The sequence below is a fragment of the Bradyrhizobium sp. CCH5-F6 genome, from assembly GCF_001556045.1.
Taxonomy (GTDB): Bacteria; Pseudomonadota; Alphaproteobacteria; order Rhizobiales; family Xanthobacteraceae; genus Bradyrhizobium.
Map to the genome: position 1 here is coordinate 1 of NZ_LSIC01000174.1, position 54,561 is coordinate 54,561.

Genomic DNA, 54,561 nt, shown 5'->3' on the forward strand with positions numbered 1-54,561 from the left:
CTTCATATCGGTACACCCGGGCGACTTCGTCGGAATCCGCAGTCCCTCGAACGGGGCGCGGCGCTGCATACCCGGGATCAGGTAATCGCCGCCATTTATCGCCGATACGGAATGGGCGGGGTGGTGGCCAGCGCCCGCATGTACTCCCCGGAGACCCTCCGCAACGGGTTCGAAGCCTCTTATCGATTTGGGGGCTCGCGGCGGCGCATAAGGCCTTGAAACTGGCCGAGCCCGTTCTAATTCCAAAAGTGCAGCGCGCGCGACGCGCTGCTCCGGGTGCCTTCTGAGGACCCGGAGATCGGGCGCCGGATACGGTGTCCGTGCGCTCGTAACCATGTTGCTCGAAAGGAGGATGTGGCTATGACCACCTTTGACTTCAGCCCGCTCTGGCGATCGACTGTTGGTTTCGACCGCGTGCTCGATCTACTCGAAGATTCCGCCCAATGGACGGGCGACAACTACCCGCCCTACAACATTGAGCGGAGCGATGAGGACCACTATCATATCTCGCTCGCTCTGGCCGGCTTCTCGCCTGATGAGGTGACCATCACGGCTGAGCAGAACGTACTGACGATCGAAGGCCGTAAGGCGGACAAGGGTACCCATCAGTTCCTGTATCAGGGAATCTCGTCTCGCCCGTTCCGTCGCCAGTTCAACCTAGCCGAATATGTGCAGGTGAAGGACGCTTCCTTCGTGGACGGCATGCTCAAGATCGAGCTGGTGCGCGAGGTTCCCGAAGCAATGAAGCCGCGCCAGATTCCGATCCAGGCCGGCAACGACAATCAGAAGCTCGAGCAGAAGCAGACGGCCTAAGTCTTGGCCGAATTGCGCCCGTCGCGCGGCCTGCGCCGCGCACGGGACGTCTTGTCCGCATGTAGTCAACAGTCGCTTCGTATCTCCGCCCGGAGGACTCCGGGTGGGCTGGATTGAGACTCGGGCGGAGAGCCGTGGAGAAAGAGATGGAAAGAGCAATTCCTATCGATCTTCAGCAGATTGAACGCAAACTGCTTGCGGCGTTCGAGCGTTACGGCAGCGACGGCAGGGCTATCACGTTGCAGAGCCTGGCGACCAGCGTCGGTACACATGGAAACGCGAAGGAGTTCAGGCTCGCGCTGAAGGATCTGGTCGGTCGTGGACTGGTGAGGCGGGCGGGCGAAGACCCGATTCCGGGCTCTGCGATCGCCTTTCGGCTTGTCGCGCCGGTGATGCGCGGAGGCGTCGGCAAGACCGAGGACCAATCCAATTTAAGCCGGGCGCGTTCAGTTTCTGTGGAGCAGAGCAAGCCACCGCGGCGACACCGATCCAGCATGCCTGCCTGCTAGGCCAGGCTTGGTGTGGCGAGCTCGTCAGTGCAGACGCACTCAGACGTTCTCTGCTCGCCCGAGGGACATGACAGGGATGGATGACTATAGCGATCTCGCCACGACAAGCCTTACACTCCTGTGTGCCGGCATCATGCTGGTTGCGGGCCAGCTCTATATCGAGAACCGCTCCACTCATCCGGGCCAGCAGTCGCGACAGGACGGGCAGCCGGCCCTCGTCTCTAGCGCGCCATCATCTACTGCTTCGCGGGTTGAGCCGCGCCGAGCTCAGAAGCGGCGGGCGAGCTAAAGCGCGCGAGCGGAGTAATATTCTGCTCAACAACCCGCAGACTCTCGTTCGGTCCCTTCCGGCAGCGCGTCAACAGCGCACCCTTGGTCACCTCGCCGAGTTCGCCCTGTTTCAAGCACCGAATTTGATTCCGGGAAGCGCCGTATCTCGGGCATGAAGAAGGCCCGGCGGAAACCGGGCCTTCTTTTCATCACCAGGTGTACCAGTAGGGATCAACCGGCGGATAGTAGCGGACTACCCGATATGGGCGGCCGTAATAGTAGGGCGGACCATAGATCGGTCCATAATAGATCGGGGGTGCGGCAGCGGCCGCTAGGGTTCCCGCGAACACTCCGAGAGCAAGCCCGGGACCGATGCCCGGGCCGCCCCAACCATGGTGACGTCAATGGGCCGAAGCCGGCGCAATCGATCCGATGAGGAGCGTTGCCGCCGCGACGATTGCAAGAGCAAGCTTTCTCATGTCGTTTCCCTCAACTTTCTACGCGCTCTGCGCACTTAAGTCCTTACCAGGCTCAACATAGCCGAACCTCGGTTCGGCTATGAGTTGAATTAGAATTGTCGGGGGCGAGTTCAAGTAACCGGCGCCTATTGCCATGCTGCTGCCCGTACGATCATCAGCGCAACGCGCGCCGCAGACGCGTGCGGATCGCCGACGAGTGGGTCAGCTCCTATCGACGGCGGTCAGCGATAACCTGCCCGGCTCAAAGCGCAGTCGAGTTCGCGTAGCGATGGCTGGACCAGCACTTGTCCGCCGATAGTGACGGCTGGACTTGCAATCCGTCCGCCGGCCAACCATTCGAGCTGACTTCGCGCCTCCGGATATGCCTCCCAATCCACGAAATGGTAGGGCACGCCAGCCCGATCGAGATGGCGACGCACCATCATCGTGATTCCACACCAGCGGCTGCCATAGACAACGACGCCGCCGGCATGCGGCTTTGCTCGAAACATAGAGGAAGTAGACGCATACATCGGGAATGCTCCATCAAGCGGCCTTGCGAGTCACAAGTCCGTCCAGGACTTCGAATAGCTCGTAAATGGCCGGGACATGCTGAAGCTTAGGCGAGACGTGTCCGTAGCGGATGATGCCATCAGCATCGATCACATACAGCGCGCGCTCGGAAAATCCCTCGGCTTCGCGCCAGACCCGGTACGCCCGAGGACTTTGCCCGCCTGCAATCAGCGGCGACCGAAGCGATACGAGAGCATTGGGTTGCCTTCCTCGTCGAAGGCGTTCTGCTCACCATCCTCGGCTTCGCGGCCATGATCGTGCCACCGCTGGCCAGCATTGCGGCAACGATCTGGCTCGGATGGATATTCTTGATCAATGGTCTATTAGTCGGACTGGTCCTGACATTCTGGGCGAAAGGAGGTGGTCATTGCTCTCCGCCCTCGTCACTATTGCCACGGGAGTGGTCCTGCTGGTTGCGCCCATCCAAGGCACGTACGCGCTGACCATCGTCTTGGGAGCTTACTTCCTGGCCGAGGGCGTCGCTTCCATCCTGTACGCGTTCGAGCATCGGCGCGAATTGACTGGTCGCTGGTCTTGAATGCTGGTTGCGGGTCTGATAGGCTTGCTGATCGCGGTCATCATCATTATTGGCCTCGGCGCTGTGGGCGGTTGGATTGCTTATCGGGATCAACTTAGCTTTTGGCGGCGCAACGCTGATAGGGATGGCCCTGGCCGCGCACAGCGGAAATTTCGACTGAGCGAAGCATAGGCCGCCGGCTAGAAACGAAGACCCCGGATTGACCGGGGTCTTCGTCTCTCGAAGGCTGAACGGCTGCAGCAGACACCGTCATGCTGCCGTTTCTGTGATCGGCTCGCTCCCAGGCGCAGAAGCGGAAGCCGGCCGCCCCTCTCAGCGCTCCTCGGACTGAATGGTAGTCCGTTCGAGCTCGAGCAAAGCGAGTTCGACTTCACGCAGCCGCGATTGTCGCTGCTCGTCCGGTTCTCCGTCGCCGCTCGCGTGTTCGATCAGGTATTCGGTCCAAGCCCAGTTTATCAGGATCGAGCGCTTCGCCTCGATCGGGAGAGCCGCATCCTTTACCACGGCCATAGGGGTGGTCCAGCCTTCATCCCCTCGCGGGTCGTGCCGAGCTTCAGCGCCTGCGACGGCATCCACATAGCTTTCTTGCAAGGCGCCAAGCCCAAGGCGTTCGAGTGTGGCATCGGAGAAGGCACGCGTCACTGCGGGCGGCGTTTCCGCCTGGTCCGCGCCTCCGTGGTGAGACGTCTGAACGATGTATTGTAGCCCCTGCCGTTCGGCATAGCGGATCGCCGATGTCAGGGTCGGAAAGTTGAGGTCGACCTGGGTCAGCGGATCATCATCCGAGGTCCACCCCATCAAAGGCTCCAGGTAGGGAGCGCTACGCCGCTCGAAGACAAGCCGCCAGCCGTCGCAATGGGCTCTTCCCGAACTGATCGGCGATGGCTCAGGCCTAAAGATGATGGCTGTGGCACCTTTGGGAAACACGGACGGGGTGAAAAGCTGGTCTGCCCGCCGATTGTCATTGGCAAACACAGCTTCCGGTAGGGGTTGTTCCAAAACGTTGGTTTTCACGACCTCCATTTGATCCCTCCCATATCTGAGAACCGCACGAGGCTCGCTCGAGTCGCGCAGCGCGTCAGTCCTATGAAAGGATGACTGAATGACATGTCCTTGCGCCGCTTCTTTGCCAGCGTCGCGGCGATCAAGTTGGGTATCTTCCTGCGGGCCTTCAAGAGCTCGCCGCGAAGGAGCAATTGTCCAGGCGCGCCGCTGCTGGCGCCAGTGCTCACCCTCTTGAAACAGGGTGAGACCGTTTTAGTTCGTCAACTGCCCGTCCCCCGCGCGACGAGGCTCCGGCTGGCACCGTCGGGCGTACCCTGCCAGCTCTCACGCGCGCGATCGACTATCTCACATCATCCGATCTAAAAGGAGTTGAACGATGATCAAACAGGAAAAGCTTCCCGATCTGGTAAATCTACTGCTCGGCATCGGCCTGTTCGTATCGCCTTGGGCATTTGGCTTTACAAGCCTCAGCGCTGCGAGCTGGAACGCCTGGGCATCAGGCGCTCTGATCGCTGCGCTTGCTGCGGCCGCGCTCTGGCTGTTCGCCGAATGGGAGGAGTGGCTTACTCTCATCGTCGGATTGTGGGTCGCAACGTCGCCGTGGTTTGCACACTTTTCCACGCACCATACGGCTACAACGCTCCACGTGATCGGCGGCATCGTTGTTGCTGTGATCGCGGCAGTTCGCATCTGGCATGTTCACAGAGGCTATCCGCACGCCATGACCTGAGGAATGGCCGAGGGAGGGTTGAGCAGCCCTCCCTCGTAAGCCCTTAGCTTTCTCGCCGGCTTACTCATCCGACTATCGAACGAACGCTTCTCCACTCCAGTGCAGATTTCGGTCCCTCCGTGCGCCTGGAGCGATCGCCGGACGCAGACGTGCATTTTGCCCCGACACGTCTCTTTGCGAGGCGGATGTACGACTCCCAGCAGTAGCGCTCAGCGCTATCGCGCGAGCAATGGTGGTCGAGAGACTGGGCGACGGGCCTAGCACGGCCGCGGCAAATTCAGTGGAAGCTCAGTGGAAGCGCCGTTAGATCAGTTGGAGCGTTTCTTTCGGCATTTCCCGTATTAGCAGTTCAATATCGCTCTGCTCGAGCGTCTCCTTTTCGAGGAGCTTCTTTGCCGCACGGTCCAGGATCGGACGCCGTGTGTTCAATAGGCCCTGGGTGCGCTGGAAGACCTGATCCACAATCGCTTTCACCTCACGATCGACAGTAGCAGCAGTCTCCTCCGCATAGTCTCGCTCGTGGACCGGATAAGATTGGTCGGGGCCTGCGAGAAAATTACCGGGCTCGCGATCGTAGGCAACACTGCCGAGTTTCTCCGACATGCCATAACGCGTCACCATGCTTCGCGCGATGTCGGTTACCCGGCGCAGGTCGTCGGCGGCTCCGGTCGATAGATGACCAAACACAATTAGCTCAGCCGCGCGGCCGCCGAGCAGTACCGCCATTTTGTTTTCCAGCTCCTCCTTGGTCATCAGGAATCGATCCTCGATCGGCCGCTGAATGGTGTAGCCCAGTGCGCCGACTCCGCGTGGGATGATCGAGACCTTGTGTACTGGATCGACACCGGGCAGTGAGAGCGCGACGAGCGCGTGGCCCATCTCGTGGTAAGCGACGATCTCGCGCTCCTTGGGATTGAGCAGCCGGTTGCGCTTTTCCAAGCCGGCGACCATGCGTTCCACCGCGTTATTGAAGTCGCTCATGCTAACCGCTTCGGCGCCACGGCGCGTCGCCAGAAGCGCGGCCTCATTAACGAGATTAGCGAGGTCGGCCCCGGTAAATCCAGGTGTTAACGCTGCGACGGCCTCCGGCTGCACATCACCAGCAAGCCGCACCTTCTTCATGTGGACGTCGAGTATCTCGACACGACCCTTCTTGTCAGGACGATCGACCAAGACCTGGCGGTCGAAACGGCCAGCACGCAACAGGGCAGGATCGAGAATTTCCGGTCGGTTTGTGGCCGCAAGGATTACCAGGCCCGAGCGCGAGTCGAAGCCATCGAGTTCCACGAGAAGCTGGTTGAGCGTTTGCTCCTTCTCATCGTGCCCTCCAGCAAACGGGCCGATGCCGCGAGCTCGGCCAAGCGCGTCGAGTTCGTCAATGAAGATGATAGCTGGCGCCTTTTCGTGAGCTTGCTGGAACAGGTCGCGCACCCGCGCAGCTCCGACGCCGACGAACATCTCTACGAATTCAGAGCCCGAGATCGAGAAGAAAGGCACCCGGGCCTCGCCGGCGACCGCCTTTGCCAGCAAGGTCTTGCCTGTCCCGGGCGGGCCAACCAGCAACACGCCCTTCGGCATGCGGCCGCCAAGTCGGCCGCAGTCGGCGGGATTCTTCAGGAAATCGACGACTTCGCGAAGCTCGTCTTTGGCTTCGTCGACGCCAGCCACATCCGGGAAGGTCACACCGGTATTGGATTCGACATAGATCTTGGCCTTGCTCTTGCCGATTGCCATCAGTCCGCCGCCAAGGCCGCCCCCTTCGGCCATGCGGCGGCCAATGTACCACCACAACCCGAAGAATATCAGGACCGGCATTGCCCAGGAGAGGAGATCGCGCAGGAAGGTGCTCTCAATTTGTCCGGTGAACCGAACGTTGTACTTCTCGAGCTCCTGCGCCACGTCCTGGTCAACGCGCGTGGTCACAAATCTCTTCTGACCACCGGGCAGCGGCTCCTTGAGTGTGCCCTGCAGCGTGCGATCGGAAATGCCGACCGCGTCGACTTTCCCCTGATGCAGCAACTGCAGGTATTCGCTATAGGGAATGACGGCGATCTGGGTGGCCGTCGCGACCAGATACTGGATGAAGATGACCGCGAAAACGGCGGCAATGGTGTATCCGATATTGAAGCGGGTTTTGTTCGTCATCGCCAAACTCGATGTAAAATACGGAAGCGGCTTTGCAGCACTGCACCAAACACCTTGGACATGGCCTTGGTTTCACTGGGTCTTGGTGGGGCTCGCGCCGATGCATTGTAGTAGGCTTGGCTCGGTCTGAAAGCCCCTTGCAACCGGACGCTGGAGTTGACGCGGACTGCTTTGCGGTTGGCATAGCTTTCAGTCGGTCAGCTGCTGCAGCTTGCAAGCCAAGTCCCGCCCCGCAGCTTCCATTCGCCCGCTAGAAGGTTCTCCTTGATCTGGATGTCAACATCCGAAAACCAGGCAGCTCGGCGAAAGGGCGAACCTAAGCGTGGACCATGGACGACGCCTACCAGCTCCCGGATTACGTGCTGGAGAGCTACCGGTTCATGCGCGCCCCCTGGCGCACCGAACGGGTCGACGGCACCTCGCACTTTATGATGCTTGACCGGCCCGAGCAGTCGCGACCGACAAAACGACGTCCGCTAGGATGGTGCTGCAACAGGTTGATCGCTGACGCCACTGTCGACGCGTCATCGGCCCCATGTGACTGCTGGACACTGTTCAGGTCTGCGCAGACCGTCGCACCTAGATGTTCAGTCCCGACGTGAGATGGTCGGGCACAGCCTGAAGCGCTGCGGCTCCTTCGTCCAGGCTTTGCAGATGGCCTCGAAGGGCGTGAGGCCGGCGAGAGCCTTCACCCGCTTGGCGAAGTTGTGGGCGCCGACGAAGGCCGCCACGTAGTCACGGAGCTGGTCGTGGCTCTCGTGCTGATAGCTGCGCACGGTGACCTCGTTGAACGTGCGATTCAGCCGCTCGACTTGGCCGTTGGTCCAGGCATGGAACGGCTTGGTAGCCGATGATCGATGTCGGTCTCGGCGGAGACGAACTCGAAGGCATGCGCCTGGAAGAGCTCCAGTCGACGGCGTACTCGAACGCGATGCGAAGGTCGCTGCCCGCCGTGATCTCTGCGTACAGCCGCTCGTCGATGTCGGGGGCGACGAAGCCCGCGAGCAGATCGCAGAGCTCGGCCCGGCCCCAGGTTTCGACCGGCGCGGTCAGCCATTGCTCGACGGCGTCCTCGGGATAGGGGGCGCCGCCATCGTACGGCGCGAACCGGTCGCGGACGTGAGGAGCCGCTGGTGTCCTTCCTCCGCGCTGCGGGCGAGCAGCCGGCGGGCGCTGTCCGTCGGCATGGTCGCGAGGATGAAGTCCGTGGTGCCGGCGCAGGCGGCCGGGGCGTCGAATCCGGCGAACGTCAGGCCCAGTTCAAAGCCCAGTCATGCCGACGTGTCGGCGTCGAAGCGGCGGCAGAAGCTCCTCGCGAGTTCGTCGAAGAAGCGCGAGGGCTCGCTCGTCTCGCGCAGGATCGCGTCGAGCTCGGCGGCGGTCAGCTCATCGGCGTCTTCGTACCTCGCGAAGCGCTCCGCGCACTTCCACAGGGAGAACGGGAACAGATTCGCCCACTTGGTGCCGTGAAATCCGCCGAAGCCCGGCAGGAACGTCGTCAGCCGCTTCATCTCGTTCACGTGGCGATCTCCTCTTTGCGATGCCGCTGCGCGAAGTCCTCGTCGGTCATGACGCGCCCTTTCCAGAATTCCTGGGGATGCTGCAGCAGCACCTGCTCGAAGACCTCGAAGGCCCTGTCGGCGTCCAGACCGGGATTTTCCGAGCGCATCAGCGCGGTGCATGTGGCGCACCGGAACGCGCTTCCGTCCGCGGGGCGGTGCCCGATGGCGAAATAGCGCAGAGCGCCGACATCGCTGTAGACGAACGCAGGTTTGCCCTTGCCGCCGTATTCCAGAGCCAGCACGAGCGCGCGAGCCTGCCGCCGGCAACGTTCTTCAGTTCGCATTTCGGAACCGCGAAGCCCGCGACGTGGAGCGCGCCTGATTTGTTACGCCCGGCGCTCGATATTACGCCTTGAAACAGCCGTCAGTGATCGTCGCGACGAACCGTCAGACATAGCTGTCCGCTGCACCTTCGCGCGACAGTCGGCCGTCGTCAGCGCGTGCGCAGTAGGAACAAATCAGAACAGCGCGCGTAATCTATAGATGACCACGACGCGGAATCGGGTGCCCCTACGTTCGTCTGAGAGCGATAATCGTCGCATCGAGCGCACGATGCGGGCGAACGTCGCCTTCTTCGCCGAACATCGCGACCAGATTGCCGACAGGTTGCACGAGCTCGACCGGGAGTGGGACATCGAGAGAACCATCGAAGCTAATGCAGCTGTAATCGGATTCACTGGCATCGTTTTGGCGGCCGCTCACAATCAGCGCTGGCTCGCACTCCCGGCGCTGGTGACCGGCTTTCTGTTCCAGCATGCGATCCAGGGGTGGTGCCCCCCGGTGCCCGTCTTGAGAAAACTGGGCTTTCGCACCTCCTACGAAATCGAAGAAGAACGTCGAGCCCTGATGGCGTTACGAGGCGATTTCAGGCACGTGGCCGAAAGCGCGGATAGCGCGCTCCGGGCTGCGAGGGGTGTCCCAAACGCGACTGCACCAGCGTAGCGCTGAGGCACACCAGTACAGGAGTTTAAAATGTCCTACTATTTCTCGAAAACACTCGACCTTCCGTTTGCGGAGGCCGTCGACAAAGCGATAACCGCACTCAAGGCCCGGGGATTCGGCGTGTTGACCAGGATCGACGTGCAATCGACGCTCAAGGAGAAGATCGGCGCCGACTTTCGGCCTTACGTCATACTAGGTGCGTGCAACCCGAGAATGGCGCATGAGGCGCTGTTGGCCGAGGACAAGATCGGAACCATGCTTCCATGCAACGTTGTGGTTCAGGAATTCGATGGGAAGACCGAAGTGGCAGCGGTGGATCCGGTAGCGTCAATGCAGGCCATACAGAATGAATCACTGGCGACGATCGCGGAGAAGGTCCGCGGCGAATTGAGGGCGGCGGTCGAAGCCATCTAGAGGCCTTCTGTTCTTTGTGTTGGTGCATCGCCCCAGCTCGGCGACGTCGCCTGACGACGTCTCGACGGGGGCACTCGGCACCGCCGTAGGAGCGGGATCCCCGCCCCTTGGGGCGTCCCTGCTTTCGTCGAGGTCGCGCGCCGATCGAAGTTCATCCGCCGGATGCCGCGGTCTCTGCACCGCCCGCCGGAAGCACCACGACCTTGGCTCCCGACGGCACGCGTCGGTAGAGGTCGATCACGTCCTGGTTCATCATGCGGATGCAGCCGGACGACATTGCCTGCCCGATGGACCATGGCTCGTTGGTGCCGTGAATCCTATACAGCGTGTCCTTGCCGTTCTTGAAGAGATAGAGAGCGCGGGCGCCAAGCGGGTTTTGCGTGCCGCCCTCCATGCCCCGGGCCCACTTGACGTATTTGTCCGGCTCGCGGGCGATCATGTCCTTGGTGGGCGTCCAGCGCGGCCATTCGCGTTTCATCGCCACATTGGCGGTACCCGACCAGGCCATGCCCTCCTTGCCGACGCCTACGCCGTAGCGCAGCGCCTTGCCGCCTTCCTGCACCAGATAGAGGAAACGGTTTTTCGGGTCCACGACGACGGTCCCGGCAGGCTGCCCGGTCGGATCGTCGACGAGTTGACGCATGTAACGGATCTTCAGGTCGCCGCCAGGAACCGGCGCAACGGTATAGGCGCCGTCCGAGACCACGCCATATCGCGGGTCGGACATCGGCGCGTAGCTCGCGGCCGCGGCCTTGGGCATGATGTCGGCGTCGGAGACGCAGCCCGCCAGCGCTGCCGGCAGAAGCACTGCCGCGGCACACACAGCCCATTGCTTTCGAAGCGTCATGTTGATTCCTTCGGTGCCGCCTGCCGGCGCGCGTTGGCGACTGCCCGGCGAAAGCAGGCGTAGTCGAGCGTGTTGTAGAGAGGATTTCCGATCAGGTACGATGGCGTCCCGGCGAGGCTCAAGGACTTGCGGACGAACAGCGCATCGATGTCTTCGGCGTGGTGGCGAAGGTCGACCTGCAGCGCCTCCATGTCGATGCCGGATGCGCGGCCGTGTCGTACCCGCCTTTGTACCGAACTCCCACGCGAGGCGGGCGCCATAGAGAGAGGCGTTCGTCAGGATCGGCCAATCCTTGTGAACGAGGCGGACACCTTCGTCTTCCGCCTTGAGGCTGTCCAGATTTGGCGTGGCCGCCATGCGTCCGTCCTCTGAAAAGAAGTCCGGCCCTGACATCCAACCGATCCCAACCTGACTTGGCCTATGGCGGTCAGTCTCGATCTGCAGCTTAAGCCAGGCTTAAGAGGGCCCCGTTGCTCACTTCTTTGCGCGGGCGCGCGCGTCGGCAGCGACGCGCTTGAAGCCTTCGTAGTTCAACGCCTGCGTCACCCGGTACTGGCCGACGATGTAGGCGGGCGTGCCCATCAGGCCTAGCGAATCGGCCTGGGCAAGGTTGCGTCGCAGGAGCTTGGTGATGTCGTCGCCGTGGGCTTTCAGATCGGCATCGAGACGATCCATGTCGACGCCGGACTTCGCGATCGCTTCACGCATACGCTCGGCCGGAATCTTCGGCCCGGGAATTCCCATCATCGCGAAGTGCGCGGCGTCGTAGCGGTTCTGATACTTCGCGGCCAGCGCCCACTGCGCACCCTTGATGGAATCCGGCGTCAGAATCGGCCAATCCTTATAGACGAGGCGAATCTTGCCGTCGGTCTTCACCAGCCGCTCGAGCTCTGGCTCCGCCTGTTTGCAGAAGGGGCAGTTGTAGTCGAAGAAGACAACGATGGTCAGATCGCCCTTCGGGTTTCCCGCGGTCGGCGCGGCGGGATCGTAGAGGATGGCTTCGCGCGATATGTCCGCTTCGCTGAAAGCGTCATCGGCGCGCGCGGGGCCGACCAGGTCGCGGACGCCCGCGACGGCGATCATTTGGGCGAGCGTGCGTCTGGAGATGTATCGAGGCATGTTCGGCTTCCTTTTCTGTAGATTGGGCTCAGTCGACCGAGGCGAGGGCCGATAGTTTTCCGAGCAGGGCGCCGGCATCGACCGCGCCAATGATTTTGACCGTCGGATCGACGCTTCCGAGCGTGCCGAACAGCAGAATGGTCGGCGGCCCGACGATGTCGAAGCGCTTCATCAGGGCTCGGCTCGCGTCGTCGACGGCGGTCACGTCGGCACGCACCATTCTGAAGGCTTGCAGGCGTGCACGGACTTCAGGTTTGCGCAGGACGGCATCCATGACCCTGCATTCGACGCACCACTCGGCGGAGAAGTCGAGCATGACGGGCTTCCCGTCCGTGCGGGCCGCAGCGAGTTCGTCGTCCAAGGCGGCGACCGATCGGATCGTTCGGACGGGATCTTCGGATCCGGTCTCGCGCGTCACGAACCGATCGAGGATGCGGGTCGCGTTGAGACTGTCGTCACCAGCCGATCCGATCATCAGGACCGAGCCGCTCAGAAGCGAAATGCTCGCTAGGCTCATGGACACAAAGCGCCATCGACTGTGCGTCATCAGGAATTGCGTTCCGAGATAGACGGAGACACCCGTCGCGAGCGCGCCCCAAAGCTGCAGCGTGGTCTGCTGCGACAGAACGCGGGAAAAGATCGAGATCGCGACGGCAAGCAGGATGAAGCCGAAGGCATGCCTGACGCGGACGAGCCAGCGACCTGGCTTCGGCAGGAACCGCGGTCCCAACGCTCCGAAGACCAGAAGCGGCACGCCCATGCCGACGCCGAACAGGAAGAGGGCCGCCATGCCGCGCATCACGTCGCCGGTGCGAGCGACGTACAGCAGGGCCGTGGCCAGCGGAGGTGTCACGCAGGGGCCGGCGATCAGTGCCGATCCGAATCCGAGAACGGCGGCTGCGGCCAGCGGTCCGCGACCGCCTCCGGAGGCCGCGCCCGATATCCGCTCGACCAAGGCGGCCGGCAGCTGGATCTCGAACAGGCCGAACATGGACAGCGAGAGGGTGACGAGGACGGCGCTCATTACGCCAAGCGCAACCGGCGTCTGCAGCAGGATCTGCAGGTTCTCTCCGGATCCGGACCAGGCTGCGAACGCACCCAGCGTTGCGTAGGCCGATGCGGACGCTCCGACAAACGTCGCCGCGAGGGCAAGCCCCCGGCCGAACAAAAGACGCTCCTGCGACCGGGCCATCAGACCGAAGAAGATCGGCACCAGCGGGAAGGTGCAGGGTGAGAACGACAATAGAATGCCGAAGCCGAAGAACGAGGCCAGCATGCCGCCGAGCGTCACCCAGTAGGAGATGCCCTCGCCAGGTGCGGGCGCGATCGTCGCCGAGACGCCGTCGCTCGCTCCAACCGCGGCATCCGGAGCGTCCACGAAAGATGAGGATCCGGACGAGGACGGGGCGGTGGCGTCGCGGTCCTTGATCGCCAGCGTTTCCAGATTGATCGTCTTGGCGACCGGGGGGTAGCAGATTTGGTACTGTTCCGCACAACCCTGATAGGTCACTGCGATTTCGCGCAGCCCTCGCAGGTCGGCAGATGGGATCTGGGCTTTCGCCGAGTTCCGATAGATCTCCTGCGGCCCGAAATCCGGATCGTCCTTGGGTTCTCCCTGGGGCGTTTGGACCGTGACAGGTGTCCCGGGAGGCACCGCGTTCTTGGCGGCGATCATTGCGCGGTAGAGGTAGCTGCCCGGCCCAATCGCCCAGGTGAGCGACAGCCCCGCGTCGTCGCGCGAAACCTTCAATTGGAACGCTTGGTCGGCGGACGGCGGCGTTCCCGCCCGGGCCAACGCGACGGAGGACAGGAGAACGAACAATATGACCGATAGTCGATGAAAGCCCGGCATGTCGGTGGCGGCCCTGCATTTTTTGTGAGCGGATGCCACGACTTGGATAGGCTACCTTAAGCCAGCCTTAAGGCTGGGGACCGAGAGGAACCTCGGAGGTACTGATGCGCATACTCGTCGTCGAAGACGATCCGATCCTGGCCGATGGTCTGCGGGCGGGACTGTCGTTGACCGGCGCCACGGTCGACGCGGTCGAAACCTGCGAGGACGCCGACCACGCGCTCGCGACGTCGCGCTACTCGGCAATCGTGCTCGACATCATGCTGCCGGATGGAAGTGGCCTGGATCTGCTGCGCAGGCTCCGAGGACGGCGGGACGCCACGCCCGTTCTGCTCCTGACGGCGCGCGACCGCGTCGGCGACAAGGTTTCGGGCCTGGATTCCGGAGCTGACGACTACCTGGCGAAACCCTTCGACCTCGATGAACTGGCAGCGCGCCTGCGCGCCATCGTCCGCCGGGAAGGCGGGCGTGCGGCCCCGACCATGACCTACGGCGCCATCGTGCTCTCGCCGGCTGATCTATCGGCGACCGTCGCCGGCGAGCCGATCAACCTGTCGCGCCGCGAGTTCGCGATTCTGGCGGCGCTGATGGAGCGTCCGGAGCAGGTCCGTTCGCGCGCCGAACTTGAGGAGCGCCTCTATGGATGGCAAGAGGACGTCGAAAGCAACGCGATCGAGGTTCACATCCATAATCTCCGCAACAAGATCGGCAAAGACGCGATCCAGACGCTGCGCGGCGTAGGCTATCGGATGGGGACGGGCCGATGAGGTCCTTGAGGCTAAGGTTGTTCGCGATGCTACTTGCCGCGACTGGGATCGTCTGGTTGGCGGCGGTCGTCTGGATCTACGTCGGAACCAGGGACGAAGTGGAGCATGTTCTCGACACGCGCCTGCAGGAGGCCGCGCGCATGGTGGCTTCGCTTGCATCCGGCTTCGATGCTCTCCCCGCAGGCTCGACACCCGCCGCGCTACAGCCGCTCGGCAGCTACGAACGACAATTGTCGTGCCAGATCTGGTCTCTCGATGGCCGCATGGTCGCGAAATCGAGCGGCGCACCCGATCAGCAGCTCTCACCCGCCGCCTCAGGGTTCTCGGACCGGATCATCAACGGCGAACCCTGGCGCGTGTTCTCGGTTGAGGACGCCGATCACAATCTGCGCGTGTTGGTGGGGGACCGTGTTGGGCTGCGGGAGCGGCTGGTGACCGACCTGATCAAGGGGCTGATGTGGCCGGCGCTGCTGATCGCGCCGCTGCTCGGCGCCGCGATCTGGGCGAGCGTGGGGCAGGGTCTTCGTCCCTTGCGGCAGATGGCCCAGGACCTCGGCGCGCGCGAGCCGGACGACATGCGGCACGTCGAAACCGAACGTGCTCCGACCGAGGTCAGGCCGCTCGCAGTCGCCCTCAACGGGCTTCTCAGCCGGGTTGAGGCCGCGCGCCGGCATGAACGCGAAGTGACCGCCTTCGCGGCGCACGAACTGCGCACGCCGCTGGCAGGACTGAAGACGCAGGCCCAGGTGGCTTTGGCCGCCGACGACCCGAAGGTCGTGCGGGGGGCGCTCGAACAGATCGTGAGAGCCGTCGACAGGAGCACGCGCCTGGTGCGCCAACTGCTGACGATCGCAAGGCTGGACTCCGAAACGGTCGATGCACCGTTGGCGCCGGTCGCGGTCGGTCCGATCCTCGAGGAGATCGTCGTCGCCACTCCAAGGCACGAACAGACGACGGTGACGATCGACGCCAGCGTCCGGGCTATGGTGCTGAATACGAACGCCGACTGCCTCCAGCTCGCGCTGCGGAACCTGCACGAAAACGCGATGCAGTACACTAGCGAGGGACGGGTCGTCTGGATGGCCCGGGGCAATGCCATCACCATCGAGGACGAAGGGCCGGGTATCCCCGCCGACGAACTCGATCAAATCGGAAAACGCTTCTTCCGGGGTAGACTGAGGAGCCCGATCGGAAGCGGGCTGGGCCTTGCCATCGTCAAGCTCGCGCTCGCAAAGGTCGGAGCGAAACTCACCATATCGAACCGCGAAGGTGGCAGCGGCACCCGGTCGGAGCTGACGTTCGACGTCTGATCAGCGACCGGTGCCGCGGCATGAACGATCGCCGGGGGCCTACACGCAGGTCTGCGCGCCGCCCTTGAGTTTCACGGGGATCGTGAGATAGCGCACCCCGTTGGCTTCGGCCGGCGGGAATTTGCCGGCGCGGATGTTGACCTGAATGGAAGGCAGCAGCAGCCTCGGTGCCGACAGTTTGGTGTCGCGCGCCTGCCGCATGGCCACGAATTCATCTTCGGTGACGCCGTCCTTGACGTGGACGTTTCTCTCGCGCTGCTCGCGCACCGTGGTTTCCCAGGCAAACGTGTCGCGGCCGGGAGCCTTGTAGTCGTGACACATGAAGAGCCGCGTCTCCTGCGGCAGCGCCAGCAGCCGCTTGATCGACCGGTAGAGCCCGTGTGCATCGCCGCCGGGGAAATCGGCGCGCGCGGTGCCGTAGTCGGGCATGAACAGAGTGTCGCCGACGAATACGGCATCCCCGATCTTGTACGAGATGTCCGCCGGCGTATGCCCCGGCGTGTAGAGAATCTCGACCTCGAGTTCGCCGATCTTGAAGCGCTCGCCGTCGCGGAACAGATGATCGAAGTCGCTGCCGTCGGTCTTCAAGTCCGTAGCGTTGAAGATCGGTCGGAAGATGCGCTGCACGTCCTTGATGTGCTCGCCTATGCCGATCTTCGCGCCGGTCTTCGCCTTGATGAAAGGCGCGCCCGAGAGATGGTCGGCATGAGCATGGGTCTCCAGAACCCATTCGATGGTGTTGCCCGCTCGTTCGGCGGCTGCCAGCATCGCCTCGACAGAGCGCGTATCCACCTCACCGGAATTGTGGTCGTAGTCGAACACCGGATCGATGATCGCGGCCTTTTTGGTCGCCGGATCGGCGACCAGGTAGCTCACCGTGTTGGTCGGCTCGTCGAAGAACGATCGGATCATTGGTGGTGACATTCTGGAACTCCCTGATGCCATTGCTCGGTCGGACTTGACGGATATATTAGCAATATCTAATTAAGCAATGGCTCAAATAAGGGGAACAGGACGATGGCCTCCTCAACATTCGATCCGGAAACTTTCGAGAAGCAGGCAGTTGAAGTGGCCTCCGTCCTGCGGGCTATCGCAAACGAGCGCCGGCTGATGATCCTGTGCAGGCTCGTTGAATGCGGGGAGGACAACGTGAGTTCCCTCGCCGAGGCCGTCGGCCTGTCGCAATCGGCGCTCTCGCAGCATCTCGCGAAGATGCGCGATGAGGGTCTCGTCACTTTCCGGCGGGAAAGCCAGACGCTCTGGTATCGCATCGCCGATCCGCGCATCGAGCAGCTCTTTGCCACGCTGCACAAGCTGTTTTGCACGCCCGTCAAAGCCAAGAGCAGATAAGCCAAGAAGGAACTAGGAATGTCGCTACCGACTATCAACCCGACGGACGCCCGCCGTCTACTCGACGAGGGCACCACCCTCATCGATATCCGCGAAGCAGACGAGCACGCGCGCGAGATAATTCCGGGGGCGCGAAACCTGCCATTGTCGAAACTCGACGAAGCCGATGTCGGGGGGCATCGCAAGCCGATCATCTTTCATTGCAAGAGCGGCGCCCGTACCCAAGCCAATGCGCCCCGGCTCGTCGCAACACTCGATGCCGCTTGCGAGGCCTTCGTCGTTGATGGCGGGCTCGACGCTTGGCGCAAGGCTGGTCTGCCGGTTGTGACCGACCGACGGCTGCCGATCGAGCTTCAGCGGCAGGTGCAGATCGGGGCCGGAAGTCTCGTCTTCGCTGGCACGCTGCTCGGCCTTTTGGCCTCGCCTTGGTTCTTCGCCGTGCCGGCTTTGGTGGGTGCCGGACTGATGACGGCCGGGCTCACAGGCTTTTGCAGCATGGCCCGCATCCTCATGCGGGCGCCATGGAACCGCGAAGTTTACGGCGCGCCGGCGCGAGCCGCATGAAGGAGGAGTTGTCGCCATGCTGTCCCTGACCCAAGGCGCGCTCGGTCTGGCCTCCGGCTCGCTGGTAGGCTTCTCGCTGGGCCTGGTAGGAGGCGGCGGTTCCATTCTGGCGGTTCCGCTGCTGATCTATCTGGTTGGGGTAGCGGATCCTCATGTCGCGATCGGGACGAGCGCGATCGCCGTCGCGGCAAACGCTGCCGCCAACCTGGCGAATCACGTCCGCGCCGGTAACGTGAAGTGGCGCTGCGCCTCGGTGTTCGCGCTTGCAGGCATAGCTGGCGCCTTTCTCGGCTCCACTCTCGGCAAGATCATCGATGGCCAGAAGCTGCTCGCACTTTTCGCCATCGTCATGTTGGTGGTGGGCGCGCTAATGATGAAAGGCCGCTCTGGCGAGGGCGAGCTCTCGGTGAGGCTCAATCGGGAAAATCTGCCGAAGCTTGTGGCCTTCGGCCTCGTCACGGGATCCTTATCCGGCTTCTTCGGGATCGGCGGTGGCTTCCTGATCGTGCCCGCCCTGATCGCAGCCACCGGCATGCCGATCTTGTACGCGGTGGGTTCCTCACTCCTGGCGGTCACCGCGTTCGGGCTGACAACTGCGGCGAACTACGCCTTGTCCGGCCTTGTGGATTGGTCTCTCGCCGGGTTGTTCATCGTCGGCGGCGTTCTCGGCGGGCTTCTCGGCGCCCGCTCCGCGACCTCCCTCGCTGGCCGCAAAGGCGCGTTGAACACCGTGTTTGCGGCGCTCATATTCGCAGTCGCAATCTACATGCTGGTCCGCAGCCTGGGTCTGTTGTGATGGACCTTGGCAGGCCGGCTGTTCCGAACGTGGCCGGGCGCGAAAGCCATGAGAGGCGTGGCCGCCCCCTCAAGGAGGGGCCGGGCTCCTGAACGGGTGGCCTTCCAGCTGGTCGCTCGATGACGCGCCCGGCATGGAAATCTATCTGATTCCGAGATCCCGCGGATGAAGCTGCGATGCTCCACGCCGCCCGCGAACGCGCGCGACGAAAGGGCTCTATCGTAGCATCCGCTGCACGACCCCATCGCGGTACAGCAGGATGTGCAATAGGGCTGCCGACACATGGATAACGATGAACGCCAGCAGGGTCCATTCCATGGCTTGGTGGAGGCCATCAATGGCTCGAGCGGCGGTCGCATCGACAGAACCCAGCATCGGCAGCGGCGTCAGGAACAAGAAGGAGACCGACCAGCCACGAAAAGAGGCGAACAGCCATCCTGTGAGCGTCGTCGCGAGCACCAGCGCGTAAAGCGACCAGTGCACCATTTCCGAGCTCAAGCGCTGCCAGGTGGACAGCGAGCTCTCTGGCGCGACAGGATGGGTAAGCCGCCATGCGAACCGCAGCAGCATTACGGCCAGGATCAGGATCCCCAAGCTGGCGTGGAGGGTCGTGGCGATGCCCGGCTGCTCGCCGCGGTGAATGTCCGGCATCAGCCATCCAATCGAATATTGCGCGAACAGCAGTACGACAACGAGCCAGTGAAGAACTCTCGCGGTGGTGCCGTACTGCAATGGGGTTGTCATCCTCATGTCCTGCACAGGCTTCCTTTGGGTGCTGCTTCACCTGACGCCGGGCCGCGTTTTGCCAGGTGGGCTGAGGGTTTAGACCGCATCGCTGGCGAGGCGCCCTGCCGGATGTCGGCCGGCCCGCTGAGGGAAAATCAAGAGGCAGGCGACGATGAAGACGGCAATCACGGCCGAAGCGATAGGGCGGCTCAGGTGCAGACCGCCCTGGCTGACGGGCTTGTCGAAGAAGTCGCCCACGGTCGCGCCCAATGGTCGTGTCAGGATAAACGCAGCCCAGAACAGCAGAACATGTGAAACTGTGGTCCGATAATACAGCGCTGCGAGGACGGCAAGTCCTGCCGCAAAGACAATCGCCCCGCCTTCGTACCCAAGCCCGGTCGAATCGGCCGTCCAGTCGCCCAGAGCGGTGCCCAGGGTTTGCGAGAAGGTGATCGCCGCCCAATAGAATGCCTCGACCTTTGGCGTGTTCACGGTGTCGACGGAGATCGATCCCTGCGACCAGTACCACAAACCCAGGGTAAAGATGACGCAAGCAAATAGGATCGAGGAGCCGCCAGCATAGCCGATACCGAGCGAGCGATCGGCAAAATCAGCCATGGTCGTGCCGGCCGTGGTCGATGCGATGATGGTGGCCCAGTAAAGGAACGGGTGGAACCTCTTCGCTGCAGTCTGCAGCACAACCAAGACCGCAAGGATCGAGAGAAACAGCGCGGTGCTGGCGAGGTACCCCCAATGCAACGTCATGCTAACGGTATCGCCGCCGGTCTCGCCCAGCGTGGTGGCGGCGATCTTGATCACCCAGAACGAGAGAGTAACCGCCGGTACTTTGGTGGCAAAATCCTGCAGTTCGATTGAAGCAGACGGTGATGAGAAGTCCTGCCCTGCATGGCGACCGGCATTTCTCTCTTGCATGTGAGCACCTCTTGATTTGAACGACGCGACAACGCGCAGAGTGCAATCTGTTCTCCTTCCGCGCGGTTACCGGCTCTATACGATTTCGTATTGTGCGGACTGCAAGGCGGCGCGAGGGCAGACTGCAAACGACAAGTCGAATGCTATCGCCTCATCCGGAAGATGAGGACTGCGAGCGTCGCATACATTGAAACTGCCCCGTACTCGCTAGAAATCGGTGAGCCGACATTACAAATCGGTATAGTTTTGGTGAGGGCCCAGTCAGGTGTTGACTGCTAGGCTCCGGTTCTCGTCGGATGGATCGCGCCGAGCCGGGGCAGTCATGGAGAAGCGGCAAGCGGAGAGACGGCGCACCTTCAAGGGTGGCAAGATTGTTTTCAACCACGGGCGCTCAATCATCGACTGCACCATCAAGAACTTGTCGCGAGGTGGCGCTGCGCTGAATGTCGAAAACACCTGCGGAATTCCGGACGAGTTCATCCTTCTTGTCAACGCCGACAACGCGCGAAAGGCCTGCCGGGTCGCCTGGAGAACGCAAACCCAGATTGGCATTGCTTTCCTGGAGGCTTAGCACCACGCATGCGACAAGGTCTCGATATCGCGCTTACTCAGTGGCTCAACAGCTCGGCCGGACATCGTCCTATGCTCGATTGGTTCATGATCGGGGTGACGGATTTCACGATTCCGGTCATGGTTCTGGCGGTCGCGGTGCGGTGGTGGCAACGTGAGGACAGGGCAAACGAGAGGATGCTCGCGGTCGACGCCGGACTGACCTTTCTTTTCGGTCTCCTCATCAACCAGTTTATCCTGTTGTTTGTAAGTCGTCTCCGCCCCTACGAGCTAGGTGTAACCCATCTCATCGTCGCACCCAGCTCCGACCCCTCCTTTCCTTCAGATCATGCCACGGCCGCGATGGCGATCGTCGCCGCGACACTGCTGCAGCATCGCCGGCTCCGCGCGCTGATCTTGGCGATTCCGGCGGCGCTGCTGATGGTCTCGCGCATCTACGTCGGAACGCACTACGTTTCGGACGTAGTTGGCGGCATGGGCACGGCGCTATTGGCGGCCATCGTGATGCGCGCGACAGTCGCCTTGCGTCAGCCGATCACCGAGGTGATCATCCGTTTTCCATAATGGATTTTAGGGGCCCGAGGCGGACCGCAAGTCGCGGCGCCCGTCGCGATATCCGGGCGATCATTACCAAAACGTATAGCGTCGGTCGAATTCAGGCAATGCTCTCCCGGTCATGGTTCGGCCTATCAGCGAAGCCTTCGCTTCGCGGCGGACGAAAGGAGACACCAATGCTCCGCACCAAACTTATGACCGCTATCCTGGCCGGTACTCTTGCCTCGGGCGCGATCGGCGGCTCGGTCGCGGCTTACGCCAAAAACCGCGATGCTCCGACCGACGAAGCGGCGGTCATGGCCAACGCCAAGGTCAGTATGGCAGAGGCCATGGCAACCGCAGAACAAGCGGTCGGCGGCAAGGCCGTCGGCTCGGGCATCGAGGATCAAGATGGTACCGTCTATCTCGAAGTGCAGGTCCTCAAGGGCGGCACCCGCCACAAGGTGCTGATCGACCCCCAATCGGGCAAGGTGGTGAAAACCGTCACTGCCGACAACGAGCAGAACGAGAACGGCCACGAAGGCGACGACGACTGATCTCGACGACTGGGGCCGCTACACGGCGGCTCCAGTTCCTTCCCCTCGCGCATCTTCTCGAATGTTTTTGACCGTCGTCTTGCGTGTCAAACGCGCGGGAGCCGTACGCAATTGGCAGCAATTCTTGAATAGGAGCCGATCCGATGCATGCAACCCAGCTGACCGCAAGCGCCATCTACAATCGCGTACCGAAGGTAACGGTCGACTTCTGGTTGATCAAACTCATGGCCGTGACCGTCGGCGAGACGGCGGCAGACTTCCTCAACGCAAATTTGGGTCTCGGCCTCTCGAAGACATCCTTGCTGATGAGCGGGCTCTTGCTCGCCGCGCTGATGGTGCAGTTTGCGCAGAAGAGATATGTCCCCTGGATCTACTGGGTGATCGTGGTTCTGGTCAGCATTGTCGGCACCCTGCTCACCGACAACCTTGTCGATCACCTCGGCGTCAGCCAAGAGGCCGCCAGCATCGGCTTCGCCATCGCCCTCGCGGCGACCTTCGCCGTATGGTATCTGGTCGAAAGGACGCTTTCCATTCATACCATCTACACCACCCGGCGCGAACTGTTTTACTGGCTGGCTATCTTGTTGACCTTCGCCCTCGGCACGGCCGCCGGAGACCTCGCCGCTGAAGGCCTGAACCTGGGCTATCTGCAGGCCGGGCTGATGTACGGCACAGTCATCGCCGTTATTGCATTCGGCTATTTCGGGCTGAAGATGAACTCCATCCTCGCATTCTGGCTCGCCTATATTGTGACGCGCCCGATGGGCGCATCCTTCGGCGATCTCCTGTCGCAACCGATCGGAAATGGCGGCTTGGAACTTGGCACCGTGATCACGAGCGCGGTGTTCCTGACCGTTATTGCCGGCGTGATAGTCTATATGACGCTCAGCCACGAGGGCGAGGAGGCCGTTCCGGTCGAGCGGCGCGTTTGACGACGCGCCGGCATTGTAGGATCGTACCTGATCGCGAGGCGGCGGGCTCATGCGATGGGAGATGCAGGCGATGCGTGTTCTTGTAATCGAGGACGACGCCGAGACGGGGTCCTATCTCAGGCGGGGCTTGCGGGAACAGGGTCACGTGGTGGACATCGCGACAAATGGTCGTGACGGTTTGTTCATGGCGACCAGCGAGGCCTACGATATCCTGATCGTCGACCGGATGCTTCCCCATCTCGACGGCCTCTCGGTGGTCAAGACGGCCCGTGCGACGGGACTCAAGACCCCAGTGCTCTTTCTGACAACGATGTCTGGCGTCGGTGATCGCGTCGAAGGCCTCGAGGCCGGCGCGGACGACTACCTCGTCAAGCCGTTCGCGTTTGCCGAGCTGTCGGCCCGGATCAATGCCCTGGCCCGACGGCCGCCAATGGCCCAAGTCGAGACCGTGTTGAAAGTCGCGGACCTGGAGATGGACCTGATCAGCCGAGAAGTGCGGCGCGCCGGTCTGGACATCGACTTACAACCCCGCGAATTCCGTCTGCTGGAGTATTTGATGCGCAATGCTGGTCGGGTCGTAACGCGCACGATGCTCTTGGAGAGTGTCTGGGATTTCCATTTCGATCCAAAAACGAACATCGTAGAAACTCACATTAGCCGGCTGCGGTCAAAAATCGATCGCGGTTTCGACACTGAGCTGATCGAGACGGTTCGCGGTTCAGGATACATTCTCCGTGCCCGCCCCTAGACTTTTTAGAAGCACGGGGTTCCGCTTCGCTCTGCTTCACACGGTCGTCTTCGTACTGTCCGTCTCTGTCATCGCCTGGGTTGCCGAAATCACGGTGACGTCCGCTCTTGAGCATCAGGCGCGGGACCGCATGGACGCGGAGTCTTCGTCGCTGCTGGCCGAATATCGGCGCCACGGCATGGAGGGCTTGCGCTCTACGATCGAGGAGCGATCTTCGGCCGCCAAGCGGCGTCTGCAGTATGCCATTGTCAATGCCGAAGGCCACGTCCTGATCGGTGAAAGCTATCTGGCTGAATTTGCCGCAACGTCGACCGCACGACCGAAGATCGTGCCTCGGTCCAATGGCGAAGACGCAACCGACCAGATCCTGGTGGGGTCGACTGCATTGGCAAACGGCTTGACGCTCGTCGTTGCCGACAATCTCGAAAGCGTCGAGGACGTCGAAGATGTGGTCCTGAATGGGTTTTTCATCGCGCTCGGCCTTGCACTCGTACTCGGTCTGGCGGCTGGGATCCTCTTCACCCGCTCGCTGCTCAAGCGGGTTGACCACGTCAGCCGGACTGCGGAAGCAATCATTGCCGGCGACTTGTCTCAGCGCATCGCCCTGACGGGCTCGGGCGACGACTTCGATCGGCTTTCCTCGACCTTGAACACGATGCTCGATCGCATCGCGGATTTGCTTGAGAGCCTGCGACAGGTCTCCAGCGATATTGCCCACGATCTCCGGACACCGCTCACTCACCTGCGCCAGCGCCTCGAGTCCGCCAAAGCGCGGGCGTGCTCGCCAGTCGATTATCAACATGCCATCGATCAGGCCATCGAGAACGCAGACCAGCTCCTCGAGACATTTTCGGCACTTTTGAGGATCGCGCAAATCGAGGCCGGGGCTCGACGCGCGTCGTTCCGTTTGGTCGATCTGGAGGAGGTCATGCGGACGGTTGCGGATGCTTACGAGCCGACAATCGAGGACGGCGGCCGAGCTTTGGAGCTGCAACTTGCCGACGAGCTTCCGATCCATGGCGACCGCGAGCTTCTGATCCAACTGTTTTCCAACCTGATGGAAAACGCGCTGCGGCATACACCGACGAAGACGCGTATCGTCATGCGCGGATTTCACTCGCGCGGCACAGTCATCGCGGAGGTCAGCGACGACGGTCCCGGCATCCCGGAACCCGAGCGAGATCGCGTGTTCCGGCGATTTTACCGCCTGGAGCGGAGTCGCACCACGGCGGGAAACGGCCTTGGACTTAGTCTGGTTGCTGCCGTTACCGACCTCCATCAAGCCGTGATCGAACTGTCCGACAACAAACCAGGTCTCAAGATCACGCTGCGATTTCCGGATGCGAGCTCTGGACCGGGTGCCGGACGCGAGAACGGCTTGGCCGTATCTTGCGTCTCTCACAGTGAATAAGCGAGGTCGACGCGCCTGACGCGACCTTCGGCCAGATGGCGAAGGAGGCTGGCATCCCGCCGTGTCGCAGAAAGGTAACGCCCTCGCAGTGAAGGTACTGCAGGTGCACTTCCCGCCAAGGTAGGTCACGAAGGAGTGGGCCGCGCCGGGCTTCGATGGGCATTTCGCAAGGACAGCCCGGCGTATGGAAGCGGGCAACTGGTCGATGCGATGTGGATTCCACGGCGGATCGGCGGCGATCTAAGCGCGTGCAACGCAAGGAGGGTGCGACGATCACGGCAATCAAGAGCAAGCGTGCGCTCATCCCTGGTCTCCTGCTTGACAACCAGGCTCCTTTCTCCGCGCTTCCTGCGCGTCACAAGACGAGTTCGTGCACGCCCATCCACCCCGTGTAGAGCCCGACGAGGACGATCAAGGCTGCAGACACATAGGGTGCCCGGTGGGCCAAGCGGCTGAAGCCGCGCCAGTGCCGCTCGACGTGTCGCAGGCTGAGGGCGGCAAGGACGCCGGCCGAGACCATGGTGATCGCGAGACCGATGCCGAAGCACAGCACCAGGACGAAGCCGAGGGTGAACTGCTTCAACTGGATGCAGAGTAGCAGCACGGTGATCGCCGCCGGGCAGGGGATCAGCCCGCCCGTCAGACCGAAGAGGACGATCTGAGCGGTCGTGACCGTGCGTCCCGCGAAGCGCTTACGGATATCGGCTGCATGTGTGCGCGCGTGCGCGTCGTCCTCTTCGCCGAGATCCATGTGGTCGTGATCTTGTTCCTCGAACAGAACCTCGGCCGTGTCGCCGGCGAGCGCGACATGCGCCTTGAACGCGTGCGGCTCCGGAATCTCACCGAGGCTCTCCAGGTATCCATCCTGGGTGGCAAACGCGAACGTCTGCTCGGCGCCGTCGCCGCGGACCGTCGTCACCCGGATGTCATCGGCGGGCGGCAGCGCGCCGCTTTCGCTCCGGATCCGCCACCGTGGGGGCGCGCCGTCTTCGAAGATCTCCAGCGACAGCGACTGCCCAGCCAGCGTGATCGATTGCGGCTCGTCGTGATGGTCATGCTCCTCGTTCTGCTCCCTCCAGGTGCGCCAGACCATCCAGCCAGCGATGCCGATGATGATGACGGCCGAAGCCAGTTGCAGGTACGCCTCACTGCGTTGCCCGGACAGTTCTTGGCCGAAGTGGAGGCCTGCGAGTGCGATTACCCAGACGATCGCGGTGTGGGAGATGGTTGCCGACAGTCCGAGGAGCACGGCCTGAAGGACGGTGCCCCTGATGGCGATGATGAATGCCGCCATCATGGTCTTCGAATGACCAGGCTCGAGACCGTGCAGTGCGCCGAGAAGGATCGCGCTGGGCACGAATAGCCATGCGTGTGCGCTGCTCTGTTGGACCAGCTGAGACAGGTCGGTCATTTGACTCACTTCAAGTACGTTCGGACGACCTCGATCAGGTCCGCGGCGCCCTTGGCCTTCTCCGGGTCCTTTTCGTGGGCGGGATCCACGACGTGATGGCGGATGTGGTCTTCGAGCAGTTCGGTGGTTAGACCTCCGACCGCGCCTCGGACCGACGCAACCAGCATCAGCACGTCGGCGCAGCCGAGCTCCGCCTCCAGCGCCCGCTCGACCGCGTCAAGTTGTCCCTTAATGCGCCGAACCCGGGCAAGCAGCTTTGACTTGTGTTTGATCGTGTGCGACATGCTTATAAGATAGGGGGGTATCCTATACTAGTCAACATCGGCGCATGGTTTCACCCATTCCGGATTAGAATATCCCCTCCCGAGGGACAGGATCACGAAGATGACAACGCAACACGTCCACGAAAGCCACACTCAGATTGTCAAGCGCTTGAAGCGCGCGGAGGGCCATCTTCGCCGCGTCATCGAGATGTTCGACGACGGCCGCTCCTGTCTAGACCTGGCCCAGCAGCTTCACGCGGTCGAAAAGGCGATCACCGAAGCGAAGCGGACGCTCATCCACGATCATGTCGACAACTGCCTCGACGTCGCGGCCAACGGTGGCTCCTTGAAGCCGACGAAGAACGTGCTCGCCGAGTTCAAAGCGATCTCGCGCTACCTCTGACCGGAAGTTCGCCGATGTCCTCTCGAAAATTCATTTGGACGCTAGTTCTCGCCGCCATAGTCGCGGCGGGCGTGTTCGCAGCCTGGGGGCCGGGCGCGTCGGCGGTGCGCAAGACGGTGGGCCTGGCTGTGGCGGAGCCGCCGCAGCAATCCAGACCGCAGGCGAAGGAGCGGAAGCCCGTCATCCGGATGGACGAAGAGCGGATCGCGCTGGCCAAGATCGAGCAGGCCAAGGCCGGCCCGGCGACGATGGCAACGAGACTGTCGGTCCCGGCTGTTATCGCGCCGGACGCCGATCGCGTCGCCCACGTGTCGGTGAAGCTGTCGGGAACCGTCGCCGAGCTCCGCAAGAACATCGGCGACGAGGTCGAGAAGGGACAGGTTCTCGGAGCGCTGGAGAGCCGGGAAGTCGCCGACGCTAAGAGCGAGTACATGGCCGCGCGACTGTCAAACGATCTGCAGCAGGATCTGGCGGCCCGCGACAAGACTGCTTGGGACAGCAGCAAGGCGATACCCGAGCAACAGTACATCAGGTCGCGGAACGCTGCCGCGCAGACGGCGATGCGTCTGGACATCGCGCGTCAAAAGCTGCTCGCGCTTGGCGTCGACGAGGGCGAAATTGCCGCGATTCCGCAGGCCCCGGAGGGGACGCTGCGGCTGCAGAACGTACGGGCGCCGATCTCCGGACGGGTGGTCGAACGCAAGGTCGAGCTCGGGACCGCCGTCGGAAGGGACAACCTTGAGACCGAACTCTTCGTGATCGTCGACCTCAGTCGCGTCTGGGTCGAGATGATGGTCAATTCGTCAGATCTGCCGTCGGTTCGGGAAGGCCAGAGCGTCGCGGTGTCGATCCGCGGCGGAAGCGGCGTCGGGACGGGCAAGGTCATCTTCGTTAGCCCGTTGCTGGACAAGGAAACGCGGGCGGCGCGCGTCGTCGCGGCTTTGGACAATCCGGATCGACTCTGGCGTCCCGGGTCGTTCGTGACGGCGGCCATCGCCGTGCAGTCCCGCCAGGTCCCGGTGACAGTGCCGGCGACCGCTGTCCAGACCGTGGATGGGCGCAAGGTCGTGTTCGTGCGGACCTCCGATGGGTTCGAGAAGCGGGACGTGGCGCTCGGCCGCCGCGACGATGGGATGGTTGAGGTGACCTCCGGTCTCGCCGCCGGAGAAACGATAGCGGCTTCCAACACCTTTCCCCTGAAGGCTGAACTCTCCAAGCCTGGCGACGAGGACTGAGATGATCGCGCGTATCGTCGAATTCTCCGTCCGGCGCCGCTGGCTGGTTCTGCTGGTAGTGCTGGTCGCTGCGGCGACCGGCCTCTGGTCGCTGACAAAGCTGCCGATCGACGCCGTGCCGGACGTGACCAACGTCCAGGTGCAGGTGAACGCGGTGGCGCCGGCGCTGACGCCGGTCGAGATCGAGAAGCAGGTCACGGTCGCGCTGGAGACGGCGCTGGCCGGCATTCCTGGCCTGGAGTCGACGCGATCGTTCTCCCGGAACGGCTTCGCTCAGGTAACCGTCGTCTTCGTGGACGGCACGAACATCTACTTCGCGCGGCAGCTCGTCGCCGAGCGCATCAACGACGCCAAATCCTCGTTGCCCCCGGGGGTGGAAGTGAAGATGGGGCCGGTCTCGACCGGCCTCGGCGAGATCTATTGGTGGGCGGTCGAATACGAAAAGCCCGGCGCCACGGCGCCCGTGCGTGATGGCAAGCCGGGCTGGCAGAGCGATGGCAGCTATCTCACGCCGGAAGGCGAGAGATTGACTGACGACTTTCGACGGACGGTCTACTTGCGGACCGTGCAGGACTGGATCGTCCGGCCGCAGATGAAGACGGTACCGGGCGTGGCCGGCGCCGACGCGATTGGCGGATTCGTGAAGCAGTATCAGGTGCAGCCGGATCCAGCGAGGCTCGTCGGCTACGGGCTCTCGTTCAAGCAAGTCATCGAGGCGATCGAAGCGAACAACGCCAGCAGGGGCGCCAACTACATCGAGCAGAATGGCGAGGGTTACGTGGTCCGCGCCGCCGGGCGCGTTGAGAACGTCGAAGACATCGGACAGATCGTGGTCTCGACCCGAAACGGGGTTCCGGTCCGGATCAACGACATCGCCGACGTCACTATCGGTAAAGAGCTGAGAACCGGCAGCGCCAGCGTCGATGGACGCGAGGTGGTGCTCGGAACGGCCCTCATGCTGATAGGTGGGAACAGCCGCACCGTTGCTGCCGCTGCGGACGCCAAGATCAAGGAGATCGGCAAGACGCTGCCGCCGGGCATCCACGCCCGGACGGTGCTCAACCGCACGCAACTCGTCGACGCAACGATCCACACCGTCGCGACCAACCTGGCCGAAGGTGCTTTGCTGGTGATCGCAGTGCTGTTCCTGATGCTGGGTAACTTCCGCGCGGCCCTGATCACTGCGTGCGTCATCCCAATCACCATGTTGCTGACCGCAACGGGCATGCTGCGGGGGCACATCAGCGCGAACTTGATGAGCCTCGGCGCACTTGACTTCGGCCTGATCGTCGACGGTGCCGTGATCATCTGCGAGAACAGCCTCAGGCACCTCGCCGAGCGGCAAGTCGCCCTGGGACGGGTCTTGAGCCGCGACGAACGCCTTAAGACGGTCTCCGATTCCGCTGTGGAGATGATCCGGCCGACCGTCTACGGTCAGCTCATCATCATTTTCGTCTACGTCCCGTTGCTCGCCTTCACGGGCGTGGAGGGCAAGACGTTCGAGCCGATGGCCCTGACTGTGATGATCGCGCTGGCGACTGCCTTCGTGATCTCCCTGACCTTCGTCCCGGCTGCGACCGCGATCGCCCTCACCAAGCCGGTAAGGGAGAGCGAAAACTTACTCGTTCGCTGGCTGAAGGACGTCTACGCTCCGATCCTGGCGCGCAGTATCGCCAGTCCCGGCCTGGTCGTCACGTCGGCCGCTGTGCTCTTTGCGGCCTCGCTGCTCCTGTTCTCCCGCCTGGGGCAGGAATTCACGCCGACCCTCGACGAGAAGAACATCGTCATGGAAGTGAAGCGCGTGCCGAGTACGGCGCTGGCCCAGTCGCAGGCCATGCAGCTCGAGATCGAGAAGGTGATCAGCAAGTTCCCGCAGGTGGCGTTCGTGTTCTCCCGCACAGGTACACCGGATCTGGCGGCCGATCCGATGCCGCCGAGCGCGTCGGATACTTACATTATCGTCAAGCCGCAAAACGAATGGCCGGACCCCGCGATGACGAAGGACGATCTTATCCAGGCCATCGAGGCGGAGGCGACCAAGCTTCCCGGCAACAAGGTCGGCTTCTCGCAGCCGATCGAGATGCGTTTCAACGAACTGATTGCGGGGGTCCGGGAGGACCTCGGCGTCAAGGTGTTCGGCGACGACTTCGCGGACATGCAGCGTACGGCAGCCCGCATTGCGGACGTCCTGCGGAAGATCGATGGCGCCGAAAACGTGAAGGTCGAGCAGACCACCGGACTGCCGTTCCTTGACATCAAGATCGACAAGGCCGAAATCGCAAGGCGCGGCCTCAATCTCGCAGACGTCCAAGACCTGATCGAGACCGCTATCGGCGGGCGCGCAGCGGGGCTGGTGTTCGAGGGGGATCGGCGCTTCCAGATCGTAGTTCGGCTGAACGACGCGCTGCGCGGCGACATTTCCGCGCTTGAGAACCTCCCGGTGCCGTTGCCGCATTCGAATCCGACCGCACCGGCGGCGACCGTACCCCTGCGTGCGGTCGCGTCGTTCGAGCAGACCGAAGGGGCCAACCAGATCAGCCGAGAGAACGGCAAACGGCGCGTCGTCGCCACCGCAGAGGTCCGCGGGCGGGATATCGGATCGCTAGTCACCGAAGCGCAGGAAAAGGTCGCGGAAGGGGTGAAGCTGTCCCCAGGAAGCTACTTGGCCTGGGGCGGACAGTTCGAGAACTTCTCGGTCGCGCGCCAGCGGCTCGCCATCGTCGTCCCCGGATGCTTCGCGATGATCTTCCTGCTGCTCTTTGGGGCGCTCGGGTCGGCACGCGATGCGCTACTGGTTTTCAGCGCCGTGCCGCTCGCCCTGACCGGCGGAATTGCGGCTTTGTGGCTGCGCGGCATGCCGTTTTCCATATCCGCAGCTGTCGGCTTCATCGCATTGTCCGGTGTAGCCGTGCTCAACGGTCTGGTGATGTTGACCCAGATTCGGTCGCTGATCGAGCGAGGGGTGGCGCCTGTCCGGGCGATCCGCGACGGAGCCCTGACACGCTTTCGCCCCGTCGTCATGACAGCTCTCGTGGCCTCGCTCGGCTTCGTGCCGATGGCGCTGGCAACAGGGACGGGCGCGGAAGTGCAGAAGCCGCTTGCCACGGTCGTCATCGGCGGATTGCTGACGGCGACAGTACTCACGCTTGTGGTACTACCAGCACTCTACGCAAGGTTCACGAGGCGACAGCAGATTAGTTCTGTTCTTGAACGAAGTGGAATGCCTCGGGCGGCCGAATGATCGGGCACAGGCCAATTTCTTCGGCCTTGGTCCCACATCGGAGGGCATCTTAGTGGCCTCCGCGCCCCACTCAGTTCGGTAGTCACGCGCACACCCTCTAGGGCCCTTCGTGGGCAGGCGACTAGTGAATTCTGCCGCGCCCGACTTCCCCGCAAGCGCTCGTGTACGCCGGCATCGGCTGCAGGTCCGGGAATGCTCATGCATTTTGGGCGTGCCCTCCCCTTCGTCGGCCATGAGCCGGCACGTCGCGGCACATATGTCGAGCATCCTGCAGATCATCTCCTCGTCGGAGGCCGTCTGGCGGGGTCGCAGATGTTGGCACAGTCCAAGCGCACTCGGCTAGATGTGGGTCATTGAAAGCCTCCTGTCATACCGGCTGTTGTCCACATCGATAGTGCTGATAGAGCCTGCGACGCTCAATCCTTTGCCAGCTTTGAGCAGGTTCTTTGTCGTCGCAAGATTTGCCTGTGCCACTTTCACTCTGGCGAGGGCCGGCAGGAGTGGTCCTTGCCCTAAATCGTCGATCTTGAAGCGCGGTTCGCCGGCCGCCACTAATGCCGGAAACCGACACTCCGATGGGCGATATTTCCCGTGCCTGCCTCGACGATCCCCGCGCCGGCGAAATAGGACTCAAAGGATACCTTTGGCGGTGAGACAGCAGCTAGGGCGATGCGCGGCGATTGATTGCCCTGAATCACTGAGGCACCTGGCAACGGCAAGGCCGGCGACTGCATGAATTGTCCGGGGCTATGGGCCGATCGCTGCATGATGCTTTTGCAAATAGCGGTACTCGTGCCATGTCAACCAAATCACGACTACATCCAATAGCGTGATCAGCAAGAGCCAGACCGAATGGGTATGGGTAAATCTGTAGAGCTGATAGAGAATGAAGGACACAAATACGACAATTGCCGCTGGGTAATATCACAGCTTTTGGCGCAGCAGTCCGGCAATGAGTAGGGCTTTGGTTATTCCGTGGCTGAGCAGATACATCGACGCGAAATTTTGGGTGTCCAGCGAGAAGCTGTGTGCCGTCTGGAGCAGATAGCGCACGACGACGTCGCCAGGATCTTCGGTCAGCTCTTCGCGGGTTATTGCAAGGATGGCGCTCAAAAGGAACTGCTGGCTGACGAAATGCGCGGTGATGCCAGCGAATATCTCCAGTAGAGCGAAGACGTCCTTGATCGTGAGGCTAATCCGAAATGCGAGGCGAAGGTTCTTTTCCTGAAATGGATTGCTCATCAACCGGTAAGTCCAATTGCATCGATCTACTAACCTCGAAGGCGATTGCTCACTCAGCATTGGTATTCGTTCGTCTCCGTGAGCGATGGTGTCGCGCCGCCAGCATAATATTTGTGAGCAGTATCGCAATGCATCCGACGAACAGGATTGGGGCGTTCCAGCCGCCGAATGTTATCCAATGCGGAAGAACGGACCCGGCGCCCACACACCAGATCACAAGCGTACCAGCGAGGCTGCCATCATCGACGAACAACCGCCAAAGCTGGCGCAGCACGCCAGAAAGAGAACTCATTTGTTGGCTCCGGATGGCACGGTCGCCCGCCGAGCGAGTTGCGCCCCGACCAGCGATGTCGTGAGGAGCAACGCGAACATCGGGATCAGCGCAAGATCGCGACCCGGCCACTCAAAGCCGAGTCCTTCGCCGACCCAGAAAACTCCGAACCCGGAGATCAAAATGCCAACGGCAAATTTGAGGGCGTTCTCCGGGACACGAGATAGCGGCCGATGCAAGACGATACCGAGAGCGATGACCAGAACGCACGCAGCGGCGGCTCCAACGCTCGCCGGTATCAGCGCATTGCCGGGAGCACCGACTGCAAGGACGATGAAGACCACTTCGGTGCCTTCGAGCACGACGGCCTTGAAAGTCGTCCCGACCGCAATCGGGTCGAGCATGATGGTGGCCATCGGCCCGGCGGAGCGGAGTTGGATGACTTCCGAGGAGAAAGCCGCGATTTCGTCGTGCAGCGGGATAATGCCTGCCGCTCTGAGGATTGCCTTGCGCAGCCACCGCATCCCGAATAGCAGCAACAAGAATCCGATTACCAACTGAAGAATCTCGATTCGTATCTGTCCCAGTAATGGCCCGAGCAGGACAATCATCGCGGCGAGAAGCACGGTGCCGGCTGCCGTGCCAACAAGTGCAGGGCGCCATCCGCGCACAATTCCGACCGCCAGCACGATGGTCAGCGCTTCGACGAATTCGACAAGCGAGGCGAGGAATGCCGCCAAGAAAGAGGGAGCCGAATGGGTCCAGGTATGTAAGGTGGCGGCGACGGGCATGGAACGTTACGCGTGATTGTGAACTCGGCCTCTGCCGAGCCCGACCAGCCTGCTCAGCCTACGATGCTCGGCCCTCAACATATACACGCCAGCTCCAGCGTATGTCCCGACCGCGGCAGTTCGAATCAGATTACGGATTCGTATAGTTTCGGCAAAATCCCGGAGAGCTTGCGGCCCGTATGCTCGGCCATGGCGAATCACCGGTAGCCGGCTGAACACCAATGAACAAGGGAAGCGCGCGGCTTGCCTTGGTTTGGTCGAGTCCGTCGGATTTACATCCGGGCCAATGCTGGCCCGGGGGGCCTATCGGCTTGGCTCGTCGCCGACGATCATCGCCTTTTGCGTCACAACCCAGCCCGCGATCGCGCCTGTTTTCATCCGAGTCGGGCTCTGCCCGATGACAAGTCGAGTGATTCCAGTTGCCCCCCAAAAAATCTCATGACTGAATCAGACGCCATTATCACCTCAAATCTCTGGTGGGCTTGCCGTCGTACCGCGAACATCGCAGCCCTCACCATGCTGCTGCTCATCGTGACGTCTATCGCGTCCTATTGCGGTATCATCCAGCTGTTGGGCAACGTTCATGTCGTAGAAGACGGACAACTTTACCGCTCGGCGCAACTTAACAAGAGCCAGTTTGAGCGGGTAATCAACGAGTACGCGATAAGGTCGATCTTAAACCTACGAGGGGATAATTCTGATACATCCTGGTACGACGACGAAATCGCTATCTCTCGAAGCATGAGCGTAACGCACTTTGATTACGGCATTGGAGCGCGCCGTCTTGTCACATCACAGCAGATCCATGAAATTCTCAAAATCGTTCGCGACGCCCCCAAGCCACTCCTCATTCACTGCCAAGGCGGCGCTGACCGATCGGGTCTGGTGGCGGCTCTTTACGTCGCCGAAGTGGAAGGCAAATCGGCCGATGAAGCTGCTCAACAGCTTTCGCTGGTCTACGGGCATTTTCCCTATCTCCTGAGCAAGACAAATGCGATGGACAATAGCTTTTGGGAGTATGTTGAGGCGCATCGCTCATCCCGGCGGTCGCGCCAGCATACGAAAGCGGCAGGACCGGGCCGTTAAAACTGACGGGCCGTGGTCAGCTTGCTATCGCTCTTTGCGGTCTTGTTGCGTTCGTCAACCGGGGTTGTTCGTGTCGCCGTTTCTGCATTTGTCATCGTATTCTCTGAGGGTCGAGCCCCAGCATGTGCCGCGGCCCATTTCTCATTTCCTCATCGCTACCCCGATCATCTTCGGCGCTGCGGTACTCGAAGTCCGAAAGATGGGGCATCAAGACGCGGGCGGCATTCACCGGACTGGCAATCGCATCGGGAGCACTCGCCGGCGCGATTGCCTTACTTTCGGACTGGGTATTGATGCGGTTTTCGTGTCACACGATTCCCAGGCGCTAAATCCTTTTGCCTATTACTGCTGGGCCTTCGGACTCACAGCGCTGACCCTTTTGGCATTCGCAGCGTGATCGCTCTGTCCACCAACGGGCAGGTTACTTCGCCTTGACCAGGGAAGAGGCTCGATTCTGATTGTGACTAGAAGAAAATTTGATCCTGACCTTCTCTCCAACTTTTCACAGATTCAGCCTCGATGCCTTCGGGCAACGAATAGGTCGTCCCGTCACTCAATGTGATGGAATCCGATCTCGTATTCACGCTGCGGACAGTTCCAGTAGTTTCGGCCGCTTGGGCATTCGTCGCCGCGACGGCTGCAATTGCCGTTGCCAAGAGAAATTCACGCATAGCGCGTCACTCCGTTGCGTCGCCCCCGATCAACACACGTACCAGAATAAGACGGATTTGTGCTCGTTCACACGACCGAACCTCACCCGGGTAGCGATCTGAGATTACAAATTCGTATAGTCCCGGCGAAATCCCGGAGAGCTCGCGTTCTCTATGCTCGGTCATGGCTTACCAACCGATGGTCGACGGGAGATATCAATGAAGAAGGCAGCCGCGTGGCTCGCGATAGGCTTGGTCTCGAGTCCCATCGGAGTTGCACCCATGCCGGGATTGGCGCAGGGAGCGACGCCCCTGCCGGCACGCGAGAACCCGATTAAGCCGGAGAAGAACCCACCAGGCGACATTCCCGACAATCAAGTCTTCATCGACTATCAGTCACCGCTTGGGTTCACGATCAAGGTTCCGGAAGGGTGGGCGCGGCGTGAAGCATCCGATAGCGTTGTTTTCAGCGACAAATACAACACCATTGAACTCACCGTCGCACAGCGCGCCGGATCGATCGATTTGAACAATGTGAAGCAGAAGGAGGTCGCCGACCTGGAGCGATCCGGCAAGGCGGTTCGTGTCTCGAGCGTCAAGCCGACCTCACTGCCATCGGGCAGTGCGATCGTCGTTTCCTACGGGTCGAATTCCGAGCCAAACGCGGTGACCAACAAGGCGGTTCGCCTTGAGAACGAGCGCTACTTCTTCTGGAAGGACGGCAAGCTCGTCACCTTGACGCTGTCGGCTCCTTTCGGGGCAGACAATGCCGATCAGTGGCTACTGATGGCCAAGAGCTTCAGGTGGCGCTAGATGACTGTCCTCGAAGCCATCGACCTCTACCGCTTCTTCCATACCCGCGAGTCCGAGACCCTCGCTCTGCGCGGTGTCAGCCTCTGGATTGAAGCCGGCGAGATGGTGGCGCTGATGGGGCCATCGGGCAGCGGGAAATCGACCCTGCTTGCTTGCCTCGCGGGCCTCGATGAACCTGATGGCGGTCACGTCGAGCTGCTCGGTGAGCGTCTGACGCGGCTTCCCGAAGCAGAGCGAGCGAAGCGACGAGCCGCAAGTGTTGGCGTGTTGATGCAGTCGAGTAACCTGTTCCCAACCTTGTCCGTTGGCGACAACGTCAAATTGCCGATGCTGCTGGCACGCAGGAAAGATCCTGCGTGGGCAGAAAAACTGTTGCGGAGTGTCGGCATCGCAGAGCGATGGGGCGCTCGTCCCGGGCAATTGTCGGGCGGCGAATTGGCGCGAGCAGGCCTTGCCGTCGCCCTGGCGGCCCGCCCGCGTGTGCTCCTGGCGGACGAACCGACAGGAGAGGTCGATGCCGCCACCGAAGGATTTATTCTCGATTTCTTGAACGAACAACGGCAGGCGGGAACAGGCATTCTGGTCGCAACGCACAGCCGACCGCTCGCCGACCGAGCCGATCGAATTGTCCAACTTCGGGATGGGAGGGTCGTCGATGCCTGACCTTCTTATCGAAGGGGCCGCCGTGACGCGTCGCTTCCAGCAGGGAAATATGGATGTCTATGCCCTACGGCCAGCATCCTTCCAGGTCCGTTCGGGCGACCGCATTGCGCTGCTTGGCCCCTCGGGAAGCGGAAAATCCACCCTTCTTCACCTCATGGCGGACCTCGATCGCCCAAGCACCGGCCAACTGACGTGGCCGGCCCTCGGCCCAAGTGGTGCACTGCGCCCCAAGCATATCGGCATGGTGTTTCAGGCACCGAGTCTCATCCCAACCCTCAGTGCGGTTGAGAATGTCGAGGTCCCCTTGCGCCTGGTCGGAGGCGTATCGAGAGGACCAAGGAAGGTAGCCATGCACATACTGGAGGAGCTTGGCCTTGCAGCGGTCGCCGACAAGCTGCCCGACGAATTGTCGGGTGGCCAAGCGCAGCGCGTGGCACTTGCGAGGGCGGTCGTCCTCAAACCTCGGCTCGTCCTGGCCGACGAGCCGACCGGCCAATTGGATCAGCCGACCGCACGCCAAACCATCGAGACCTTGCTCAATTCAATCGATGGGAGCGATGCCGCACTTGTCATCGCAACCCACGATCCCATGGTTGCGGAACGGATGAAAGTTACCTGGCTTATGGACCACGGGACCCTTCGGGCACCGCAGATAGGGTGTGCAAATGATCAGGCTGTGGCTTAAGGGGCTTGTCGCCGCGCGATCGGGCCGTCTTCTGGCGGCGGTTGCGGGAGTGGCGCTGACCGTGGGGCTGCTGGGCGCGCTGGGGGCGTTCATCGTCGCCTCCTCGGAGAGCATGGAGCGGCGTGCGGTGGCCGGCGTGCCCGTCGATTGGCAGGTCCTGATCGCTCCGGGGGCAGACGTCTCAGCCGTCACCAAGGCGGTCGGCGAGGCTGCGACCACCACGGCGCTCGCACCGGTCGGCTATGCCGACAGCGCCGGCTTCGCGGCCACGACCGGCGATACCTCTCAGACGACGGGACCGGGCAAGGTGCTCGGTCTTGAGGCGGGCTATCGCAATCATTTTCCAGATCAAATTCGCTCCATTCTCGGCTCAGCGGACGGCGTTCTGATCGCCTCGCAAACGGCCGCCAATCTTCACGTCGCTCCGGGCGATACCGTTACGATCGACCGGATCGGTGCGGCACCGGTCGACGTGACGATCGCCGGCGTCGTCGCACTGCCGAACGCCGACTCGATGTTCCAGGCGATCGGCCTTGCCAAGGGCATTGCTCCTCAGGCGCCGCCGGATAACGTCCTGCTCATGCCCATGGCCGAGTGGCAGGCCATCTTTGATCCACAAAAGGCGGCTCGGCCCGACACGGTGAAGACCGAAATCCATGTCCAGCTCGCACGCAATGCTTTGCCACCCGACCCGAGCGCCGCGTTCATCCAGGCACAGCGGATGGCAAATAATCTCGAAGCCAGAGTTGCCGGCAGCGCCGTCATCGCCAACAACCTTGCCGCGCGGCTCGACGGCGTGCGTGCTGACGCGCTCTATGCCCGGGTGTTGTTTCTCTTTCTCGGAGTTCCCGGCATCGTCCTTGCTCTCCTGGTTACGTTTGCGGTCGCGGCGTCCGGCTCTGATCGCCGCCGCCGCGAGCAGGCATTGCTCCGGATACGTGGGGCATCCTTGTTGCAGGTCTTGGGCTTAGCCGGGACCGAAGCCGCAGCGATCGGACTGCTGGCGATCGTGCTAGGTCTTGCTCTTGCTGGCACAACGGCAATTGCCTGGTGGCATCTCGCAAGCCTTGGTCTCGCAATCCCGTGGTTCGCGTTGGCCGCTGGCGTTGGTTTTGTTCTCGCCATGGCAGCCTTCCTGGTGCCCGCCTGGCGCGACGCGAAGCTCTTGACGGTATCGGCGGCGCGCCTCGACGCGAATCAGCAGTGCATCCCGCTCTGGCAACGCCTTTATCTGGACCTTGCCTTCATCATCCTGGGTGCCATCGCCTTCTGGAGCACGGCGAAGAGCGGCTATGAGATCGTCTTGGCGCCTGAAGGTGTTGCGCAGACCTCGGTGCACTACGAGGCGTTTCTCGCGCCACTGTGCTTGTGGCTCGGCCTCGGTCTCTTGTCGGTACGATTATACAGCCTGATGCTTGGACCCGGCCGGCGTGCTCTTGCCGTCGCAATAGCGTCACTGTCCTTCGATCTCTCTCCGCTTGTCGCTGCCTCGTTGTCCCGCCAGCGCGTGCGCATTGCGCGCGGAAGCGCACTGGTCGCGCTTGCATTCGCGTTCGCCACGGCCACCGCGATTTTCAACACGACCTATAATGCCCAGTCCCACGTTGATGCGGAACTGACCAATGGCGCGGACGTGACGGTCACCGGAACGTCAGCCCATCCGGCAGGTGCCTTGCTGAAGGACCTGCAAGCCATTCCCGGAGTCGTCGCAGCCGAGCCGATGATGCACCGCTTCGCCTATGTCGGCTCCGACCTGCAGGACCTGTTCGGAATCAACCCCGCCCATATCGGGAAGGCGACCACGATCTCGAACGCGTACTTTGCGGGCGGGAACGCCGCCAAGACCCTCGCCCTTCTGGCCGAGACGCCCGATGGCGTCCTGGTCTCGCAGGAGACCGTCAACGATTTCCAACTGCAGCCCGGAGATCGATTGAACCTCCGGCTGCAAAGTGCCGCTGATCATCAATATCACGTCGTGCCATTCCTGTTTATAGGGGTCGCCCGGGAGTTTCCGACGGCTCCGAAGGATTCCTTTCTTGTAGCCAACGCGAACTACATCGCAGAGAAGACCGGATCAAACGCGGCCGAGGTGGTCCTGATGCGGACCTCAGCGAATGCCGAGAGTGTTGCGCCGGCAGCGCGCCAAACCGCTGCGTCACTGCCGGGCATGAAGGTCACAACCCTCGGAGAAACCCAGGCCATCATCAGTTCGAGCCTGACGGCAATCAATCTGGAGGGCCTCACCACCCTCGAGCTCGGATTTTCCGTCTTGATGATCGTGGGCGTCACCGGGTTGATCATGGCGCTGGGTCTCGCTGAGCGGCGACGCAATTTTACAATACTCACGGCGCTGGGTGCGCGACCGGGTCAGCTTGGCGTTTTTCTATGGAGCGAAGGCCTGTTGGTCGTCATCGGAGGCGCGATATTCGGCATCGTGGCTGGTTTTGGTCTTGCCGAGGCGCTGGTCATGATCCTAACCGGCGTATTCGATCCGCCTCCGGAAGCCCTTTCCATTCCCTGGTCTTACTTGGCGCTGGCCGTCGCGACGGCACTCGCCTGCGGTGCCGCCGCCATAGGCGGCGCGCAGGCACTCTCCAGTAAGCCCGATCTTGAAGCCCTGCGTGGCGGCTGAGGCTGAGGTCAGGCTGAAGGAGCATCAGTGCCCATCGACCTCACCTTCTCAGAGCTGACCGTTCGGATGCTTCTCCGGCACGTTGGCGCAGGCCATTTCTTTTCTGGCTAGATGGAATTGCGTCGGTATCTGCGATTCCGCTGGATCCTCCGTCGGCCGCCTTGCATAGTTTGATAGGCGGCCTAAGGATTTGACTTTAAGTCTAGCTTTAAGGTGACGTAGCGAATGCAGGTTAATGTGTTGGGCACCGAGCGCTGGCGGCGGTGGAGTACGGCGAGAAGGTTCGCGCTCGAAGAGACCTTGCCGGCTGGTGAGAGGGGTTTGCTGCGTCGCGCGTCGGCACGGAGCGGCTCACAGCATGCGGTTCACTGAGCCCGCCGAGGTCGACTGGGCGGATATTCCGGTGCCAGCTCTCGTTCGCCTCGAGATCCTTGTGCGCATGGGGAAGGTCCGCGCCTTGGCAGCACCGTTCGGTACCACCTTCGCCGACGGCGGAAGTTGATGAGAATCAATGGGTCGCAGAAGCGGCCGAGGCAAGTTTCCGCATGCGCCGAACCCACTTGGAGCCGCATGATCCATGGGAGTGGTCGAAAGAGAGATCCGGGACACCTCGGAGCCCCTGGTCTGACATCAGCCGAGGCCGCGCAGCGGCTGGCCCAGTTCGGCCTCAACTCCATCCCGGAGAAAGCCGAGCCGCGCTGGCTGGCCTTTCTCGCCAAATTCTGGTCGCCGATCCCGTGGCTGCTCGAAGCCCGATGGTCCTCGAGATCTGGCGCGGCCGAGAAGTCGAGGGTGCAGCGATCGCCGGGCTCCTCCTCTTCAATGCGACGCTTGGCTTTACGCAGGAAAGCCGCGCAGGTCGCGCGCTGGCGGCGCTCAAAAAGCGGCTGGCTCCCACCGCGCTCGCGCTGCGCGACGGCAAATGGACCCGAATTTCGGCGTTCGATCTGGTGCCAGGCGACGTCGTGTCGCTGGCGCTCGGCGCCGTGGTGCCCGCAGATGCTCGGGTTGCGTCCGGATCTGCGCTGGTCGACCAGTCGATGCTGACCGGCGAGCCGGTTCCGGTTGAAGCCGTCGCCGGCGGGGCAGTCTATGCCGGCAGTCTCGTTCGCCGCGGGCTGGCAACCGCCCAGGTTACGGCCACAGGAGCGAAGAGCTATTTCGGGCGGACCGCGGAATTGGTGCGCGTCGCGAAAGCCGAAGGCACCGAGCAGGCGGCGGTCCTTGCCGTGACCCGTAATCTCTCGCTCATCAACGGCGGCGTGGCGCTTCTCATCATCGCCGCCGGATATGTCATGGCGCTCCCGCTCTCGGAGCTGATCCGGCTCGCTTTGACCGCGCTGCTCGCGACCATCCCGGTCGCTTGCCTGCGACGTTCACCTTGTCCGCCGCTTTCGCCGCTCAGGCACTCGCCAGACGAGGCGTGCTGCTGACTCGCTTGTCGGCGGCGCATGAGGCCGCTGCCATGGATGTGCTGTGCGCCGACAAGACCGGAACTCTCACCCGTAACGAGATCGCGGTCGCCGAGGTCGTTACCTTTCCCGGCTTCAGCCGCGATGACGTGCTGGCGCTGGCCGCCCAGGCGAGCGCAGCCGCCGACCCGGATCCAATCGACAGCGCGATCTGGACAGCCGCACGGGAGCGAAGCGCAAGTTCGCTCGGCCGGCCAATCCGCTTCGTCCCGTTCGATCCAGCCACCAAGATGTCGGAGGCCGTGACTGCCGTGGCCGACGGGCCCGAGCGCCGCATCGTCAAGGGCGCGTTCGAAGTAGTATCGCGCATCGCGAAGGTTCCTGAGACCGCCCGGCAGTCGGTTGATCTGCTTGCAGGTCAAGGCCACCGCGTGATTGCGGTTGCTGCTGGCGATTCAGGCTCTTCGCTGCAACTCGCCGGGCTCATCGCACTCAGCGATCCACCGCGCGCGGAGGCCCGGTCCTTCATCGCCGATCTGCGCGACATGGGCGTGCGCACTGCTATGGTCACGGGTGATTCCGCGACAACCGGCGCTGCCATCGCCCGCGCCGTCGGAATTGAAGGCGGTCTCTGTCCAGCCGACAGCCTCACTGAAGACATGAGCACAGACGTGCTCGGCGTGTTCGCTCGCGTCGTGCCCGAGCAGAAATTCAAGCTGGTGGAGGCGCTGCAGGGCCACGGGCACGTGGTCGGCATGTGCGGCGATGGGACGAATGACGCACCCGCGCTTCGGCAAGCGCAGATCGGGATTGCAGTAGCGTCGGCAACGGGCGTGGCCAAGGCGGCAGCCGGAATGGTCTTGACCGAGCCGGGGCTCGCCGGAATCGTGTCTGCCGTCCGGGGGGACGGATAGGCTTCCAGCGGCTCCTGACCTACGCCTTCAACATGCTGGTCAAGAAAGTCGAGATCGTGCTGTTCCTGGCGACGGGACTGGCACTCACGGGAAACGCGCGATCCTGACGCCGGCGCTGATGGTGCTTCTGTTCCTGACCAACGATATTCTCAGCATGTCGCTCACCACCGACCGCGCCATGCCAGCCTCCTTCCCAGCGTTTGGCGCATGGGCAGCATCACGCGCGTAGCTGTCTTGGTCGGCGCTTGCAAGCTCGCGTTCTCCACGTCGATCCTTGCGTTCGGAAAATTCCGACTCGGTCTCGCCCAGGGCGAGCTGCAGACACTCGCGTTCGCAACCCTGGTATTCGGGAATCAGGCCGTTCTCTACTCTTTGCGCGAGCGCAGGAGCATGTGGAATTCCAAGCCCGGAAAGTGGGTGCTTGCGTCGTCCGCGGCGGACGTCGCGGTCATTTCAGGGCTCGTCCTGACCGGCACATTGATGTGGCCGCTGCCGTGGCAATTCGTCGTGGGGCTGTTCGTTGCGGCAGCGGCGTTTGCGCTGCTGCTGGATCGCATCAAATTGCTCGCCGCAGCCGTCACCAAGGTCGAGTGACCTGTTCGGACAGCATCGGAAATGCCCGCCCTCTCGAAGTCGGGCATCTCCGTCAGAGTGGCACGGTCGTAGCCCAGTTCCTCTCCTTGGGCTTTGACTTGCATCCCGCCGCCGATGGTGAATCCAGTCCAGACGTTCCATTGCGACCTTCGAGGCTCGCCGTAGCCGTCCATCGCGAGGGGCCACCGACGATCTAGTAGTGTCCTGAACCCAGAAGTTCGCAATTCGCGTCGTGTTATACCGGGGCATTGTAACCGCAGAAGCGCTCGATGGAAGCAAAGATATCATCGGCTGACTTGCTCCATTGGAACGGTCTGGGATCGGCGTTGTGTCGTTCGATGAACGAGGTGATGTCCGCCCTGAGGGCGGCGACACTCCGATAGACGCCGCGCCTGATCTTCTTATCGGTAAAGAGCGCGAAGAAGCGATCGGCCTGATTGAGCCACGACGAATTGGTCGGGTTCAGGTGCACATGCCAAAGCATTCTCAATTCTACAGCTATTCAACTTGCTGTTCGAGTCGCCGACCAGCCGCGAGCCGCAGCGGCGACTACCGCAAGCGTCGCTTTCGCTCCGTCAGCCTCGCCCTTTTCGAAGTCGCCCACCGTCTGCGCCATCGTATTCGTGACGTGCGCGAAACAGACGACGGGACGGCCGCTCGTCGCGCTGAACGCATAGAGAGCCGCGGCTTCCATCTCGACGGCGAGCGCGCCCAGATCGTGTGCCCGCGCGATCGCGGCCTCGGTTTCGCGGTAAGGCGCATCGGTGGTCCACGTTGCGCCCCGATGCAGGGTGATGCCGGGCAGATCCCGTCCGGCCTGCTCGACACGCGCGAGAAGCGGCGCGTCAGGTGCTTCGGCGAATGTGGAGCCCGGTAGATAATGGTAGCTCGTCCCCTCGTCGCGCAGCGCGCGGTCGATCAGGACGAAGTATGGCGTCGGCCCGATCGGCGTGATTTGTCCGGCTGAGGTGACGCTGACGAGCAGCCGGCAACCGGAAGCAAAGAGCTGCTCGGCGACCAGCACGGCGAATGGTGCGCCGACGGCGCAGCCGACGATGCCGACTTCGCCGATGCCGTCGAGATCGAAGGCAAGAAGCTCGGTGTGATAGCAGGCCCAACCTTCATGGATCCGGCCGGCGCCGGTCCCCTTGAGGTGGCGGACGACATCACCGTCCGGATCGAGCACGCAAATTTCGGGGACAGCGACGAGCGGCAACTGCCTCTGCCGGCGCGCCTCCCTCAAAAGGGCTTCGGGCCGAAACACCGAGGGCGTGTTGTGGTCCTTGACGCTGACAATCGGCCAAGCGGGTTCTGCGCGATAAGGCTTATCATCCATGATGCACCAGGTCCGCTTGACTCAAGCGACGGATTCGACCGGCAGGCCGGCGGCTTTCCACTCGGGATAGCCGTCCTCGAGCCGACGGACGCAATAGCCTCGCGTCCGGAGCGCTGCGACGGCTTCGAACGAAAGGACGCAATAGGGGCCGCGGCAGTAGGCGATCACCTCGCGGCCCTTCGGAAGTTCGCCGAGGCGTCGTTCCAGTTCGGCAAGCGGGATGTTGAGCGCGCCCGGCAGATGGCCAAGAGCGAACTCGTCTTCGGGACGGACATCGAGCACGGTGACGAGATCGTCGTGCAACCTTGCGACGAGATCATCTCGCGAGACCGGCTCGAGCGCGTCGCGGGCGTGGAAATAGTCGGTCACGACGCGGCCGATCTCGGCGATATTTCGCTCACCGACTCGACCCAGGGCCTTCATCAGCGCGACCACTTCGGCCTCGCCGGCCAGGCGGTAGAGGACGTGTTTGCCGCGGCGCTCCGTCTCGACGAGGCGCGCGCGCCTTAGGATCTGCAAATGGCGGGAGGTGTTGGCGAATGTCAGATGCGCGCGGGCCGACAGCTCCTCGACGCTGCGCACCCCCTGGGCGAGGTGCTCCAACAGCTCAAGCCGATGCGGATGGCCCAATGCCTGCGCCACCTCGGCGAGATTCTCATAGATCGCATGTTTGGGCCCGGTACTTGACACGGCAGCTCCTGAATATATCATTCAGCAGATCGATTGAATGTTATCTAGTCGCTCTTAGAGAGGAGTGCAAGCCCATGATCCTCCGCCAGTTCTTGCATAGCGATCCCGTCGGCATCTCCTACCTCTTCGGCTGCGGCGGCAAGGCAACCTGCGCGGTCGTCGATCCAGTCGGCGATATCCAGCCCTATCTTCAGGCTGCCGACAATGCCGGCATGCGCATTCACTACGTGATCGATACGCATGTTCATGCCGACCACCTCTCGGCGGGCCGGGCGCTCGCGGACGCAACGGGGGCGGCCTACGTGCTCTCGTGGGCCGCCGGCGTGTCGTTTCCGTTCAAAGCTGCAGGCGACGGCGAGGTCCTTTCGCTCGGCAACGTCACGGCAACGGTTCTCCACACGCCGGGTCACACACCCGAGCACATCTGCATTCTTGTGACCGACCGGACGCGCGCTGACGAACCTTGGTTCGTCCTGACTGGCCACACCCTGATGGTCGGCGATCTCGGCCGCACGGAACTCGCCGCCAGCGCCGAGGAAGGCGCAAAGCAACTGTTTCGCAGCGTACGCAAGCTGAAGGGCCTGCCGGACTACCTTGAGGTACTGCCCGGCGCCTATGCGGGTTCGGTCTGCGGTCGCCGGCTGAGCGGCAAGCCCTGGTCCACGATCGGCTTCGAGAAGCGGCACAACCAGGCCTTCATGATCGAGGATGAAGCCGAATTTGTCCGGTTCATGGTCGCCGAGATTCCGGCGGCGCCGCCGGAAGCCGCGAAGATCAGAGCGGCCAATTCAGGCGTCACTGCCGCGGCGGCCTGATGCCATGAACAAAGAGTTAGCCGCCCCACAAGGCGCGCCTTCCGTCCGGTTGGGATTGAAGGAAAACTGGCCGCAGTTCGCTCTCCTCGTCCTGATCAACGCCTTCGTGGGCGGGATGGTCGGGATCGAGCGAACCGTCGTGCCGCTTATCGGCGCCGAAGAGTTCAAGATCGGCTCGACGACACTTGTCGTCTCCTTCATCGTCAGCTTCGGCGTCGTGAAGGCGTGCGCCAACCTGATCTCCGGCCAACTCGCCGACAAGTGGGGGCGCAAGCGGGTTCTGATCCTCGGATGGCTCGTCGGCCTTCCGGTGCCCTTCATGATCATGTGGGCGCCAAGCTGGGAATGGGTCATCGCCGCCAATGCTCTTCTGGGCATCAACCAGGGTCTTGCCTGGTCGATGACCGTGATCATGAAGATCGATCTCGTCGGGCCGAAGTCGCGCGGCCTGGCCGTGGGCCTGAACGAGTTCGCCGGCTATCTCGCAGTCGGCGTGACCGCCTACCTTACCGGCTATCTTGCGTCGGAGTACGGACTGCGGCCGACGCCGATCTATCTCGGCATTGCCTATGCGATTCTCGGCGCGGCGCTCTCGATCCTGCTGGTCCACGATACGCGGGAGCACGTCCGACTGGAAACAGCAGCCCATACGCTGCAATCGGCCCCAATCAGCTTCCGCGAGATATTCCTTCTCACTTCGTTCAGGGATCGCAACCTGTTTGCAGCGTCACAGGCCGGCCTCGTCAACAATCTCAACGACGGCATGAGCTGGGGAATCTTTCCGCTGTTCTTCGCGTCGTTCGGCCTCCACGTCGATCGGATCGGCATCTTGAAGGCCGTCTATCCGGCAACATGGGGCATTCTTCAGATCGTTACAGGTCCATTGTCCGATCGCTGGGGCCGCAAAGGCTTGATCGTCGCTGGCATGTGGGTGCAGGCCGCGGGCCTGTTCCTGACGGCGGCGACAAGCCGTTTCGAATGGTGGCTCGTCGGCAGCCTGTTGCTCGGACTTGGCACGGCCATGGTGTACCCGAGCTTGATCGCCGCCGTGTCCGACGCCTCGCACCCAAGCTGGCGCGCGCGCTCGCTCAGCGTCTACCGCTTCTGGCGCGATCTCGGCTACGCGATCGGAGCGCTGTCGGCCGGCCTCATCGCGGACAGATTCGGACTTTCGGCGGCGATCGTTTCGATCGCCGCCCTGACGTTCCTTTCCGGCGCTGTCGTGGCGGTGTTCATGCGGGAGCGTACGGCGGGTTCGGTTGACCTCGCGCAACAAGCGAGCCGACCGGCGGAATAGGCTGTTCTTCTTCAATGATGGAGCAAGCCGATGCAGAAAGTCTTGATCCAGACGGTCGCCGCTCTCTCCCTCCTGTCCAGCGCAGTATGGGCGCAGGCGCAAGCGCCGTCAGATACCGAACGCTACTACGGCTGGGGTCCGCACATGATGGGTTGGGGCGGAGGATGGTATCCCATGATCTTCGGTCCGTTTTTCATGATCCTGTTTCTCGCGGTCTTGGTTGCCCTTGCGGTCGCCCTCGTTCGCTGGCTGGGCGGGCCATGGCCGGGAACATATCCGCCGCATCAATTGCCGCCGGCCCGCACACCGCTCGATATCCTCAAGGAGCGCTTTGCGCGCGGCGAGATCGACAAGGCGGAATTCGAGGACCGGCGGCGCCTCCTCGGCGAGTGACTCGGGCGCCGTCTCAGGCTTGCCTGGTTGGAAAGGAAACAACCGTGCAGATTCTGCTGATACTGAACGATCCGCCCTACGGCAGCGAGCGGACCTATAATGGCTTGCGCATCGCACTCGCTCTTGCCAAGAGCGATCCAACGATCACCGTAACGGTCTTCTTGATGGCTGACGCAGTAGTGGCCGCGAAGTCGGGCCAGAAGACGCCGGACGGCTATTACAATGTGGCGCGCATGCTGAAGGGCGTTCTCGCGGGCAAAGGACAAGTCCTGCTTTGCGGCACCTGCATGGACGCCCGCGGGCTCACTGACGCGGAAGTACTGAGTGGCATGAGACGCAGTACCATGGCCGAACTCGCGACTCTTACCGCTTCCGCTGAGAAGGTATTGGTGTTTTGAATCTGGAGCGGGCATGCCGCCGATTTACCTCGACTAAAACGCAAGCACGCCCGTGGATCCGGCAGTCGCGGCGGCGATGCGGCCATTCGGAGCAAGCCTTTGGCAACCCGTCCAGCGGGCATTGGGCGAGCACGCCGGCCAAGGCCGCCCTGGAGCGCGCCCGCGGCCAGGTCGCCGCGCTGATTGGCGCAGCATCAGAGGAGATCGTGTCCACCAGCGGCGGCAGCGAAGCAAACAACCTCGCAATCAAGGGCAACGTTCTTCGCGCCGAACCGCCAAGGGGCGCACGTCATCACCTCGGCAATCGAGCATCCGGCTGTTCTCGCTCCCTGCCGATTTCTCGAGCGTTTCGGCTCCTCAGTTACTTATGTCCTGGTGGACCGAACAGGCCGCATCGATCCTGATGACGTGCGTCGCGCTATCGCTCCTCAGACGACCCTCCTCAGCATAATGCACGCCAACAACGAGGCGGCACCGTCCAGCCGATCGAGGAGGTCAGCAAGATCGTGCGGGAGCATGGCATCCGTTTTCACACCGATGCAGCGCAATCGGCTGGCAAGATCCCGACCAACGTCAACGAACTCAAGGTCGACCTGTTGTCGATCGCTGGTCATAAGCTTTATGCGCCGAAAGGCGTCGGTGCACTCTACGTGCGCGGTGACCTCGAATTGGAGCCGTTAATCCACGGCGCTGGTCATGAACTGGGCCGCCGTGCCGGGACGGAGAGCGCGTTACTCGCGGTTGGGCTCTGAGCAGCATCCGAATTAGGGCAGGACCTCGCTCCCATGGAGCGCGTCCGGGCTCTGCGTGATGGATTCTGGCATGCGCTGCAAGATCGTTTCGGCGATCACGTCGTGCTCAATGGCCATGCGACACATCGTTTACCCAACACCCTCAACGTGTCATTCGTCGGCAAGATCGGCGCTGATATCCTGGCCCAGCTCAGCGATGTCGCGACATCGACGGGTTCGGCGTGCCACTCGGGACGGATCCAGCTCTCGCCCGTTCTTGCCGCGATGGGCGTGCCGGAGAATATTGGCATGGGGCAATTCGCGTTAGCCTGGGAAGACACACGACAGCGGACGAGATCGATGAGTTAATCGCACGTCTGGGCACGATTGCGTCGGTCTGATCGCTTGCGGCCGGTCAGGTCACCGGATGTCGTTTCGTCGCCACGATAAGAGCAGGTTCGTTCGCGCCACTCTCAACATGGACGTCCGTGCCTGTCTGTGCATGTCGGCCAGCGCGGGAAAGCGCATGATCGCCCTGCTCGATGACAAGCGCATGCATAGCACGCAAATTTTAGCGACAGGTTTCGCGAGCCATGCTGAAGGCAATTCGCAGGCCCAAGAAGCCCTCGTGTTCCGCGCATGCTCGCCAATGAAGGAGGACTGGCGATGTCCGCTGGGCCGGTGTTGTGGCGACCTCGTTCATTCGGCGGGTGGCGCTTGACTGTACTCCGCTGCAGACGTTGAGGCGTCCGACCCGGACATCATCATGAGGCGCTGGGCGACCTCGGAAAGGACCATGACCCGGCGAACACATCAACCAGCCCGTAGGATCCGCCTGGCCAGCAGCGCATGTATCAGCCGCGCCCGCGCCGTCTCGGCAACCCCGACCAGCTCCGACGAAGCGGGCACTACCATCGTGCCACGGGCGAGTTCAAAATGTAAGCTTGACTATGAACCGCAATTAGAGGGCCGAATGACATTGCAGGCCGCTGCCCACTCGGCGTGCAATTCCGCTAGGCATTTGTCCAGGAATCTGCGATTTCTAGCGGTGTTTCATCGCGTCTTGGAGAAAGACCGATGCTCACTTCATTGCCGTATCTTGGAATTGGCGTCTGTTTGTCTCTTGCGACCTGGTTGGTCTTGGGACTTGTGCTCTGACGGCGCTTGTCCCGCCGCGAACGGCCTTGGCGGTTTGAACCAGAGGGACGGAGCAACAGAAGGCAAATCCCGACGCGAAGACGCCCGGGGACGGTTGTCGCATCGACTGGCGGTAGGTGAACACCTGCTTGCTCTCAACTCTGCAGTGGGAAGTTCGACGGCTCAGCCGTTCGACCCGTGCCTCGCGATGCATCGAAGCTCACGTGACCAATCCTGGCCGTTGCGTTCTTGGGAGATCGTATGAGTATTGCCAGTGGTGTTCCGCTGCCACGACGCGTCGTCACGACCATGTCGGTCGCGGATCCGGTAGCGGCTCATTGATCACGGCCTTCGCTCCAAGGCGCGCCGCATACGGTTTCCAGACAGCTCCCGCGCATAGTCCGTCATGACCGAGGGTTCTTCATCAATTCCCGCAGCTTGATGCGCTCATAGCCGAGTTGCTGCGCCAGCTTGTCATCCGGTATTCTTCCGGAATGGGCTCGGCGGGAAACTGGGAATAATTTCATTATCAACTCCGACCACTCTCGGACGGAAACAACTTCGCGGATCACCAACCATGTCTGCCCCCGCTGACTGGAAGGAAAAGCTTCAGGGCATCATCGAGCTAAGCCGCGAGCAGATTCAGCGCTTGGAAGCAGCAGCAGCTCGAACAGCTGACTGCGCACCACCGTGTGTTGACGACCTGCGTCAGAGCATCGAATCTGAAAAGAGAATCATTGCAAAATTGCAAAAGACCATTGATGCGCTTACGCAGTAGGACGCCGCTGCAGCGGGGCGTCACCACCGAGCAGCGCGCGACGCAAGGCGAAGCGCCCCGATAGCACCATGCCTCCGTGCTCGTCTTACCGTCTTCCTGTTCTCTCCGGAGAACTACCGGTTCCGCGAGAGAGCACACCATCGCGAGCGTCTCGTGCCGAAAGCGTCGTTCCGATCTGCCTCTGAAGCTTTGCCGCGACGAACGATGCAACGATCAGATTCGCGGCAACCGGTGCCGAGCTTGGCTCTACCGGGGCCAGGCAGATCGTACTGCGCAATCGTCAGCGCTTGACGGAGATGGACGCCTGATCCGGATTCGCCGGAACGAACTCTGGCAAACCGGAGTTACAGGCGGAAGCGCCATCGCCCGCGAACGCTCGAGTGTGCTCATCCTCAATGAAGCCGCCCGCGAAGCTTCGCAATGATCTGGCGCAGATCGTCGGCATATTCCTCAAGTATCCGTAGCGCCTCGTCCCGCCGCCCCGCCGTGGGCTTCGATGCGGGATCCGACATCGCGACCGGCCTCAAAAAAGGGATTTGTTCTGACCTATTCATGCGCCAAGCGTGGTCGATGTTCGAACAGAATCGTTGATCTAGATCAACGGATCCGGTCTCAAGCGGCGATCCTCGCTACCTGTAAGGATCTTCCTCCTCTTGTGGACTTGCCAGCCAGGCCAGCACAGCTGCGAAGACGCAACCAGCAACGATCCCGAAGGTGAGTCCTTCAAGAAACGAATGTTGGAACGAACGGCGGCGCTGCGCCAATCCTTGGCCAGCCGGACGAATTCCTCCGTCTCGGCCATCGACCAGCAGACGACGTCCAGGATGCCCGCAAGCGCCGCGAGCGGGATGTACTGCGCCAGCGGGGCTGCGACCCTCATGAAGAGCAGCAGATAGGCTGCTTGCATCATGCCGGAGACTAGACTCAGCGCGCCGGCGCGGATGTTGGTGGCCGTGCGCGATGGTGCCGTGACGCTGATTCCCTGCGCCACCATTTCCATGTTGGAGCGGTGCTTGCGACCCGTCATGCGGCCCGCGACCTTGGCCGACAGTAGGCTTTCCACGCCGCCAAGCAAGGTGAATGAGAAGGCAGCGGGAAGGACCTCGACGAAGAGGTCGAACGAGAAATTCGGCAGGTGCGGTCGCGGCAGGCCCTGAGGGATTTCGCCGAAACGGCTGCCGATTGCTCCAACGGGCAGATCAAGGAACAGAGCTACCATCGGCGCCAATGCGATGGCGATCAGTACCTCGGGCCAGTTCGGACGCAACGGCACAGCGCGAAGATCACGTCGGCGGTGCCGATCCCCGATGCCGGAGGCAGCCCAGTTCAGGGCCGGGAAGCGCTGTGCCAACGACCGGCCCCGGCTCAGAGCCGGCCAAGGTGAGCCCGAAGAGATCACGGATCTGGCTCGAGAAGATCGTGCCAGCAATGCCGCAGGTGAATCCGAACCTTACCGGATGGGGCAGGTGGTGGATTAACGATCCCAGCCCGGTAGCGCCGATCAGGTCAGCATCAAGCCTGAAACTATGACGGTCAGCAGCAGCCCATCCACCCCGAATTGGGATTCGGTCGCGGCCACCAGGATGAAGGCACCGGCCGGTCCGCCGATCTGGTAGCGGCTGCCGCCCAGAGCGGAAACCAGAATACCGCCGATGACGGCGGTGAAGAGACCGCGTTCCGGCGTCACGCCGGAAGCCACCGCGATGGCCATCGAGAGCGGCAGCGCCACGACGGCGATCGTCAAGCCCAGCTATCGCGTCGCGCCGCAGATCGGCAAGACCCTAGCCTTCGGCGACAGTGGCGAGGAGCTTGGGATGGTAGACGTGAGTGGTCGAAGATCCGTCGGGCATGCGGTTCGAGATTCCGAGATAAGTTGAGGTTAGGCGCCGCAAGAGAGCCGCGCGGCGACTGGTCGACGATTTTTGCGGTGGATTTCGGGAACGGGCGCGCGTTCAGCCGCGCCATTCGTGATGATATCATCGTTCGCTGTCTCTATCGCAATGAATCACCCGCAAGCGTCGGCAAGGATCAGCGAACCCAGGCGATCCGGACCTTCCCGCGGGCGAAGCATTGAGCCTGATCTGAGTCATCGTGAACCACCGAGGTTCGTCCTACGTTCTGTGCGGGTCGGGCGCTCCGGCGCTCGATATGCCCGCGGAAATAGAGCTCTACAGCGACACCATGGGGCGGATCGCCTTCATCCTGTTCCTGGTGGTGGCCATGCCGATCGGCATTCATCACACCTTCGCCGACCCGCAGGTCGGCGCCGGCTTCAAGTTCATCCATTCGGCTTTCACCGCGCTCGTCGCTCTGCCGACCCTGCTCACCGTCTTCACGATCTGCGCCTCGGTCGAGATCGCCGCGCGCCTGCGCGGCGGCCGCGGTCCCTTCGGCTGGATCCGGGCGCTGCCATGGCAGAACCCGATCATGCTGGCGGTGGCCTTCTCGTTCGTGCTGCTCGGTTTCGGGGATGCCGGCGGGCTGATCAACATGAGCTACCAGCTCGACGCGACCATCCATAATACGCAGTGGATCACCGGCCACTTCCACCTGATTTTCGGCGGCGCCATCGTCATCATGTACTTCGCCATCGCCTACGATCTATGGCCGCATCTGACTGGACGCGCGCTGCCGAGCCTAAGCCTGGTCCGCGCGCAGCTCTGGCTCTGGTTCGTCGGCATGATCGTGACAACGTTCCCGTGGCACTGGGTCGGGATCCTGGGCATGCCGCGGCGCATGGCGTACTACGACTACGCGGACCCGGCGATCGCCCCGCAGGCGCTCTCGGTGACGCTGTCGGCGATCGGCGCGTTCATTCTCCTGGTCTCCGGTCTCCTATTCCTGTTCATCCTGGCGAACGCTCGTCGGCAGCCAGCGACCGAAGTCGGCGAGTACCGCTTCAGCGTACCCGTTCATCCGGTCCGCTCGGTCCCGCTGGCCTTGAACACATTCGCCATCTGGGTGGCGCTGATGATCGGGCTGACGGTCACGAACTACGGCTACCCGATCATGACGCTCGCCGCGCGTTCCGACACTTCCGTGCCCGCCATCTACGTGGGGGCGCAGTGATGAGTGCCCGCGAACTCTTCACCTTCCGCAACCGGTTCTTCTCGGCGGGCGTCGGCATCGCTGCCGGGCTGTTTGTGCTGACCGCGCTGGGCGGGTTCATTCTGCTGCCATACCTCCAGAAGGAAGTTCAGTTCGCCAGCCTCTGGGACGCGATCTGCAGCGCAGCCGGGCTGCCGCAGCGGGCCGCTCCCGTCGCGACGGGCAAGGTCGGACCTCGCCTCACCGAAGCGGTCCTGACCCCGACGATGCTCGCCAGGCCGAGCCAGGAGTCCATCGGGCGGGGCGCGACGCTGGCGCACCGCTGCGCCATCTGCCACGGCCCGACCGGACTCAGTCGTGCCGACTCCCCCAATCTCGCCGGCCAGTATGCCAGCGTGATCTACAAGCAGATGCTCGACTTCCGTTCGGGCGCGCGGACCAGCGCGATCATGTCGCCCTTTGCCGCCAACCTAACCGACCAGGAAATCGCCGACGTCGCCGTGTACTACGCCTACCTGCCGCGGCTGCCGGCCTATCATCCGACCCCGCAGCTTCCCAGACCGCGCATCGTGATCTACGGCGCGCCGCTGCGGGGAATCGCGCCCTGCGGCTCCTGCCATGGCAGCCTCGACAACAAGGTCGGCAGCCCGTGGCTGG

General features: G+C 62.3%; 59 protein-coding genes and 6 pseudogenes. 41 read left to right on the forward strand and 24 right to left on the reverse strand.

Features of this window, described 5'->3' with window-relative positions; genetic code table 11:
• Positions 1 to 360: 360 nt before the first annotated feature.
• Complete coding sequence (locus AX729_RS29275; RefSeq protein ID WP_061027663.1) at positions 361 to 813, forward strand: Hsp20 family protein; 453 nt, start codon at positions 361 to 363, stop codon at positions 811 to 813.
• A gap of 146 nt (positions 814 to 959) precedes the next feature.
• Positions 960 to 1,322, forward strand: a complete 363-nt coding sequence (locus AX729_RS29280; protein ID WP_156457275.1) for a hypothetical protein — start codon at positions 960 to 962, stop codon at positions 1,320 to 1,322.
• Positions 1,323 to 2,292: 970 nt separating this feature from the next.
• Here AX729_RS29280 and AX729_RS29290 read toward each other — a convergent pair.
• The gene (locus AX729_RS29290; RefSeq protein ID WP_061027666.1) at positions 2,293 to 2,583 is read right to left on the reverse strand and encodes a glutaredoxin family protein; all 291 of its coding nucleotides are present in this window, start codon (positions 2,581 to 2,583) and stop codon (positions 2,293 to 2,295) included.
• 153 nt (positions 2,584 to 2,736) lie between these two features.
• Here AX729_RS29290 and AX729_RS29300 point away from each other — a divergent pair.
• Positions 2,737 to 3,321, forward strand: a pseudogene (locus tag AX729_RS29300) (HdeD family acid-resistance protein).
• A gap of 152 nt (positions 3,322 to 3,473) precedes the next feature.
• On the opposite strand, the gene AX729_RS29305 reads toward AX729_RS29300, so the two are convergent.
• On the reverse strand, positions 3,474 to 4,184 hold the full coding sequence (locus AX729_RS29305; RefSeq protein WP_061027667.1) for an NADH dehydrogenase ubiquinone Fe-S protein 4: 711 nt from the start codon (positions 4,182 to 4,184) through the stop codon (positions 3,474 to 3,476).
• Positions 4,185 to 4,542: 358 nt separating this feature from the next.
• On the opposite strand from AX729_RS29305, the gene AX729_RS29310 reads away from it, so the two are divergent.
• A complete protein-coding gene (locus AX729_RS29310; RefSeq protein WP_061027668.1) occupies positions 4,543 to 4,896 on the forward strand; it encodes an SPW repeat protein in 354 nt (117 codons plus the stop codon).
• Between the two features lie 303 nt (positions 4,897 to 5,199).
• Here AX729_RS29310 and ftsH read toward each other — a convergent pair whose 3' ends face one another.
• The 4 genes from ftsH to AX729_RS29330 form a co-directional block, all read right to left on the reverse strand.
• Positions 5,200 to 7,041, reverse strand: a complete 1,842-nt coding sequence (gene ftsH / locus AX729_RS29315) for an ATP-dependent zinc metalloprotease FtsH (protein ID WP_061027669.1) — start codon at positions 7,039 to 7,041, stop codon at positions 5,200 to 5,202.
• A gap of 587 nt (positions 7,042 to 7,628) precedes the next feature.
• A complete protein-coding gene (locus AX729_RS41690) occupies positions 7,629 to 8,051 on the reverse strand; it encodes an integrase core domain-containing protein (RefSeq protein WP_156457276.1) in 423 nt (140 codons plus the stop codon).
• A 261-nt stretch (positions 8,052 to 8,312) separates the two neighbouring features.
• Positions 8,313 to 8,561 carry a hypothetical protein gene (locus tag AX729_RS29325; RefSeq protein WP_061027670.1) on the reverse strand — a complete coding sequence of 83 codons (249 nt, stop codon included), beginning with the start codon at positions 8,559 to 8,561 and terminating at the stop codon, positions 8,313 to 8,315.
• The gene (locus AX729_RS29330) at positions 8,558 to 8,887 is read right to left on the reverse strand and encodes a hypothetical protein (RefSeq protein WP_156457277.1); all 330 of its coding nucleotides are present in this window, start codon (positions 8,885 to 8,887) and stop codon (positions 8,558 to 8,560) included. The genes AX729_RS29325 and AX729_RS29330 overlap by 4 nt, the downstream gene beginning before the upstream one ends.
• 199 nt (positions 8,888 to 9,086) lie before the next feature.
• Between AX729_RS29330 and AX729_RS29335 the strand changes: the two genes are divergently transcribed.
• Both AX729_RS29335 and AX729_RS29340 read left to right on the forward strand, forming a co-directional pair.
• Complete coding sequence (locus AX729_RS29335) at positions 9,087 to 9,545, forward strand: DUF2892 domain-containing protein (RefSeq protein ID WP_061027672.1); 459 nt, start codon at positions 9,087 to 9,089, stop codon at positions 9,543 to 9,545.
• A gap of 30 nt (positions 9,546 to 9,575) precedes the next feature.
• Positions 9,576 to 9,959, forward strand: a complete 384-nt coding sequence (locus AX729_RS29340; protein ID WP_061027673.1) for a DUF302 domain-containing protein — start codon at positions 9,576 to 9,578, stop codon at positions 9,957 to 9,959.
• Between the two features lie 151 nt (positions 9,960 to 10,110).
• Here the strand turns inward: AX729_RS29340 and AX729_RS29345 are convergent, their stop codons facing one another.
• The 4 genes from AX729_RS29345 to dsbD form a co-directional block, all read right to left on the reverse strand.
• Positions 10,111 to 10,806 (reverse strand): L,D-transpeptidase, encoded by a 696-nt coding sequence (locus tag AX729_RS29345; protein WP_061027674.1) that lies wholly within the window; start codon positions 10,804 to 10,806, stop codon positions 10,111 to 10,113.
• The gene (locus AX729_RS29350) at positions 10,803 to 10,997 is read right to left on the reverse strand and encodes a hypothetical protein (protein ID WP_061027675.1); all 195 of its coding nucleotides are present in this window, start codon (positions 10,995 to 10,997) and stop codon (positions 10,803 to 10,805) included. Before AX729_RS29350 ends, AX729_RS29345 begins: the two co-directional genes overlap by 4 nt.
• Positions 10,998 to 11,280: 283 nt before the next feature.
• Positions 11,281 to 11,913 (reverse strand): DsbA family protein, encoded by a 633-nt coding sequence (locus tag AX729_RS29355; protein ID WP_061027708.1) that lies wholly within the window; start codon positions 11,911 to 11,913, stop codon positions 11,281 to 11,283.
• Positions 11,914 to 11,953: 40 nt separating this feature from the next.
• Positions 11,954 to 13,777, reverse strand: a complete 1,824-nt coding sequence (gene dsbD, locus AX729_RS29360; RefSeq protein ID WP_063817306.1) for a protein-disulfide reductase DsbD — start codon at positions 13,775 to 13,777, stop codon at positions 11,954 to 11,956.
• 104 nt (positions 13,778 to 13,881) lie between these two features.
• Here dsbD and AX729_RS29365 point away from each other — a divergent pair, with 104 nt between their 5' ends.
• Both AX729_RS29365 and AX729_RS29370 read left to right on the forward strand, forming a co-directional pair.
• A complete protein-coding gene (locus AX729_RS29365; RefSeq protein ID WP_061027677.1) occupies positions 13,882 to 14,544 on the forward strand; it encodes a response regulator in 663 nt (220 codons plus the stop codon).
• The gene (locus AX729_RS29370; protein WP_061027678.1) at positions 14,541 to 15,854 is read left to right on the forward strand and encodes an ATP-binding protein; all 1,314 of its coding nucleotides are present in this window, start codon (positions 14,541 to 14,543) and stop codon (positions 15,852 to 15,854) included. The genes AX729_RS29365 and AX729_RS29370 overlap by 4 nt, the downstream gene beginning before the upstream one ends.
• A 39-nt stretch (positions 15,855 to 15,893) precedes the next feature.
• Here the strand turns inward: AX729_RS29370 and AX729_RS29375 are convergent, their stop codons facing one another.
• Positions 15,894 to 16,778 (reverse strand): MBL fold metallo-hydrolase, encoded by an 885-nt coding sequence (locus AX729_RS29375; RefSeq protein ID WP_061027679.1) that lies wholly within the window; start codon positions 16,776 to 16,778, stop codon positions 15,894 to 15,896.
• A 93-nt stretch (positions 16,779 to 16,871) separates the two neighbouring features.
• On the opposite strand from AX729_RS29375, the gene AX729_RS29380 reads away from it, so the two are divergent.
• From AX729_RS29380 to AX729_RS29390, 3 genes are read left to right on the forward strand one after another with little or no spacing between them, the layout of a single operon-like run.
• On the forward strand, positions 16,872 to 17,204 hold the full coding sequence (locus tag AX729_RS29380; protein WP_061027680.1) for an ArsR/SmtB family transcription factor: 333 nt from the start codon (positions 16,872 to 16,874) through the stop codon (positions 17,202 to 17,204).
• Between the two features lie 18 nt (positions 17,205 to 17,222).
• Entirely contained in the window at positions 17,223 to 17,768 is a 546-nt protein-coding gene (locus AX729_RS29385; protein ID WP_061027681.1) for a rhodanese family protein, read from the forward strand.
• Positions 17,769 to 17,784: 16 nt separating this feature from the next.
• Positions 17,785 to 18,564, forward strand: coding sequence for a sulfite exporter TauE/SafE family protein (locus AX729_RS29390; RefSeq protein WP_061027682.1), 780 nt, complete (start codon positions 17,785 to 17,787; stop codon positions 18,562 to 18,564).
• A 216-nt stretch (positions 18,565 to 18,780) separates the two neighbouring features.
• On the opposite strand, the gene AX729_RS29395 is transcribed toward AX729_RS29390, so the two are convergent.
• On the reverse strand, positions 18,781 to 19,308 hold the full coding sequence (locus AX729_RS29395; RefSeq protein ID WP_061027683.1) for a cytochrome b: 528 nt from the start codon (positions 19,306 to 19,308) through the stop codon (positions 18,781 to 18,783).
• Between the two features lie 78 nt (positions 19,309 to 19,386).
• The gene (locus AX729_RS29400; RefSeq protein ID WP_082770570.1) at positions 19,387 to 20,223 is read right to left on the reverse strand and encodes a COG4705 family protein; all 837 of its coding nucleotides are present in this window, start codon (positions 20,221 to 20,223) and stop codon (positions 19,387 to 19,389) included.
• 322 nt (positions 20,224 to 20,545) lie between these two features.
• On the opposite strand from AX729_RS29400, the gene AX729_RS29405 reads away from it, so the two are divergent.
• From AX729_RS29405 to AX729_RS29430, 6 genes are all read left to right on the forward strand, one after another.
• Complete coding sequence (locus AX729_RS29405; protein ID WP_061027684.1) at positions 20,546 to 20,794, forward strand: PilZ domain-containing protein; 249 nt, start codon at positions 20,546 to 20,548, stop codon at positions 20,792 to 20,794.
• A 71-nt stretch (positions 20,795 to 20,865) separates the two neighbouring features.
• Positions 20,866 to 21,357: a phosphatase PAP2 family protein gene (locus AX729_RS29410; protein ID WP_245325447.1), complete on the forward strand. Its 492-nt coding sequence runs from the start codon at positions 20,866 to 20,868 to the stop codon at positions 21,355 to 21,357.
• Positions 21,358 to 21,524: 167 nt separating this feature from the next.
• Positions 21,525 to 21,884, forward strand: a complete 360-nt coding sequence (locus AX729_RS29415; RefSeq protein ID WP_061027686.1) for a PepSY domain-containing protein — start codon at positions 21,525 to 21,527, stop codon at positions 21,882 to 21,884.
• A gap of 143 nt (positions 21,885 to 22,027) precedes the next feature.
• Entirely contained in the window at positions 22,028 to 22,816 is a 789-nt protein-coding gene (locus tag AX729_RS29420; protein WP_061027687.1) for a COG4705 family protein, read from the forward strand.
• Positions 22,817 to 22,886: 70 nt separating this feature from the next.
• Positions 22,887 to 23,564 (forward strand): winged helix-turn-helix domain-containing protein, encoded by a 678-nt coding sequence (locus tag AX729_RS29425; RefSeq protein ID WP_061027710.1) that lies wholly within the window; start codon positions 22,887 to 22,889, stop codon positions 23,562 to 23,564.
• Entirely contained in the window at positions 23,551 to 24,975 is a 1,425-nt protein-coding gene (locus AX729_RS29430; protein WP_063817307.1) for a HAMP domain-containing sensor histidine kinase, read from the forward strand. The genes AX729_RS29425 and AX729_RS29430 overlap by 14 nt, the downstream gene beginning before the upstream one ends.
• Before the next feature lie 355 nt (positions 24,976 to 25,330).
• Here the strand turns inward: AX729_RS29430 and AX729_RS29435 are convergent, their stop codons facing one another.
• Complete coding sequence (locus AX729_RS29435; RefSeq protein WP_061027689.1) at positions 25,331 to 26,386, reverse strand: HoxN/HupN/NixA family nickel/cobalt transporter; 1,056 nt, start codon at positions 26,384 to 26,386, stop codon at positions 25,331 to 25,333.
• Positions 26,387 to 26,391: 5 nt separating this feature from the next.
• Positions 26,392 to 26,670 (reverse strand): metal/formaldehyde-sensitive transcriptional repressor, encoded by a 279-nt coding sequence (locus tag AX729_RS29440; protein ID WP_061027690.1) that lies wholly within the window; start codon positions 26,668 to 26,670, stop codon positions 26,392 to 26,394.
• A 100-nt stretch (positions 26,671 to 26,770) separates the two neighbouring features.
• Here AX729_RS29440 and AX729_RS29445 point away from each other — a divergent pair, with 100 nt between their 5' ends.
• Genes AX729_RS29445 through AX729_RS29455 form a run of 3 tightly spaced genes read left to right on the forward strand, consistent with a single transcriptional unit; the run spans position 26,771 to position 31,528 of the window.
• Positions 26,771 to 27,052 (forward strand): metal-sensing transcriptional repressor, encoded by a 282-nt coding sequence (locus tag AX729_RS29445; RefSeq protein ID WP_061027691.1) that lies wholly within the window; start codon positions 26,771 to 26,773, stop codon positions 27,050 to 27,052.
• A gap of 14 nt (positions 27,053 to 27,066) precedes the next feature.
• Positions 27,067 to 28,287, forward strand: coding sequence for an efflux RND transporter periplasmic adaptor subunit (locus tag AX729_RS29450; RefSeq protein ID WP_061027692.1), 1,221 nt, complete (start codon positions 27,067 to 27,069; stop codon positions 28,285 to 28,287).
• A gap of 1 nt (position 28,288) precedes the next feature.
• The gene (locus AX729_RS29455; protein WP_061027693.1) at positions 28,289 to 31,528 is read left to right on the forward strand and encodes an efflux RND transporter permease subunit; all 3,240 of its coding nucleotides are present in this window, start codon (positions 28,289 to 28,291) and stop codon (positions 31,526 to 31,528) included.
• 747 nt (positions 31,529 to 32,275) lie between these two features.
• On the opposite strand, the pseudogene AX729_RS41345 reads toward AX729_RS29455, so the two are convergent.
• Together AX729_RS41345 and AX729_RS29470 are read right to left on the reverse strand one after the other, a co-directional pair.
• A pseudogene (locus AX729_RS41345) lies at positions 32,276 to 32,830 on the reverse strand (DUF2127 domain-containing protein).
• Positions 32,831 to 33,058: 228 nt separating this feature from the next.
• Entirely contained in the window at positions 33,059 to 33,832 is a 774-nt protein-coding gene (locus tag AX729_RS29470) for a COG4280 domain-containing protein (RefSeq protein WP_061027695.1), read from the reverse strand.
• A 438-nt stretch (positions 33,833 to 34,270) separates the two neighbouring features.
• On the opposite strand from AX729_RS29470, the gene AX729_RS29475 reads away from it, so the two are divergent.
• On the forward strand, positions 34,271 to 34,918 hold the full coding sequence (locus AX729_RS29475; protein WP_061027696.1) for a tyrosine-protein phosphatase: 648 nt from the start codon (positions 34,271 to 34,273) through the stop codon (positions 34,916 to 34,918).
• Positions 34,919 to 35,382: 464 nt separating this feature from the next.
• Here the strand turns inward: AX729_RS29475 and AX729_RS39075 are convergent, their stop codons facing one another.
• Complete coding sequence (locus tag AX729_RS39075; protein WP_082770572.1) at positions 35,383 to 35,589, reverse strand: DUF1344 domain-containing protein; 207 nt, start codon at positions 35,587 to 35,589, stop codon at positions 35,383 to 35,385.
• Positions 35,590 to 35,787: 198 nt separating this feature from the next.
• Here AX729_RS39075 and AX729_RS29480 point away from each other — a divergent pair, with 198 nt between their 5' ends.
• The 8 genes and pseudogenes from AX729_RS29480 (at position 35,788) to AX729_RS40745 (ending at position 43,281) form a co-directional block, all read left to right on the forward strand.
• Entirely contained in the window at positions 35,788 to 36,381 is a 594-nt protein-coding gene (locus AX729_RS29480) for a hypothetical protein (RefSeq protein ID WP_061027697.1), read from the forward strand.
• Entirely contained in the window at positions 36,382 to 37,044 is a 663-nt protein-coding gene (locus tag AX729_RS29485; RefSeq protein WP_061027698.1) for an ABC transporter ATP-binding protein, read from the forward strand.
• Positions 37,037 to 37,729 (forward strand): ABC transporter ATP-binding protein, encoded by a 693-nt coding sequence (locus AX729_RS29490; protein WP_061027699.1) that lies wholly within the window; start codon positions 37,037 to 37,039, stop codon positions 37,727 to 37,729. The genes AX729_RS29485 and AX729_RS29490 overlap by 8 nt, the downstream gene beginning before the upstream one ends.
• 49 nt (positions 37,730 to 37,778) lie before the next feature.
• Entirely contained in the window at positions 37,779 to 40,361 is a 2,583-nt protein-coding gene (locus AX729_RS29495; RefSeq protein WP_245325448.1) for an ABC transporter permease, read from the forward strand.
• Positions 40,362 to 40,931: 570 nt separating this feature from the next.
• Positions 40,932 to 41,051 (forward strand): annotated as a pseudogene (locus AX729_RS41350) (cation-transporting P-type ATPase); the annotation flags it as partial.
• A 65-nt stretch (positions 41,052 to 41,116) separates the two neighbouring features.
• Positions 41,117 to 41,794, forward strand: a complete 678-nt coding sequence (locus AX729_RS40735; RefSeq protein ID WP_197433704.1) for an HAD-IC family P-type ATPase — start codon at positions 41,117 to 41,119, stop codon at positions 41,792 to 41,794.
• A complete protein-coding gene (locus AX729_RS40740; protein ID WP_197433705.1) occupies positions 41,743 to 42,687 on the forward strand; it encodes an HAD-IC family P-type ATPase in 945 nt (314 codons plus the stop codon). Before AX729_RS40735 ends, AX729_RS40740 begins: the two co-directional genes overlap by 52 nt.
• A gap of 207 nt (positions 42,688 to 42,894) precedes the next feature.
• Complete coding sequence (locus tag AX729_RS40745) at positions 42,895 to 43,281, forward strand: hypothetical protein (protein ID WP_197433706.1); 387 nt, start codon at positions 42,895 to 42,897, stop codon at positions 43,279 to 43,281.
• Positions 43,282 to 43,516: 235 nt separating this feature from the next.
• Here AX729_RS40745 and AX729_RS40110 read toward each other — a convergent pair whose 3' ends face one another.
• The 3 genes from AX729_RS40110 to AX729_RS29515 are packed head-to-tail and all read right to left on the reverse strand — an operon-like array spanning position 43,517 to position 45,307.
• Entirely contained in the window at positions 43,517 to 43,765 is a 249-nt protein-coding gene (locus AX729_RS40110; RefSeq protein WP_061027701.1) for a hypothetical protein, read from the reverse strand.
• Between the two features lie 18 nt (positions 43,766 to 43,783).
• Complete coding sequence (locus tag AX729_RS29510; protein ID WP_061027702.1) at positions 43,784 to 44,617, reverse strand: nucleoside phosphorylase; 834 nt, start codon at positions 44,615 to 44,617, stop codon at positions 43,784 to 43,786.
• Between the two features lie 21 nt (positions 44,618 to 44,638).
• Positions 44,639 to 45,307 (reverse strand): ArsR/SmtB family transcription factor, encoded by a 669-nt coding sequence (locus AX729_RS29515; RefSeq protein ID WP_061027711.1) that lies wholly within the window; start codon positions 45,305 to 45,307, stop codon positions 44,639 to 44,641.
• 74 nt (positions 45,308 to 45,381) lie between these two features.
• Here AX729_RS29515 and AX729_RS29520 point away from each other — a divergent pair, with 74 nt between their 5' ends.
• The 10 genes and pseudogenes from AX729_RS29520 to AX729_RS29545 all read left to right on the forward strand — a co-directional run bounded on the left by AX729_RS29520 (position 45,382) and on the right by AX729_RS29545 (position 50,856).
• Positions 45,382 to 46,122, forward strand: a complete 741-nt coding sequence (locus AX729_RS29520) for an MBL fold metallo-hydrolase (RefSeq protein ID WP_061027703.1) — start codon at positions 45,382 to 45,384, stop codon at positions 46,120 to 46,122.
• Positions 46,123 to 46,126: 4 nt separating this feature from the next.
• Complete coding sequence (locus AX729_RS29525) at positions 46,127 to 47,419, forward strand: MFS transporter (protein WP_061027704.1); 1,293 nt, start codon at positions 46,127 to 46,129, stop codon at positions 47,417 to 47,419.
• 30 nt (positions 47,420 to 47,449) lie between these two features.
• Positions 47,450 to 47,812, forward strand: coding sequence for an SHOCT domain-containing protein (locus AX729_RS29530; protein ID WP_061027705.1), 363 nt, complete (start codon positions 47,450 to 47,452; stop codon positions 47,810 to 47,812).
• A gap of 44 nt (positions 47,813 to 47,856) precedes the next feature.
• Positions 47,857 to 48,210: a DsrE/DsrF/TusD sulfur relay family protein gene (locus tag AX729_RS29535; RefSeq protein ID WP_061027712.1), complete on the forward strand. Its 354-nt coding sequence runs from the start codon at positions 47,857 to 47,859 to the stop codon at positions 48,208 to 48,210.
• Positions 48,207 to 48,404: pseudogene (locus AX729_RS41580) on the forward strand (cysteine desulfurase); the annotation flags it as partial. The gene AX729_RS29535 and the pseudogene AX729_RS41580, both read left to right, overlap by 4 nt.
• Positions 48,394 to 48,618 (forward strand): annotated as a pseudogene (locus tag AX729_RS41585) (hypothetical protein); the annotation flags it as partial. The pseudogenes AX729_RS41580 and AX729_RS41585, both read left to right, overlap by 11 nt.
• Before the next feature lie 98 nt (positions 48,619 to 48,716).
• The gene (locus AX729_RS41590) at positions 48,717 to 48,962 is read left to right on the forward strand and encodes an aminotransferase class V-fold PLP-dependent enzyme (protein WP_283807824.1); all 246 of its coding nucleotides are present in this window, start codon (positions 48,717 to 48,719) and stop codon (positions 48,960 to 48,962) included.
• Positions 48,963 to 48,995: 33 nt separating this feature from the next.
• The gene (locus tag AX729_RS41355) at positions 48,996 to 49,310 is read left to right on the forward strand and encodes a hypothetical protein (protein ID WP_245325449.1); all 315 of its coding nucleotides are present in this window, start codon (positions 48,996 to 48,998) and stop codon (positions 49,308 to 49,310) included.
• 157 nt (positions 49,311 to 49,467) lie between these two features.
• Positions 49,468 to 49,662, forward strand: coding sequence for a hypothetical protein (locus tag AX729_RS40115; protein WP_156457280.1), 195 nt, complete (start codon positions 49,468 to 49,470; stop codon positions 49,660 to 49,662).
• Between the two features lie 993 nt (positions 49,663 to 50,655).
• Positions 50,656 to 50,856 carry a hypothetical protein gene (locus tag AX729_RS29545; protein WP_061027706.1) on the forward strand — a complete coding sequence of 67 codons (201 nt, stop codon included), beginning with the start codon at positions 50,656 to 50,658 and terminating at the stop codon, positions 50,854 to 50,856.
• Between the two features lie 592 nt (positions 50,857 to 51,448).
• Here AX729_RS29545 and AX729_RS41360 read toward each other — a convergent pair.
• The 3 genes from AX729_RS41360 to AX729_RS41365 are packed head-to-tail and all read right to left on the reverse strand — an operon-like array spanning position 51,449 to position 52,600.
• Positions 51,449 to 52,207, reverse strand: coding sequence for a SulP family inorganic anion transporter (locus AX729_RS41360; RefSeq protein WP_245325450.1), 759 nt, complete (start codon positions 52,205 to 52,207; stop codon positions 51,449 to 51,451).
• Entirely contained in the window at positions 52,140 to 52,421 is a 282-nt protein-coding gene (locus AX729_RS41695) for a SulP family inorganic anion transporter (protein ID WP_349643773.1), read from the reverse strand. Before AX729_RS41695 ends, AX729_RS41360 begins: the two co-directional genes overlap by 68 nt.
• Entirely contained in the window at positions 52,358 to 52,600 is a 243-nt protein-coding gene (locus AX729_RS41365; protein WP_245325451.1) for a SulP family inorganic anion transporter, read from the reverse strand. Before AX729_RS41365 ends, AX729_RS41695 begins: the two co-directional genes overlap by 64 nt.
• Before the next feature lie 422 nt (positions 52,601 to 53,022).
• Between AX729_RS41365 and AX729_RS29555 the strand changes: the two are divergent.
• Positions 53,023 to 53,925: pseudogene (locus AX729_RS29555) on the forward strand (cbb3-type cytochrome c oxidase subunit I); the annotation flags it as partial.
• The coding region (locus tag AX729_RS29560; RefSeq protein ID WP_061027707.1) for a c-type cytochrome at positions 53,925 to 54,561 on the forward strand (637 nt) is incomplete at its 3' end. The pseudogene AX729_RS29555 and the gene AX729_RS29560, both read left to right, overlap by 1 nt.

Bases quoted from the DNA above. Each gene is read 5' to 3' on its own strand.
- AX729_RS29275 (WP_061027663.1), top strand. From the start codon at position 361: ATGACCACCTTTGACTTCAGCCCGCTCTGGCGATCGACTGTTGGTTTC.
- AX729_RS29280 (WP_156457275.1), top strand. From the start codon at position 960: ATGGAAAGAGCAATTCCTATCGATCTTCAGCAGATTGAACGCAAACTG.
- AX729_RS29290 (WP_061027666.1), bottom strand. From the start codon at position 2,583: ATGTATGCGTCTACTTCCTCTATGTTTCGAGCAAAGCCGCATGCCGGC.
- AX729_RS29305 (WP_061027667.1), bottom strand. From the start codon at position 4,184: ATGGAGGTCGTGAAAACCAACGTTTTGGAACAACCCCTACCGGAAGCT.
- AX729_RS29310 (WP_061027668.1), top strand. From the start codon at position 4,543: ATGATCAAACAGGAAAAGCTTCCCGATCTGGTAAATCTACTGCTCGGC.
- ftsH (WP_061027669.1), bottom strand. From the start codon at position 7,041: ATGACGAACAAAACCCGCTTCAATATCGGATACACCATTGCCGCCGTT.
- AX729_RS29330 (WP_156457277.1), bottom strand. From the start codon at position 8,887: ATGCGAACTGAAGAACGTTGCCGGCGGCAGGCTCGCGCGCTCGTGCTG.
- AX729_RS29335 (WP_061027672.1), top strand. From the start codon at position 9,087: ATGACCACGACGCGGAATCGGGTGCCCCTACGTTCGTCTGAGAGCGAT.
- AX729_RS29340 (WP_061027673.1), top strand. From the start codon at position 9,576: ATGTCCTACTATTTCTCGAAAACACTCGACCTTCCGTTTGCGGAGGCC.
- AX729_RS29345 (WP_061027674.1), bottom strand. From the start codon at position 10,806: ATGACGCTTCGAAAGCAATGGGCTGTGTGTGCCGCGGCAGTGCTTCTG.
- AX729_RS29350 (WP_061027675.1), bottom strand. From the start codon at position 10,997: ATGGAGGCGCTGCAGGTCGACCTTCGCCACCACGCCGAAGACATCGAT.
- dsbD (WP_063817306.1), bottom strand. From the start codon at position 13,777: ATGCCGGGCTTTCATCGACTATCGGTCATATTGTTCGTTCTCCTGTCC.
- AX729_RS29365 (WP_061027677.1), top strand. From the start codon at position 13,882: ATGCGCATACTCGTCGTCGAAGACGATCCGATCCTGGCCGATGGTCTG.
- AX729_RS29370 (WP_061027678.1), top strand. From the start codon at position 14,541: ATGAGGTCCTTGAGGCTAAGGTTGTTCGCGATGCTACTTGCCGCGACT.
- AX729_RS29375 (WP_061027679.1), bottom strand. From the start codon at position 16,778: ATGTCACCACCAATGATCCGATCGTTCTTCGACGAGCCGACCAACACG.
- AX729_RS29380 (WP_061027680.1), top strand. From the start codon at position 16,872: ATGGCCTCCTCAACATTCGATCCGGAAACTTTCGAGAAGCAGGCAGTT.
- AX729_RS29385 (WP_061027681.1), top strand. From the start codon at position 17,223: ATGTCGCTACCGACTATCAACCCGACGGACGCCCGCCGTCTACTCGAC.
- AX729_RS29390 (WP_061027682.1), top strand. From the start codon at position 17,785: ATGCTGTCCCTGACCCAAGGCGCGCTCGGTCTGGCCTCCGGCTCGCTG.
- AX729_RS29395 (WP_061027683.1), bottom strand. From the start codon at position 19,308: ATGACAACCCCATTGCAGTACGGCACCACCGCGAGAGTTCTTCACTGG.
- AX729_RS29400 (WP_082770570.1), bottom strand. From the start codon at position 20,223: ATGCAAGAGAGAAATGCCGGTCGCCATGCAGGGCAGGACTTCTCATCA.
- AX729_RS29405 (WP_061027684.1), top strand. From the start codon at position 20,546: ATGGAGAAGCGGCAAGCGGAGAGACGGCGCACCTTCAAGGGTGGCAAG.
- AX729_RS29410 (WP_245325447.1), top strand. From the start codon at position 20,866: ATGCTCGATTGGTTCATGATCGGGGTGACGGATTTCACGATTCCGGTC.
- AX729_RS29415 (WP_061027686.1), top strand. From the start codon at position 21,525: ATGCTCCGCACCAAACTTATGACCGCTATCCTGGCCGGTACTCTTGCC.
- AX729_RS29420 (WP_061027687.1), top strand. From the start codon at position 22,028: ATGCATGCAACCCAGCTGACCGCAAGCGCCATCTACAATCGCGTACCG.
- AX729_RS29425 (WP_061027710.1), top strand. From the start codon at position 22,887: ATGCGTGTTCTTGTAATCGAGGACGACGCCGAGACGGGGTCCTATCTC.
- AX729_RS29435 (WP_061027689.1), bottom strand. From the start codon at position 26,386: ATGACCGACCTGTCTCAGCTGGTCCAACAGAGCAGCGCACACGCATGG.
- AX729_RS29440 (WP_061027690.1), bottom strand. From the start codon at position 26,670: ATGTCGCACACGATCAAACACAAGTCAAAGCTGCTTGCCCGGGTTCGG.
- AX729_RS29445 (WP_061027691.1), top strand. From the start codon at position 26,771: ATGACAACGCAACACGTCCACGAAAGCCACACTCAGATTGTCAAGCGC.
- AX729_RS29450 (WP_061027692.1), top strand. From the start codon at position 27,067: ATGTCCTCTCGAAAATTCATTTGGACGCTAGTTCTCGCCGCCATAGTC.
- AX729_RS29455 (WP_061027693.1), top strand. From the start codon at position 28,289: ATGATCGCGCGTATCGTCGAATTCTCCGTCCGGCGCCGCTGGCTGGTT.
- AX729_RS29470 (WP_061027695.1), bottom strand. From the start codon at position 33,832: ATGCCCGTCGCCGCCACCTTACATACCTGGACCCATTCGGCTCCCTCT.
- AX729_RS29475 (WP_061027696.1), top strand. From the start codon at position 34,271: ATGACTGAATCAGACGCCATTATCACCTCAAATCTCTGGTGGGCTTGC.
- AX729_RS39075 (WP_082770572.1), bottom strand. From the start codon at position 35,589: ATGCGTGAATTTCTCTTGGCAACGGCAATTGCAGCCGTCGCGGCGACG.
- AX729_RS29480 (WP_061027697.1), top strand. From the start codon at position 35,788: ATGAAGAAGGCAGCCGCGTGGCTCGCGATAGGCTTGGTCTCGAGTCCC.
- AX729_RS29485 (WP_061027698.1), top strand. From the start codon at position 36,382: ATGACTGTCCTCGAAGCCATCGACCTCTACCGCTTCTTCCATACCCGC.
- AX729_RS29490 (WP_061027699.1), top strand. From the start codon at position 37,037: ATGCCTGACCTTCTTATCGAAGGGGCCGCCGTGACGCGTCGCTTCCAG.
- AX729_RS40735 (WP_197433704.1), top strand. From the start codon at position 41,117: ATGGTCCTCGAGATCTGGCGCGGCCGAGAAGTCGAGGGTGCAGCGATC.
- AX729_RS40745 (WP_197433706.1), top strand. From the start codon at position 42,895: ATGGGCAGCATCACGCGCGTAGCTGTCTTGGTCGGCGCTTGCAAGCTC.
- AX729_RS40110 (WP_061027701.1), bottom strand. From the start codon at position 43,765: ATGCTTTGGCATGTGCACCTGAACCCGACCAATTCGTCGTGGCTCAAT.
- AX729_RS29510 (WP_061027702.1), bottom strand. From the start codon at position 44,617: ATGGATGATAAGCCTTATCGCGCAGAACCCGCTTGGCCGATTGTCAGC.
- AX729_RS29520 (WP_061027703.1), top strand. From the start codon at position 45,382: ATGATCCTCCGCCAGTTCTTGCATAGCGATCCCGTCGGCATCTCCTAC.
- AX729_RS29525 (WP_061027704.1), top strand. From the start codon at position 46,127: ATGAACAAAGAGTTAGCCGCCCCACAAGGCGCGCCTTCCGTCCGGTTG.
- AX729_RS29530 (WP_061027705.1), top strand. From the start codon at position 47,450: ATGCAGAAAGTCTTGATCCAGACGGTCGCCGCTCTCTCCCTCCTGTCC.
- AX729_RS41355 (WP_245325449.1), top strand. From the start codon at position 48,996: ATGGAGCGCGTCCGGGCTCTGCGTGATGGATTCTGGCATGCGCTGCAA.
- AX729_RS40115 (WP_156457280.1), top strand. From the start codon at position 49,468: ATGATCGCCCTGCTCGATGACAAGCGCATGCATAGCACGCAAATTTTA.
- AX729_RS29545 (WP_061027706.1), top strand. From the start codon at position 50,656: ATGTCTGCCCCCGCTGACTGGAAGGAAAAGCTTCAGGGCATCATCGAG.